Origin of the sequence: Photobacterium frigidiphilum (assembly GCF_003025615.1) — a bacterium.
In the GTDB taxonomy this organism is placed as follows: domain Bacteria; phylum Pseudomonadota; class Gammaproteobacteria; order Enterobacterales; family Vibrionaceae; genus Photobacterium; species Photobacterium frigidiphilum.
Genome location: NZ_PYMJ01000017.1, coordinates 1 through 57,671, shown reverse-complemented (window position 1 = coordinate 57,671; position 57,671 = coordinate 1). Strand labels below are relative to the sequence as shown.

At 43.2% G+C, this 57,671-nt stretch carries 47 protein-coding genes, 1 tRNA gene and 1 riboswitch; of the genes, 18 read left to right on the top strand and 30 right to left on the bottom strand.

Annotated elements, in window-relative coordinates; translation table 11 throughout:
- Positions 1–348 precede the first annotated feature (348 nt).
- From C9J12_RS16450 to mgtE, 12 genes are all read left to right on the top strand, one after another.
- A complete protein-coding gene (locus tag C9J12_RS16450) occupies positions 349–1,314 on the top strand; it encodes a calcium/sodium antiporter (protein ID WP_107243708.1) in 966 nt (321 codons plus the stop codon).
- Between the two features lie 12 nt (positions 1,315–1,326).
- Positions 1,327–2,298: a KpsF/GutQ family sugar-phosphate isomerase gene (locus tag C9J12_RS16445; protein ID WP_107243707.1), complete on the top strand. Its 972-nt coding sequence runs from the start codon at positions 1,327–1,329 to the stop codon at positions 2,296–2,298.
- Positions 2,298–2,855: a 3-deoxy-manno-octulosonate-8-phosphatase KdsC gene (gene kdsC, locus C9J12_RS16440; protein WP_107243706.1), complete on the top strand. Its 558-nt coding sequence runs from the start codon at positions 2,298–2,300 to the stop codon at positions 2,853–2,855. The genes C9J12_RS16445 and kdsC overlap by 1 nt, the downstream gene beginning before the upstream one ends.
- Entirely contained in the window at positions 2,852–3,415 is a 564-nt protein-coding gene (gene lptC / locus C9J12_RS16435) for an LPS export ABC transporter periplasmic protein LptC (protein ID WP_107243705.1), read from the top strand. Before kdsC ends, lptC begins: the two co-directional genes overlap by 4 nt.
- Positions 3,396–3,899: a lipopolysaccharide transport periplasmic protein LptA gene (gene lptA, locus C9J12_RS16430; protein ID WP_107243704.1), complete on the top strand. Its 504-nt coding sequence runs from the start codon at positions 3,396–3,398 to the stop codon at positions 3,897–3,899. The genes lptC and lptA overlap by 20 nt, the downstream gene beginning before the upstream one ends.
- A 9-nt stretch (positions 3,900–3,908) precedes the next feature.
- Entirely contained in the window at positions 3,909–4,634 is a 726-nt protein-coding gene (gene lptB / locus C9J12_RS16425; protein ID WP_107243703.1) for an LPS export ABC transporter ATP-binding protein, read from the top strand.
- Between the two features lie 53 nt (positions 4,635–4,687).
- Positions 4,688–6,202, top strand: coding sequence for an RNA polymerase factor sigma-54 (locus tag C9J12_RS16420; RefSeq protein ID WP_107243702.1), 1,515 nt, complete (start codon positions 4,688–4,690; stop codon positions 6,200–6,202).
- Positions 6,203–6,228: 26 nt separating this feature from the next.
- A complete protein-coding gene (gene hpf, locus C9J12_RS16415; protein ID WP_107243701.1) occupies positions 6,229–6,516 on the top strand; it encodes a ribosome hibernation promoting factor in 288 nt (95 codons plus the stop codon).
- Positions 6,517–6,518: 2 nt separating this feature from the next.
- Positions 6,519–6,968: a PTS IIA-like nitrogen regulatory protein PtsN gene (gene ptsN / locus C9J12_RS16410; protein ID WP_041394539.1), complete on the top strand. Its 450-nt coding sequence runs from the start codon at positions 6,519–6,521 to the stop codon at positions 6,966–6,968.
- 36 nt (positions 6,969–7,004) lie between these two features.
- A complete protein-coding gene (rapZ, locus tag C9J12_RS16405; RefSeq protein ID WP_107243700.1) occupies positions 7,005–7,853 on the top strand; it encodes an RNase adapter RapZ in 849 nt (282 codons plus the stop codon).
- Positions 7,853–8,128: an HPr family phosphocarrier protein gene (locus C9J12_RS16400; RefSeq protein ID WP_011219817.1), complete on the top strand. Its 276-nt coding sequence runs from the start codon at positions 7,853–7,855 to the stop codon at positions 8,126–8,128. The genes rapZ and C9J12_RS16400 overlap by 1 nt, the downstream gene beginning before the upstream one ends.
- Before the next feature lie 220 nt (positions 8,129–8,348).
- On the top strand, positions 8,349–9,707 hold the full coding sequence (gene mgtE / locus C9J12_RS16395; RefSeq protein ID WP_107243699.1) for a magnesium transporter: 1,359 nt from the start codon (positions 8,349–8,351) through the stop codon (positions 9,705–9,707).
- Between the two features lie 111 nt (positions 9,708–9,818).
- Here the strand turns inward: mgtE and pmbA are convergent, their stop codons facing one another.
- The gene (gene pmbA / locus C9J12_RS16390) at positions 9,819–11,162 is read right to left on the bottom strand and encodes a metalloprotease PmbA (RefSeq protein WP_107243698.1); all 1,344 of its coding nucleotides are present in this window, start codon (positions 11,160–11,162) and stop codon (positions 9,819–9,821) included.
- Positions 11,163–11,284: 122 nt separating this feature from the next.
- Here pmbA and yjgA point away from each other — a divergent pair, with 122 nt between their 5' ends.
- Entirely contained in the window at positions 11,285–11,809 is a 525-nt protein-coding gene (gene yjgA / locus C9J12_RS16385; protein WP_107243697.1) for a ribosome biogenesis factor YjgA, read from the top strand.
- Between the two features lie 92 nt (positions 11,810–11,901).
- On the opposite strand, the gene tldD is transcribed toward yjgA, so the two are convergent.
- From tldD to csrD, 25 genes are all read right to left on the bottom strand, one after another.
- Positions 11,902–13,320: a metalloprotease TldD gene (gene tldD / locus C9J12_RS16380; RefSeq protein WP_407675685.1), complete on the bottom strand. Its 1,419-nt coding sequence runs from the start codon at positions 13,318–13,320 to the stop codon at positions 11,902–11,904.
- A gap of 45 nt (positions 13,321–13,365) precedes the next feature.
- Positions 13,366–14,184, bottom strand: a complete 819-nt coding sequence (locus tag C9J12_RS16375; RefSeq protein WP_011219822.1) for a carbon-nitrogen hydrolase family protein — start codon at positions 14,182–14,184, stop codon at positions 13,366–13,368.
- Positions 14,185–14,232: 48 nt separating this feature from the next.
- The gene (locus C9J12_RS16370) at positions 14,233–18,123 is read right to left on the bottom strand and encodes a YhdP family protein (RefSeq protein WP_107243695.1); all 3,891 of its coding nucleotides are present in this window, start codon (positions 18,121–18,123) and stop codon (positions 14,233–14,235) included.
- Between the two features lie 20 nt (positions 18,124–18,143).
- Complete coding sequence (rng, locus tag C9J12_RS16365) at positions 18,144–19,613, bottom strand: ribonuclease G (RefSeq protein ID WP_107243694.1); 1,470 nt, start codon at positions 19,611–19,613, stop codon at positions 18,144–18,146.
- 12 nt (positions 19,614–19,625) lie between these two features.
- On the bottom strand, positions 19,626–20,216 hold the full coding sequence (locus C9J12_RS16360; RefSeq protein ID WP_107243693.1) for a Maf family protein: 591 nt from the start codon (positions 20,214–20,216) through the stop codon (positions 19,626–19,628).
- Between the two features lie 105 nt (positions 20,217–20,321).
- Positions 20,322–20,810, bottom strand: a complete 489-nt coding sequence (mreD, locus tag C9J12_RS16355; RefSeq protein ID WP_107243692.1) for a rod shape-determining protein MreD — start codon at positions 20,808–20,810, stop codon at positions 20,322–20,324.
- Positions 20,800–21,660 (bottom strand): rod shape-determining protein MreC, encoded by an 861-nt coding sequence (mreC, locus tag C9J12_RS16350; protein WP_107243691.1) that lies wholly within the window; start codon positions 21,658–21,660, stop codon positions 20,800–20,802. Before mreC ends, mreD begins: the two co-directional genes overlap by 11 nt.
- A 40-nt stretch (positions 21,661–21,700) precedes the next feature.
- Positions 21,701–22,744 (bottom strand): rod shape-determining protein, encoded by a 1,044-nt coding sequence (locus tag C9J12_RS16345; protein WP_006232401.1) that lies wholly within the window; start codon positions 22,742–22,744, stop codon positions 21,701–21,703.
- Positions 22,745–22,858: 114 nt separating this feature from the next.
- On the bottom strand, positions 22,859–26,464 hold the full coding sequence (locus tag C9J12_RS16340; RefSeq protein WP_107243690.1) for a DUF6701 domain-containing protein: 3,606 nt from the start codon (positions 26,462–26,464) through the stop codon (positions 22,859–22,861).
- Positions 26,461–26,883, bottom strand: a complete 423-nt coding sequence (locus tag C9J12_RS16335; protein WP_170111802.1) for an MSHA biogenesis protein MshP — start codon at positions 26,881–26,883, stop codon at positions 26,461–26,463. Before C9J12_RS16335 ends, C9J12_RS16340 begins: the two co-directional genes overlap by 4 nt.
- Positions 26,873–27,634 (bottom strand): PilW family protein, encoded by a 762-nt coding sequence (locus C9J12_RS16330; RefSeq protein WP_107243689.1) that lies wholly within the window; start codon positions 27,632–27,634, stop codon positions 26,873–26,875. Before C9J12_RS16330 ends, C9J12_RS16335 begins: the two co-directional genes overlap by 11 nt.
- Positions 27,634–28,251, bottom strand: coding sequence for a prepilin-type N-terminal cleavage/methylation domain-containing protein (locus C9J12_RS16325; protein ID WP_107243688.1), 618 nt, complete (start codon positions 28,249–28,251; stop codon positions 27,634–27,636). Before C9J12_RS16325 ends, C9J12_RS16330 begins: the two co-directional genes overlap by 1 nt.
- Positions 28,248–28,751 (bottom strand): prepilin-type N-terminal cleavage/methylation domain-containing protein, encoded by a 504-nt coding sequence (locus C9J12_RS16320; RefSeq protein ID WP_107243687.1) that lies wholly within the window; start codon positions 28,749–28,751, stop codon positions 28,248–28,250. Before C9J12_RS16320 ends, C9J12_RS16325 begins: the two co-directional genes overlap by 4 nt.
- A 99-nt stretch (positions 28,752–28,850) precedes the next feature.
- Complete coding sequence (locus C9J12_RS16315) at positions 28,851–29,318, bottom strand: type II secretion system protein (RefSeq protein ID WP_107243686.1); 468 nt, start codon at positions 29,316–29,318, stop codon at positions 28,851–28,853.
- Between the two features lie 13 nt (positions 29,319–29,331).
- Entirely contained in the window at positions 29,332–29,922 is a 591-nt protein-coding gene (locus C9J12_RS16310) for a prepilin-type N-terminal cleavage/methylation domain-containing protein (protein WP_107243685.1), read from the bottom strand.
- Between the two features lie 25 nt (positions 29,923–29,947).
- Positions 29,948–30,367, bottom strand: a complete 420-nt coding sequence (locus tag C9J12_RS16305; protein WP_227876383.1) for a hypothetical protein — start codon at positions 30,365–30,367, stop codon at positions 29,948–29,950.
- Between the two features lie 46 nt (positions 30,368–30,413).
- Complete coding sequence (locus tag C9J12_RS16300) at positions 30,414–31,634, bottom strand: type II secretion system F family protein (protein WP_107243683.1); 1,221 nt, start codon at positions 31,632–31,634, stop codon at positions 30,414–30,416.
- Between the two features lie 10 nt (positions 31,635–31,644).
- Positions 31,645–33,357 carry a GspE/PulE family protein gene (locus C9J12_RS16295; protein ID WP_107243682.1) on the bottom strand — a complete coding sequence of 571 codons (1,713 nt, stop codon included), beginning with the start codon at positions 33,355–33,357 and terminating at the stop codon, positions 31,645–31,647.
- A gap of 4 nt (positions 33,358–33,361) precedes the next feature.
- Positions 33,362–34,615: a tetratricopeptide repeat protein gene (locus C9J12_RS16290; RefSeq protein WP_107243681.1), complete on the bottom strand. Its 1,254-nt coding sequence runs from the start codon at positions 34,613–34,615 to the stop codon at positions 33,362–33,364.
- A gap of 2 nt (positions 34,616–34,617) precedes the next feature.
- The gene (locus C9J12_RS16285) at positions 34,618–35,460 is read right to left on the bottom strand and encodes an ExeA family protein (protein ID WP_107243680.1); all 843 of its coding nucleotides are present in this window, start codon (positions 35,458–35,460) and stop codon (positions 34,618–34,620) included.
- A 3-nt stretch (positions 35,461–35,463) separates the two neighbouring features.
- Positions 35,464–37,134 (bottom strand): pilus (MSHA type) biogenesis protein MshL, encoded by a 1,671-nt coding sequence (gene mshL / locus C9J12_RS16280; protein WP_107243679.1) that lies wholly within the window; start codon positions 37,132–37,134, stop codon positions 35,464–35,466.
- 9 nt (positions 37,135–37,143) lie between these two features.
- Positions 37,144–37,476: an MSHA biogenesis protein MshK gene (locus C9J12_RS16275; RefSeq protein WP_107243678.1), complete on the bottom strand. Its 333-nt coding sequence runs from the start codon at positions 37,474–37,476 to the stop codon at positions 37,144–37,146.
- Positions 37,469–38,104 carry a coiled-coil domain-containing protein gene (locus C9J12_RS16270; RefSeq protein WP_107243677.1) on the bottom strand — a complete coding sequence of 212 codons (636 nt, stop codon included), beginning with the start codon at positions 38,102–38,104 and terminating at the stop codon, positions 37,469–37,471. Before C9J12_RS16270 ends, C9J12_RS16275 begins: the two co-directional genes overlap by 8 nt.
- Positions 38,101–39,576: a PilN domain-containing protein gene (locus C9J12_RS16265; protein ID WP_107243676.1), complete on the bottom strand. Its 1,476-nt coding sequence runs from the start codon at positions 39,574–39,576 to the stop codon at positions 38,101–38,103. The genes C9J12_RS16270 and C9J12_RS16265 overlap by 4 nt, the downstream gene beginning before the upstream one ends.
- A 157-nt stretch (positions 39,577–39,733) precedes the next feature.
- On the bottom strand, positions 39,734–41,677 hold the full coding sequence (gene csrD, locus C9J12_RS16260) for an RNase E specificity factor CsrD (RefSeq protein ID WP_107243675.1): 1,944 nt from the start codon (positions 41,675–41,677) through the stop codon (positions 39,734–39,736).
- A 226-nt stretch (positions 41,678–41,903) separates the two neighbouring features.
- Here csrD and C9J12_RS16255 point away from each other — a divergent pair, with 226 nt between their 5' ends.
- The gene (locus tag C9J12_RS16255; protein ID WP_107243674.1) at positions 41,904–42,815 is read left to right on the top strand and encodes a LysR family transcriptional regulator; all 912 of its coding nucleotides are present in this window, start codon (positions 41,904–41,906) and stop codon (positions 42,813–42,815) included.
- Positions 42,816–42,884: 69 nt separating this feature from the next.
- Here C9J12_RS16255 and C9J12_RS16250 read toward each other — a convergent pair whose 3' ends face one another.
- Positions 42,885–43,445 carry a single-stranded DNA-binding protein gene (locus tag C9J12_RS16250; RefSeq protein ID WP_107243673.1) on the bottom strand — a complete coding sequence of 187 codons (561 nt, stop codon included), beginning with the start codon at positions 43,443–43,445 and terminating at the stop codon, positions 42,885–42,887.
- Between the two features lie 362 nt (positions 43,446–43,807).
- On the opposite strand from C9J12_RS16250, the gene uvrA reads away from it, so the two are divergent.
- Both uvrA and C9J12_RS16240 read left to right on the top strand, forming a co-directional pair.
- Positions 43,808–46,633, top strand: a complete 2,826-nt coding sequence (uvrA, locus tag C9J12_RS16245) for an excinuclease ABC subunit UvrA (RefSeq protein WP_107243672.1) — start codon at positions 43,808–43,810, stop codon at positions 46,631–46,633.
- A 98-nt stretch (positions 46,634–46,731) separates the two neighbouring features.
- On the top strand, positions 46,732–48,477 hold the full coding sequence (locus C9J12_RS16240) for a PglL family O-oligosaccharyltransferase (protein WP_107243671.1): 1,746 nt from the start codon (positions 46,732–46,734) through the stop codon (positions 48,475–48,477).
- 54 nt (positions 48,478–48,531) lie between these two features.
- Here the strand turns inward: C9J12_RS16240 and C9J12_RS16235 are convergent, their stop codons facing one another.
- Positions 48,532–49,650, bottom strand: a complete 1,119-nt coding sequence (locus tag C9J12_RS16235; protein ID WP_107243670.1) for a pyridoxal-phosphate-dependent aminotransferase family protein — start codon at positions 49,648–49,650, stop codon at positions 48,532–48,534.
- 268 nt (positions 49,651–49,918) lie between these two features.
- A riboswitch (Lysine riboswitch) is annotated at positions 49,919–50,109 on the top strand.
- Positions 50,110–50,304: 195 nt separating this feature from the next.
- Between C9J12_RS16235 and lysC the strand changes: the two genes are divergently transcribed.
- Positions 50,305–51,597 carry a lysine-sensitive aspartokinase 3 gene (gene lysC / locus C9J12_RS16230; RefSeq protein WP_407675684.1) on the top strand — a complete coding sequence of 431 codons (1,293 nt, stop codon included), beginning with the start codon at positions 50,305–50,307 and terminating at the stop codon, positions 51,595–51,597.
- Between the two features lie 73 nt (positions 51,598–51,670).
- On the opposite strand, the gene metH is transcribed toward lysC, so the two are convergent.
- Positions 51,671–55,342 (bottom strand): methionine synthase, encoded by a 3,672-nt coding sequence (metH, locus tag C9J12_RS16225; protein ID WP_107243668.1) that lies wholly within the window; start codon positions 55,340–55,342, stop codon positions 51,671–51,673.
- Positions 55,343–55,535: 193 nt separating this feature from the next.
- Between metH and C9J12_RS16220 the strand changes: the two genes are divergently transcribed.
- Complete coding sequence (locus C9J12_RS16220; protein ID WP_107243667.1) at positions 55,536–56,816, top strand: cation:proton antiporter; 1,281 nt, start codon at positions 55,536–55,538, stop codon at positions 56,814–56,816.
- A gap of 768 nt (positions 56,817–57,584) precedes the next feature.
- On the opposite strand, the gene C9J12_RS16210 is transcribed toward C9J12_RS16220, so the two are convergent.
- Positions 57,585–57,661, bottom strand: a tRNA-Asp gene (locus C9J12_RS16210).
- Between the last annotated feature and the right edge of the window lie 10 nt (positions 57,662–57,671).

Genomic DNA, 57,671 nt, shown 5'->3' with positions numbered 1-57,671 from the left:
TCATCGCTATCGCTCTCATTGTGGGAGTTTAGCTAGTCACAATAACCAATTAACGGTCACTTCTTGGCTGTCATTTATAGTAATAATAAATACCGCCTCAATTTTGCACGCTGTTTTAATGATGGTAGCATGCCTTTATCTATATGGCTTACTCGATCGTTTTTAAGGTGGTAATTAGACAATCAATTCAGGCCTATAAGAGAAATAGCCATTAGTGACAGCAATTAGTCACGACTATCGCTTCCCTTTTGCTAAGCTTCCCGTCAAAATTGCCCTAATAATATGTAAAATTCATTCGTTAACGTTTAAATTAATCGCAAAGCGTAATAAAAAAATAAAGGGATAAGAATGCTCGAAGCTATTGTGTTGCTATGTATCGGTTTAGCCTTACTTGTATGGAGTGCAGATCGACTCGTGTTTGGTGCGGCAGCGCTAGCAAGAAACTTCGGTATTGCACCGCTTGTTATAGGCATGACTATTCTTGCCATGGGCTCTTCAGCCCCAGAAATGATGGTGTCTGCAACAGCAGCACTTGCCGGTAAAACCGATACAGCAGTCGGTAACGTACTGGGCTCTAATATCGCCAATATTGCCCTTATTATTGGTATTACCGCTTTAATAAAACCGCTTTCGATTAGCTCCATTATTATTCGTCGCGAATTACCCCTTATGCTTGGTGTTACGCTCATTGCCGGTTTCTTGCTATGGGATAACTACCTAGGCTTTATGGAAGGTGTGCTGCTTGTCGTACTTTTCATCATGTTTTTACTCGTAATGCTAAAAATCAGCCGTAATGCTAAAGACATTGGCGACCCACTAGCTGAAGAGCAAGAATCAGAAATCCCAACAGGCGTGAGCAACAAAGCAGCCATCATTTGGGTTGTTGTTGGTATTATACTGTTACCTTATGCTGCAAGCATACTGGTTGATTCGGCCGTCACCATTGCGAAGCATTTCGGCATGAGTGATCTTCTTATCGGGCTCACTATTATCGCGATTGGCACCAGTTTACCTGAACTAGCGGCTTCCATTGCCAGTATCTTCAAAGGTGAAGATGATATGGCGGTCGGTAATATTATTGGCTCAAACGTATTCAATATACTCGCCGTAATGGGTATTCCTGGCTTAATTAATCCATCAGTCATCAGCCCACTCGCGATGGGGCGTGATTTTTACGTTATGTTAGGTTTATCGGTTTTATTACTCTTAATGGCACTTGGTAAGCGTCGTAGAATCAATCGTGTAGAAGGTGGTATCCTTGTTTGCTGCTTCATGGCTTATCAGTTCCACCTTTTTTATACGATGGCAGCCTAACGGAGATTCCCCATGTCAGAGAAGTTTGATTTTTGCGCCCATGGCCGTAAAGTTTTAGAAATTGAAATTGCTGCATTACAGCAGATATCCCAATACATTAATGGCTGTTTTACTCAGGCTTGTGAACTCATTTTAAGTAGTCACGGCAAAGTCATCGTCATGGGAATGGGAAAATCGGGTCATATCGGCAATAAGATCGCCGCTACGCTAGCAAGTACTGGCACCCCTTCTTTCTTCGTTCACCCTGGTGAAGCCAGCCATGGTGATCTTGGTATGATTGAGAAAGGGGATGTCGTTCTAGCAATCTCAAATTCTGGCGAAGCCGGTGAAATTTTATCACTACTACCCGTTATAAAACGCCTTGGCATTCCATTGATCAGCGTAACGGGCAAACCAGAATCAAGCATGGCAAAGTTCTCGCAAGTCCATTTGCAGATCACTGTTGCTGCAGAAGCTTGTCCACTGAATTTAGCACCTACATCCAGTACAACGGCAACCTTAGCAATGGGTGATGCCTTGGCAATCGCACTAATGGAAGCGCGTGGCTTTACTGCTAATGATTTTGCATTATCACATCCTGGTGGTGCTTTAGGCCGTAAATTACTTCTGCGTATTGCTGATGTTATGCACACTGGCGACTTGCTTCCTATTATTGATGAAGCTGCCACCATCAAAGACGCCCTACTTGAAGTATCACGTAAAGGCTTAGGCATGACGGCAGTGGTCAATAGTGAGCAGCAACTTACGGGTATTTTCACTGATGGTGATTTACGTCGCTTACTGGATAAGCGCGTAGACATTCATAATACAGCGATTGGTGATGTGATGGGACGCAACCCATCAACCATTGAAGCAAATGTGTTAGCAGCAGAAGGCTTAAAATTGATGGAAGATAACAAAATCAATGGATTGCTTATCACTGAAAATGGCCAATTAGTGGGTGCATTAAATATGCATGATTTATTAAAAGCCGGAGTTATGTAATGACAGATCAAGTAGATACAATTTATGGTCCGGTATGCTTAACCAACTATCAAAAAGCGAAAAACATTCGTTTATTAATTTGTGATGTTGATGGTGTGTTTTCAGATGGTCGTATTTACATGGGTAATGATGGTGAAGAATTAAAAACGTTTCATACCCGTGACGGCTATGGCATTAAGTCCCTTATGAATGCAGGTATTGAAATTGCGATCATTACAGGTCGTCAATCTGCGATTGTAGAAAATCGTATGACCGCATTGGGAATCAAACACATCTATCAAGGGCAAGATAATAAAATTTCGGCTTATAACGATATTATCGCAAACCTCAACATTGATGCTGAACATACAGCCTATATTGGCGACGATTTAATTGATTGGCCGGTAATGGAAAAAATTGGCTTATCCGTTTGTGTTGCTGATGGCCATCCACTTCTGGCTCAGCGTGCTGACTTTGTCACTCGCATTCAAGGCGGTTGCGGTGCAGTACGTGAAGTTTGCGATCTTATTCTTGAAGCTCGAGGGGAATTAGACGAGCATAAAGGGCTAAGTATATGACGTTACAACGGCTATTCTGTGCACTACTTATTGTGATTTGTGCATGGTTTGGCTACTACTTGCTTGAAAATCGATGGAAAGATGATATTCAAGTTGAGCCTGATACGGAAAAACCATTATTTACGGGTAGTATTGTTACCAATACCGCGTTTAATGAATCAGGCATGCGTAGTTACCAAATTGATTCTGATTATTTAGAACACTTTAGTGTGAGTGGTGATACCGATTTTGATAAGCCCGTATTATGGGTATATCGCGATGGTGAAAATACAGAGTGGCGAATCAGTTCAAATACCGCCAAACTAGATAAAGACCAAGTCCTTCAAATGACGGGTAATGTACGTATATTTAACTTATTACCAGAATCCATCATGAAAGTTATGCAAACAGATACTTTACGACTGGATTTGGTCACCAAAGATTTTGATACCGCAGATCACGTTGTTATTACTGGCACTGGCTTCCAAAATGAAGGCACAGGAATGAAAGGTAATATGGACCGAAGCGTGGCAACCTTATTGAATAATGTGAAAGGTAGATATGAAGCTTTACAAAATTAGCACTCTGCTGTTTCTGTGTTTAAGCACACCAAGCTGGGCATTAAGCAACGATACAGAGCAACCAATTTATATCGACTCTGATAACCAAGAATTGGATATCCAAAAAAACATCGTGACCTTTACAGGCAATGTTATTTTGCGCCAAGGCAGCATCGACATTCGTGCCGATAAAGTCGTGATTACCCGCCCAAATGGTCAGGACGGTCAAGAAACTATCGATGCCTATGGTAAGCCAGCAACCTTCCATCAAATCATGGATGATGGTAAACCTATCGATGGTGCTTCGTTAAAAATGCGTTATGAAACAGCTATCGACTTCTTGAAAATGACTGACGAAGCCATTTTGATTCAAGAAGGCAGCGAGATTCAAGGTAAAGTCATCACCTATAAAATAGATGAACAAAGATTAGTTGCTGAAAGTGGTAAGAAAAAGCGTGTTACTACCATTCTTCAACCTAAAAACCTTAACAATAACAAAAAATAAGCGGCGGCAATGGCAATACTAAAAGCAGAAAACTTAGCCAAAAGTTATAACGGACGTAAAGTCGTTTCAGACGTGAGCCTTGAAGTGGAATCAGGCAAGATTGTTGGCTTACTTGGACCAAACGGTGCAGGTAAAACGACCTCTTTTTACATGATTGTCGGATTAGTGGCGCGTGATGAAGGTAAAATTACGATTGATGGTACTGACATCAGCCTTCAGCCGATGCACACTCGTTCTCGCATGGGTATTGGATATCTGCCGCAAGAAGCCTCTATTTTCCGTCGTTTGTCTGTTCACGACAACCTAATGGCTGTGCTGCAAACCCGTAAAGAAATCACAAAACAACAGCGCCAAGATAAACTTGAAGAATTATTAAATGAATTCAACATTCAGCACATCCGCAATAGTTTAGGCATGGCGCTATCAGGTGGTGAACGCCGCCGCGTAGAAATTGCACGAGCACTCGCTGCAAATCCAAAATTCATTCTGCTTGATGAACCATTTGCAGGTGTCGATCCTATCTCTGTGATCGACATCAAGAAAGTCATCGAACATTTACGCGATCGTGGGCTTGGTGTACTGATTACCGATCATAACGTTCGTGAAACATTGGATGTTTGTGAGCATGCATATATTGTAAGCCAAGGTCATTTGATCGCAAATGGTACACCATCAGATGTATTGAATGATGAGCATGTGAAACGTGTTTATCTAGGTGACCAGTTCCGTCTATAGTTAGTAATAGATGGCAGGCACAATAAATATAATAACAAGGTGTATAAACACGAATGAAAACCTCGCTCCAGCTTAAGCTAGGCCAACAATTGGCAATGACGCCACAATTACAGCAAGCGATTCGTTTGTTGCAATTATCGACTTTGGATCTACAGCAAGAAATCCAAGAAGCTTTGGACAGCAATCCTTTGTTGGAGCTCGAGGAAAACCCTAACGATTCAGATTCCGACTCATCCGATAATGATAAAAATACGGAGTCCGTGAGTTCAGAACAAAATGATTCAGAAGGTCCGACCGATACTGACTCATCAGACAATATTCAATCAGAACCTGAACCATTCGACACATCAGAAGTTATCGAGCAACGTGAAATGCCCGAAGAACTGCCTGTCGATACAACTTGGGATGATGTTTATAGCTCAGGAACTGGTAGCACCGGCATTGCTGTTAATGATGAAATGCCCGTCTATCAAGGTGAAACAACGGAATCACTTCAAGATTATTTGATGTGGCAAGTTCACCTAACGCCTTTCTCAGAAACCGATTTAACCATTGCGACCGCTATCATTGATGCGGTTGACGACAGAGGTTACCTGACCTGTTCCGCTGATGACATTCTTGAAAGTATGGGCGATGAAGAAGTTGAGTTAGATGAAGTTGAAGCCGTACTGAAACGGGTGCAACAATTTGACCCTTTAGGTGTTGCCTCTCGAAATTTGCAAGAATGCCTACTGCTTCAGCTTGCAACGTTCCCCGAAGATACACCATGGCTAACTGAAGCGAAAATTTTGCTCAATCAACATATTGATTTATTGGGTAACCGTGATTATCGCCAGTTGATGCGTGAAACTAAATTAAAAGAGAGTGAACTCAAATCAGTGATGCAACTGATTCATAGTTTAGCCCCACGCCCTGGCAATCGTATTATCGCGTCAGAAACTGAATATGTCATTCCTGATGTGTCTGTTATAAAAAATCATGGCAAGTGGGTAGTCACCATCAACCCTGATAGCGTACCTCGTATTCGAGTGAACCAACAATACGCAGCACTCAGCAAAACCACACGCAACAGTGCTGATAGCCTATTTATCCGCACCCATTTACAAGATGCTAAATGGTTAATTAAAAGCTTAGAAAGCCGAAATGAAACCCTTTTAAAAGTGTCTCGTTGTATTGTTGAGCATCAGCAAGATTTCTTTGAGTATGGCGAAGAAGCCATGAAGCCGATGGTACTGAATGATATTGCGCTCGACGTTGAAATGCACGAATCAACGATTTCTCGTGTTACTACGCAAAAGTACATGCATACACCGCGTGGCATATTCGAATTAAAATACTTTTTCTCAAGTCATGTTAATACCGATAGCGGGGGTGAATGTTCATCAACCGCCATCCGAGCACTTGTTAAGAAGTTAGTCGCGGCAGAAAACCAAGCAAAACCTCTTAGTGACAGCAAAATTGCGACTTTATTGGCAGAACAAGGCATCATGGTAGCGAGAAGAACCATTGCTAAATACCGTGAATCCTTGGGAATTTCGCCATCTAACCAACGAAAACGTCTGATCTAACCAGATATAACGAAAGGAAGATGTCTATGCAAATCAATATCACTGGGCACCATGTTGAAGTTACTCAAGCTCTTCGCGAATATGTCACGACTAAATTTGACAGGCTAGAACGCTTTTTCGATAAGATTAATAATGTTCAAGTGATTTTGACCGTAGATAAACTACATCAAATAGCCGAAGCTACCTTGCACATTAATGGTGGTGAAATCCACGCAAAAGCGGATTCTGAAAATATGTATGCCGCTATAGACTCATTGACTGATAAACTCGTCCGTCAATTAAACAAACATAAAGATAAGCTCAACAGTCACTAATTATGCATCTTAGTAACGTATTGAGCCTGGACTGCACAAAAAGTGCAGTTCACTGCTCCAGCAAAAAACGCGCCCTAGAAATTATCAGCGAGATTGCCGCTGAGCACCTTGACCAAAATCCACAGCCTCTTTTTGAATGTATTTTAAATCGTGAAAAAATGGGCAGTACAGGAATTGGTAACGGTATCGCTATCCCACACGGTCGAATTCAAAACAGTGATAAAGCTATCGCTATTCTAATTCAGTGTCAGGATCCCATTCAATTTGATGCCATCGATAACCAACCTGTCGATCTTCTTTTTGCTTTACTCGTGCCTGATGCACAATGTAAAGAGCACTTAAAGACCCTTTCAAGCATGGCAGAAAAGCTCAGTAATAAGCAGGTTTGTAAACAATTACGAACGGCTAAAAGTGATGAAGAGCTTTATCAAATCATGACAAATGAATCATAATTATCTATACCCCGTAATGATTGAGGTAGGTTAACCATGCAGTTAATGGTCGTAAGTGGACGCTCTGGTTCAGGAAAATCCGTAGCACTACGTGTGTTAGAAGATCTTGGTTATTACTGTGTTGATAATCTTCCCGTGACTCTACTACCACAATTTATCAGTACGGTTGAAAATAACGAGCAAGATATTGCGGTAAGTATCGATGTACGTAACATGCCCTCTGAATCAGGCGTGATCCAAAAAACATTGAATTCACTCGATGATAAATTGGATATTAACGTCATCTTTATTGATGCTGACGACAAAGAATTGGTGAAGCGTTATAGCGAAACTCGACGCTTACACCCTCTTTCAAAACAAGATATGAGCTTAGAGCAAGCTATTCAGTCTGAAAGTGCGATTGTCGCTGATATCAAAGAACACGCTGACTTAGTGATCGATACAACCAATAAATCGATTCATGATTTAAGTGAGACGGTTCGAGCACGTGTACTGGGGCGTGAATCACGTAAGCTGATATTAGTATTTGAATCGTTCGGCTTCAAACATGGTTTACCCACAGACGCTGATTACGTGTTTGATGTTCGCTTTTTGCCAAACCCGCATTGGGTTCCTGAACTAAAACCCCAAACGGGTTTAGATCAAGAGGTCAAAGAATTCCTTGTCGGGCATGCTGAAGTCAATAAATTGATTTACCAGATCCGTAACTTCATCGAAACTTGGCTGCCTCTGCTCGAAAAAAATAACCGTAGTTATCTTACCGTTGCAATTGGTTGCACCGGTGGTCAACACCGCTCTGTCTATGTTGCCCAACAACTCGCAGATCATTTCCATCATGATGGGCAACAAGTACAAATTCGCCACCGTACACTGGAAAGTAAATAATGCCAGCATTAAGCCGTGAACTGTTCATTAAAAATCGCCTAGGTCTACATGCAAGAGCAGCCATAAAACTGGTTGAATTAACCCAAAGTTTCGAAGCAACTATCACTATCAGTAATGATGAAAAAAGTGCTACTGCAGACAGCGTAATGGGATTATTGATGCTTGAATCGGCGCAAGGTCAGCAAATCAACGTTAGCGCAGAAGGAAGTGATGCCGAACAAGCGCTTAATGCTGTCACCGACCTTATTGAGGCGGGTTTTGATGAAGATAATTAATCGATGTTCTAGCTGTTAAATAAACACTAAACACCGATAAATGAATCGATAATGACGATAAAAGTCGTAATCTGCAGCAACTATTACCACCTTCACCGTTATTGTCGATTTAACACCAGCATTAAATATTTAATTCCTCTTAAATCTGGTGAGACAACAGCCTTCGTAATACGTTAAAATTCAAATTATTGCGCCATCAATTCATAAGGTCCCATTGCCTATGGCGGATGCTTTAGAACAAGATCAAACACATCAAACACTGCAAGAAGTGAACACAGCCCTAGAAAACGGGATGTTTGTTCATGTCCGCCGTATTCTTCAAGATATGGAACCGGAGGATATTGCTCACCTCTTAGAAGCTTCTCCGCCTAAAGAGCGTCAGGTACTTTGGCAGCTGACCGATCCTGAAGAGCAAGGTGAGATTCTTGATGAGTTATCAGAAGATGTAAAAGACGGTATCGTCTCGCAAATGGAGCCAGAAAAACTGGCGGCCGTGACCGAGGGGATGGAAAGTGATGACGTCGCCTATGTATTGCGTAGCTTGTCTGATGAGAGATATCAGGAAGTGTTGGCACAAATGGATGCCACCGATCGTCATCGCATAGAAAAAGCTCTCGCCTACCCAGAAGAAACCGCTGGCGGGATGATGAGCACCGACTTCATCACAATTCGTGGTGATGTTACGGCAGATGTTGTTCTACGTTATCTACGTATGAAAGGGGAACTCCCTGAAGCAACAGATGCCTTGTACGTGGTGGATGAACAAGAAAAGTTAATTGGTCACCTTTCTCTTTCGGCCTTAATAACCACGCAACCTGATATCGAAATCCGTGACGTTATGGAAGATTCTGATGAAGCCATTCCTGTCGATATGGATGATAGCGAAATCGCTAACTTATTCGAACGCCGAAATTGGATTTCAGCCCCAGTCGTTGATGCTAATAGTCATCTCGTCGGTCGTATCACTATCGATGATGTGGTCGATATTATTCGAGAAGATGCTGAACACTCGATGATGAGTATGGCGGGTCTTGATGATGACGAAGATACCTTCGCACCAGTGATGAAGTCGGCACGTCGTCGAAGTATCTGGCTTGGTGTTAATGTACTTGCGGCATTAGCAGCCGCTTCTGTTTCTAACATGTTTGAAGACACACTAGCACAAATGGCATCCATTGCTGTTTTGATGACAATTGTCCCCTCTATGGGCGGTGTGGCAGGTAACCAAACCGTTGCCTTGGTTATTCGTGGTTTAGCCGTTGGACACATTGGTGATTCAAACACCCGCTGGTTACTAAGCAAAGAAGCCCGAGTCGGTTTAATTAACGGTATCTTGTGGGCTGCGATTATTGGCGGCGTGGTGGTATTGTGGAAAGGAAATATTGTACTCGGTGCCATCATTGCCGGTGCGATGCTCACCAACCTCGTTCTAGCGGGTGTGGCGGGTGTAACAATTCCAATACTATTGAAAAAATACAATATTGACCCGGCACTTGCCGGAGGCATGGCATTAACCACCATCACCGATATTGTTGGTCTGTCGGTTTTCCTTGGCCTTGCAACGATCTTTTTAATATAGAAAACCGTTCGCTTCATATATAAAAAGGGACAACGTATTTATCACTTAAGATAAATACGTTGTCCCTTTTTAGTCAATTAACACAGCCGTAAATAATCAGTTATGATGCATTTACTCGCCAGCAATCTTCATTGTGTCTAATAAAATAGAGCCTGTTTGGATTTGACTACGTGTTTCCGTGTCTGCACCAATTGCCACAATGTTTTTCATCATATCTTTTAGGTTGCCAGCAATGGTAATTTCGCTGACAGGGTATTGAATCTCACCGTTTTCAACCCAAAAACCAGAAGCACCTCGAGAGTAATCTCCCGTTACAATGTTAACGCCTTGACCCATTAACTCTGTTACCAATAAACCGCGGTCCATCTTTTTCAGCATCTGCTCAAAGCTTTCACCCGTCGATTTCACTAACCAGTTATGAATGCCACCAGCGTGACCCGTTGGCTGCTGCCCTAATTTGCGCGCAGCATAACTTGTCATCAGATAGGTTTGCAGCACACCATCAGTAATAATTTCTAAATCACGCGTCGCCAAGCCTTCACTATCAAATGGCGTACTCGCCATACCACGAAGAATATGTGGGCGCTCGCTAATATTTAACCATTCAGGGAAGATCTGCTCACCGAGCTGATCTAACAAAAATGAAGATTTACGGTATAAATTCGAACCACTGATACCCATAATCAGATGACCAAACAAACCCGTCGCAATATCAGCAGCAAACATAATCGGCGCTTCACGTGTCGACAACTTCTGCGCATCAATACGACCAAGCGTACGCTCTGCGGCATGTCGCCCTACACGCTCAGGCGTCCAGAGTTCAGATGCAACGCGTGAAGACGTGTAACTGTAGTCTCGCTCCATCTGACCATTCTTACCTTCAGCAATCACACAACAGCTCGTACTGTGGCGGCTAGAAGCATAACTCGCTAGCAGGCCATGGCTGTTACCATAAACACGCACGCCGTAATGGCTATCGTAACTTGCACCATCGCTTTGTTTTATACGAGGGTCAAAATCTAATGCCGCTTGCTCTGCAGCAAAAGCAATCGATGCCGCAAAATCAGGTTCTGGTTCATCAGGGTGAAACAGATCTAACTCTGGAATATTTTTTGCCATCAACTCTGCAGGAGCAGGGCCTGCAAAGGGATCTTCTGAGGTGTATCGAGCGATATCAAGTGCAGCAGCAACTGTTTGGGCAATGGCTTTTTCACTCAAATCTGATGTGGAAGCACTGCCTTTACGCTGGCCGCGGTATACTGTGATACCCAGAGCACCGTCACTGTTAAATTCCACATTCTCGATTTCACACATGCGAGTGGAAACACTGATACCTGTGGTTTTATTAATAGCAACTTCAGCAGCATCGGCTTGCTGTCCTGCGACTTCTAAAGCTTTAGCAACTGCAGCTTCCAGCTCAACACGCTGATGTGCTACCTGTTCTCTTACGTCCATAGGATCACTTATCTGGCTTTAATCGTTATATAATTATGATAGTTACAGAATAATGTAATTTACGCCCAAAATCGTTAGTAAACTGATAAAATAGATACATTAGCATTTTTAGTGAGCCAGTTATGAGCCGTAAAAACCAAAAAGCCCCTTGGGAACCAGAAGAAGAAATCATCTGGGTAAGTAAAACCGAGATGAAACGCGACATGCTTGATATCCAAAAACTGGGTGAAGAGCTTGTTGCTCTAACGCCGAATGCTTTAGCGAAAATCCCGCTTGAAGAAGAGTTAATGGATTCGATTAAAGATGCGCAGCGCTTCAAGAATGAAGCTCGCCGTCGTCAGCTGCAATACATCGGCAAAGTGATGAAGCATATCGACCTTGATCCGATTCAGGCTGCACTTGATAAACTACGTAACAAACACTCGCAGAACACTGTTGCTTTGAAGAAGCTTGAACAAAAGCGTGATCGTTTAATCGAGAATGGCGACAGCATGCTCAATGCCATTATGGTTGATCACCCTGATGCAGACCGTCAGCACTTGCGTCAACTAACTCGCCAAGCAAATAAAGAAAAAGCAAACAATAAGCCAGCAAAGGCTTACCGTGAAATTTTTCAATATCTGAAAGAGCTGTACCTAAAAGACTGATCTTACTGCAACATGCATCAAGATTCGATGCATAAAAAAGCCAGCAAAGGATGCTGGCATTTTTATATCAATTTACATAGATAACAGATTAATTACTCTGTACCACCTACTGTCATCGAATCAATCTTCAATGTCGGTTGACCGACACCAACAGGAATACTCTGCCCTGCTTTACCACACACACCCACACCGCGATCAATGGATAGATCATTACCCACCATCGACACTTGTTGCATCGCTTCAATACCACTACCAATCAGGGTTGCACCTTTGATTGGACGTGTGATTTTGCCGTTTTCAATTAAGTAGGCTTCAGATGCTGAGAAAACAAATTTACCGGATGTGATATCAACCTGACCGCCACCAAAATTAGGAGCGTAGATACCTTTTTTAACACTCGAGATAATTTCTTCAGGGCTATGTTCACCCGGCAACATATAGGTATTCGTCATACGTGGCATAGGTAAATGGGCATACGATTCACGACGACCATTACCGGTAGGATCAACACCCATAAGGCGAGCGTTCAACTTATCTTGTATGTATCCTTTTAACTTGCCGCCTTCGACTAAGACGTTATATTGCCCAGGTACACCTTCATCATCGATATTAATCGAGCCACGACGATCAACTAACGTACCATCATCAACAATGGTACAAAGTGGTGAGGTAACTTGCTGCCCCATCTGACCCGAGAACATCGAAGACCCTTTACGGTTGAAGTCACCTTCTAGACCATGACCGACGGCTTCGTGTAATAAGACCCCAGGCCAACCATTGCCTAGAACAACGGGCATTGTACCCGCAGGGGCTGCTTCAGCTTCAAGGTTCACCAATGCCTGACGAATTGCTTCATCGGCAAAGTTGAGTGCCGCCGACTTGCCACCTTCTTCATGCAAGAAATGCTCATAACCGTAACGGCCACCGCCACCCGCACTACCACGTTCACGTTTATCACCTTTCTCAACTAACACGCTGATAGATAAACGGACAAGCGGACGAATATCAGCAGCATAAGTACCATCAAGAGCAGCAACCAAGACTTGCTCGTAAACACCGTTAATACTGACTGATACTTCTTTCACTAATGGCTCTTTAGTACGGATATAACTGTCGATTTCTTCCAGTAATGCTATTTTTTGAAATTTATCAAAACTGCCTAATGGATCAACGGGTGCATAAATACCAGAAGGCGAAATAGGGCTAAAGGCTTTAACACTCGCACTGCCACCCTGACGCACAATACCACGCGCCGCTTTCGCACTTTGCATTAATGCTAACTCGTTAATCTGATCTGAGTAAGCAAAGCCGGTTTTTTCACCCGCAACAGCACGCACACCAACACCGCGGTCAATATTAAAAGAACCGTCTTTAATGATACTGTCTTCCAGTACCAGTGATTCATGCCAACATGATTGGAAATAGATATCAGCATAATCAACATCGCGAACCGCAATCATGCTCAAGATTTTATGAAGCTCTTCACGCCCTAACCCCGACTGGGTTAGCATGGTATTTTCTACAGTTTTCAGGGACATTAATTCTGCTCTTGTCATTTATCGCGGGTGCACACTAAAACGGGCGTGCTCAACCAACGGCATATTTGTTCTTATAGTTTGACTGAAATCTAAATCTATATCAGCCGTTAACACACCAGTACCTTGTTGCTGACAGGCTAGTACCTGCCCCCAAGGGTCAATAATCATTGAATGCCCCCAGGTTTCTCGACCTTGATTATGTTCACCCCATTGCGCGGCTGCAATTAACCAACATTGGGTTTCAATCGCTCGAGCACGTAATAAGATATCCCAATGTGCTTTGCCTGTTACTTTCGTGAAAGCCGCAGGCACAACAATAATATCGGCACCTTGTTCTCGTAATGCGGAATACATTTGAGGGAATCGCACATCATAACAGATTGATAACCCAATTTTACCAAAGGGAGTCTCTACTACTTTTATCTCATTGCCAGATTGAAAAGTATCAGATTCACGATAACTATGGTGCTTATCTTCAATCTCTACATCAAACATATGCAGTTTATTATAGTGGGCAATACAGACACCTTGATCATCAAACAATAATGCTGTTGAAGTGATCTTGCCATCAGGTTGACTGATTGGCATCGATCCGATTAATAACCAAATGCCCAATTGTTTAGCAAAAGCAGCAAGTTCAGTTTGTAACGGACCATCGCCTAAGACTTCAGCATGGCGTTTATAATCACTGTTAGCACCAAAAACAAGTGTATTTTCAGGTGTCACGACTAAACGCGCACCTTGCAATTGTAAACCTTTTAGCTTCTTTTTTAGCTGGACAAGGTTTGCCTCAGGATCGGGCCCTGAATTCATTTGCACTAAACCAATCTTTGTCATAACTCACTCCCTGAAATTCTACTTTCTCTTTAGTTCATCAATCTATTATTACTTTTTATCGATTGACTCAGGAACAACGACCTCGCCTTTGAATCGAGAACGTTCGGTGACTGTTGGAGAATCCAATGGTCCCTTCACCAAATAATTAACCTGAGTAAAGACATCTAACACGGGTGACAATGCGGTTGATATTGCAAACACATACAATGCGGTTTGAGGCGCAACAGCAAAGGCCGTTAACACTGGTATACCCGATGTAAAGTCGGGGGTAAACCTGACTTGAGCATTAACCGTTTCATTCACTAAATTAGCAGAACCTTTAATGGTAAGATCGCCCGCTAACGCCTGCATTTTTATATTGTCGCTATTAAATATTCCGTTCTCAATTTTCCCCGACCCTTTGATGTAATTAAAGGCTAAGCCATCATCAAATACGCCAGAAAAATCGAGCTGCAGCTTTCTCATTATCGAATCAAGACTGAATAAACCCAATAAACGACCCGCGCCACCAACCCCACTAATAATGCCTTTACCTGTTTCTGTTTTGATTTCACCCGTCAAGGTTTCTCGATGAATAGACCACGGTGAACCTTGCCATTGAATTGATGCATAACTGCTAAATGAAGCATCCTGAATGCCACCCGAGATACCAAAACGTCCCATTAAATCAGAGCTATTTTCACCTTCGACATCAAAGGCTATTTGGGTTTCATTTTGATCGCCGTCTAAGGTCCAGTGAGCATCAAGATTCAATGCTGTCGCCCCAGATTTAACCAGAAGGTTTTGCAGCACCAACGTATTATTATCTTTGCGCAGTTTTCCTGATACTTTACCTAAGCTATAGCCTTGCAACCACATACTGTTCACCTGTAAATCTATATCAGGCATATTCGCCATCAAGGTTTTATCAAGTTCAGTGGCTTCTGGAATATCGCGCTGTGGTACGTATTTGATTTTATCCTGTTTATCTTTTGATAATAGCTTAGGGAAATTGAAGAACACATTATCTAACGTTAACTTTAACGGGTTATTATCAACCCAAACGGCATGCCCTTTTAACTCTCGACTATCAAGGGTAAAGCCCCATTGGCTCTGCTTTCTCTGTGCGTTAAATGTCAGATCATGCCAATCTAGAGATGCGAGAGTAAGTGTCTTTAATTGAATATCCAGCTGGGTCGGCATCGGTATTTGAGGCATGCCTTGCTTCTTTCCTTTTGCTTCCGCCTGATCCAAATTGCTCGTGATCTCGTTAATCAAATCAATCCATTGATCGCCATTAATACGATTACTATTCACTCGTACCTGATGCCCAGACAATGGCAAAGGCTTTAACTCTCCCTTCCCGAGACTTAAAAAGCTCTGTTTAATCACCGGGCGAGACTGAAGTAAGCTAATTTGAGCTTGATACTTCGCATCGGGCACGACAATTTCCCCTGATAATGCTTCGCCATTGCCGGTTATTTTTACGGTAGCAAGTTGCTTGGGAGACAACGCTCCCTCATAGGTTAACGGGTAAGGAAGATTACTGTTAATACGTGAAAGTGGGGCTTGTAAGTCCACCTTATAATTAAAGCCCGTATCGTATAGGTTCACACCAACAGTACCTTTCCATTGCGTCTGTCCTGATACGTGATTCAATAATGGATCATTCAATTGTTGCTGAAGTTTACTAACTTGCCAATTTCCACCAAGATCAATGTCGACGTTATAACCCGTATCAACACTCTTGCCATTAAAACCAACGTTGATCGGCTGTTCGAGTAATAAACCTTTTAAGTCAGTGGCTTTAATCACATCATTATCAAAACTTAATTGCCCATTAACCTTTGCTAACTGTATGGCAGGGGTTTCAATCGCTATTTGATTATCATTAAAATCAGCAGTACCCCACGCCCTAACATCTGTACCATCAAACGGAATATCGAGCTTAAGGCGAGAGGTAACAGGACCACTCACTTTTACCGTGGTTAATGCAGCACCAACAGAATCGACTAAGGGCGTCGCCAGCATATAGTCACGTACGGCATCCCCTTGCGCGGCAATATCCACCGTTAACTTTAAATGCCCATCAGGGCTGAGTTCTGATACGCCCGTGACACGAGAAGCGGTAGCTCCCATGGTGATCGCATGGCGAGAATCAAGGTACATGAAGTCATTTTCAAACAATAAATCTAATTGTAGATCCGTTAATATCGGCCAAGCAGTATCAAAGCTAAACTTGGCCTTTTTCAATGGCACTTTCGCTTGAAATATCCCTTCATTATTTTGATAAGGAAAATCAGAAAGCTCACCATACCAAAGCAACTGAGCCGCATCTGCCTTACCACCTCGAATCGCCGCTGAGAGGTAATCCGTTAAATCATGTCCCAATGCTAACGTAGGTAAATAACGCCACGCCTCTCCGCCATTATTGAGCGAGGCTTCACCATAAAATGATAACCACGCTGGCTTTTCTGCAGGAAAATCTAAACGAAATTCACCATCGACTTTTAAGTGAGGGGTCACGACATGCAGCTTGTCACTCCATAATCGCCAGCCTTGATCGTTTACCTGCCAATAAGCGGTTACATCCGCATTATCAATCTTTAAGGGGGCTTGAAAAACCTCACCATAGGGTAATACATCATCCTTCAGTTTTAGAACCGCTTTACCTGATGCTAAATCGCCAGAAATATCAGCATCTAACTTACTGATTCCCGGTAAAAGCTCCCATTGCTGCATACCAAAATGTTTTAGCTTTGCAGAAAAACGAGGTGACTCTTCACCAGTACTGGCAATGCGAATATCAGTTAAATTTCCCGTCGGCTTTAACGTATTCAGCATAGATACAGCGCTGTTATCCGCAGGAAAGAAGCTAGCCAAAGACTGTAAGCGTTCAATATCTAGGCTATTTACAGCCAGCATCCACTTTTCAGGCTGCCATTGAGCAACAATATCTAGATCGGGCCATTGCGTGTTATCTGTTTGAATTTTTAGGTTATCACTATCAACTCGCCAAGCCGTTACATCATCGGTTAACGTCGTTGGCGTTAAAGCGACAACACCTTGTTGGATCTGAATGCTATGTAGTTGCTCAGCCCTTTCCCATTCAACCTTACTATTTTCAATTTGAACGCGACTGTTAGTTATTTTGCCGTCGAGTAAATCTAACCACACCTCAAAGCCGATATCACTGCTCGTAATCTCGGTGCCTTCTGTTAACTGTTTATTCAGCCACGGCGTTATCGACAAGTTCTTAGCTTGCGCGTAAATATGCCCCGACAAACTCGGTAAATCGCCTTTCTCAGATAAATTAGCAATGACTTTAAGTTGACTAAGATGCGTATCAGCAATACTTACGACACCTTCAGCAAGGTGTTTACCGTTAACATTTACCCATTTCAATTCACTGATATCCACCTGCTTTTTTTCACCAGCAGGCGTAAACAACGACACTTTGGAATCTGTTAAAGAAAAGTCCCCAAGGCGAACAAAAAATAAACGCTCTAATTTCTGAACGGCAGTTGTGGGTTGGTTTGAGGGGACTTTTTGAGAAGAACTGGCATAAAGGTCAAAACCTGGGATTTGTGTTAAATCGATACCTAGTTGATTGATTGTAATATTTTTGAAAATGGGACGAAATTGCCAAGCTGATTGCCAGATATCAAGCTGCATATCAATCGAACCAACCGACGCCAGTGATTCAGAATTATCACTTGCCGCAATATCAATACCTTGCAGCATTAACGACGGACCAATACTGCGCCAGTGCCCTTCAACACTATCAATTTGCAGGCTCATGCCTGCCTGCTCAGATGCCCATTGACGGATCGGCTCACGGAATTCGTTTAGCTGAGGAAGAAAAAGACGCAGACCACTAATAGCAATAGCGGCCAGCACCAACAACGTCAGTACTAGCCACATTAATCCACGTACCAGACGAACTGGAACTGTTGTCACTCGATAACCTCTACAATCAATTACATCATCACTACATCAAACTGTTCTTGGATATAAAGCGGCTCAGGTTTCACTTTTACCTGTTTGCCAATAAAGACTTCCAATTCAGCCAATGCATGATACTCATCACCCGCCAGCACATCGCCAACAGCAGGTGACACATAAACCACAAAACGATCAGCATCGTAAGCACGATTCACTCGCGTAATTTCACGCAAGATCTCATAACACACGCTTTCAACGGTTTTAACCGTGCCACGCCCTTCACAAGTAGGGCAAGTGCCACACAGTACATGTTCAATACTTTCTCGGGTGCGTTTACGCGTCATCTCTACTAAGCCTAGCTGAGTAAAGCCATTGATATTGGTTTTAACACGATCGAAAGACAGTGCTTGCTCTAATGTTGCGAGAACTCGACGTTGGTGATCTTCAATCGCCATATCAATAAAATCGATAATGATAATGCCACCCAGGTTACGTAAGCGTAATTGACGGGCAATGGCTTTTGTTGCTTCGATATTAGTGTTGAAAATGGTTTCTTCTAGGTTACGACGGCCCACAAAGGCACCGGTATTAATATCAACCGTCGTCATCGCTTCTGTCTGATCAATGATCAGGTAACCACCAGACTTCAATTCAACCTTACGATCTAGCGAGCGCTGAATCTCATTCTCAGTATCGAACAAATCAAAAATTGGCTGCTCACCAGCATAGTAGTCAATTTTGTCATTCACTTCAGGGACAAACTCTTCAGTGAACTCTTTTAATTTTTCAAAGCCAAGACGAGAGTCGACCTGAATACGATCTAATTCTGTGCCTACAAAATCACGCAAAATACGTTGTGCTAAGCCCAGCTCACCATACAGCATCGATTTTGGCTTCAGCTTGATGCGGCGTTCTATTACTTTACGCCATAGATGCTTAAGGAATGCAGCATCTTGCCCCAGCTCATCTTCACTCGCACCTTCGGCCGCTGTACGAATAATAAAGCCACCAAGATCGTCACAGTGATACTTAACAATCTTTTTTAAACGCTCACGTTCTTCTTCACTTTCAATGCGTTGAGATACACCAACGTGGCTCGCCCCTGGCATAAAGACCAAATAACGCGAAGGTAATGTGACGTCGGTCGTTAGGCGTGCGCCTTTCGTACCGAGAGGATCTTTAATCACCTGAACAACAATGTCTTGCCCTTGGCGAACCAACTCCGAAATATCCAAAACTTGGAATTGTTTTTTCTCGTTTTCAGCAACACATTCTGTATGAGGAACAATATCTGATGCGTGTAAAAATGCCGCTTTATCTAAACCAATATCCACGAATGCAGCTTGCATACCGGGTAAAACACGGCTTACTCGACCTTTGTAGATATTACCGACGATGCCACGTTTTGATTCACGTTCAATATGAACTTCTTGTAGGTTTCCGCTTTCAATCATTGCAACGCGAGTTTCACTTGGCGTCACATTTACTAGCAGCTCAATGCTCATGGTTGCCTCAACTTATAAATTTAAAAAATTCTGAACCATGACGTCGGTTTCCACTAAAGGTAGCCCCATCACAGCATAATAACTGCCCTCAATTCGCGTGATAAATTTACCACCCAGCCCCTGAATGCCGTAGCTACCTGCCTTGTCTTGTGGTTCACCACTTTGCCAATATTTTTCTATTTCTTTTTCTGACAAGGTTTTAAACCAAACATCGGTAACCACTAACTGGGTTTCTTCACGCTCTACTGTTGCTACCGTAACAGATGTCATCACTTGATGTTGACGTCCTGATAGTAAGTTCAACATACGCTGCGCATCATTAAAATTTTTCGGTTTTTCTAAAATCATTTCATCAACCACAACAATCGTATCTGCCCCTAAAACAGGCATTGTTGCTACCGCCGTTTTAGTTGCATTGATTTTTTTTACACCAGCTGTCGCTTTATCTCGCGATAATCGCTGAACATATTGCTCTGCCGTTTCACTAGGTTGATGACACTCTTCAACATCAACCACTACACGTTCAAATTGGTAGCCTAATTGTGTTAATAGTTCTTGGCGTCGAGGCGAGCCTGATGCGAGATAAAGTTGTACTGCTGACATAACGACTCTTTAAATATTGATGTTCGGTACATAACCAAACTACATGAAACAAAAAGGGAGCAAAAACACGCTCCCCTTCCGTCATTGTCTAATAACAATGTAACACTAACGAATAGAAAACTTACGACGTACACGACGTAATAATAAAAATAACCATGGCCACAACAAGAAGTTAAGCAAAATCGCCCATAATTGTTGAGGGTCAAAGGTGATTTCTGACACTAAATACTCAGCCCAGAATTCAACCAGTTTACCCACCAATGTGAGTACGGCGATAATCACGGCTTGCTGCCACAAGGATAAATTCCGTAGCATCTGGAAATTTAAAGCAATGATGTAACACAGTATTGACATCATCAGCCCGCGAACACCGAGGGTTGAACCTAGCATTAAATCCCACAGTAAACCGACAACCAGTGCCGAACCCACGTTAACACGGTGTGGTAATGCCAATACCCAATAACACGTAATCAATAACACCCATGAAGGGCGAAATGATTCCAGTACTCCAGGCCACGGGGCCGCTTGAAGAATCAATGCAAAAATAAATGTAAGCCAAATTAGCATACGGCCATTAGGTCGACTACTCGCCACTTGTCGGTACCTCTTCTTGCATATTTTCTCGTTCGGTTGGCCATACTAATAACAAGTAACGCAAGCGATCAAATTGTACCGTAGGACGGGCTTTAATCTGCGCAAATGGACGTTTGTTATCAAATGAAAACTCGGTGACATAAGCGACCGGATACCCTTCAGGATAACGCCCACCAAGCCCCGATGAAACCAACAAATCACCCACTTCAATATCGGTGCTGCTTGGTACGTGCTCAAGCTGCATCAAATCACTCTGACCACTGCCTGATGCGATCACTCGGATGTCATTTCGTACAACCTGAATCGGAATGGCATGCGTTGGATCGATCAATAGTAATACACGGCTATTATGGGCACCAACATACGATATTTGACCCACGATACCTTTTTCGTTGATCACAGGCTGACCTTCATAAACACCGTCAATGCGGCCTTTATCGATCATTACCTGATGGCTATACGGATCAGAATCTACCGCCATCACCTCGGCAATCATCTTACGTTCATCACGAACGAAAGGTGAACCTAATAGCTCTCTTAAACGCTGGTTTTCTTGCTTTAACTGATCAAGCAATAATACTTCGCTTTGCATAACCAGAACATCACGCTTCAGTGCTTTATTTTCTGACAAAATACGCTGATGTGAGCTCACCTGACTTGATACACCATCTAACATTTCTCGCGGTAAGTTAGCGGCATATTGAAGGGGAGCAATCGCTGAGTTCAGCAAATAGCGTACGTTTGCAAAGGCATCAAGGCGGCTGTCGGCCAGCATAAGGCTAGCCGACAGTAATATGGCAAGAAACAGGCGTAATTGCAGAGAAGGACCTCTGCCAAATATAGGTTTCATGTAACGCTATAACCTGTTTTGTCGATTGCTTGGGGTCGCATTATTCCTCGCTAAAGAGGTCGCCACCGTGCATATCAATCATTTCTAATGCTTTACCACCACCACGAGCAACACATGTTAGCGGATCTTCAGCAACAACTACTGGAATACCCGTTTCTTCTGTTAGTAGACGGTCTAGATCGCGAAGCAATGCACCGCCACCCGTTAGTACCATACCACGCTCAGAAATATCAGATGCTAGCTCTGGCGGACACTGTTCAAGTGCAACCATAACTGCTGATACGATACCTGTTAGCGGCTCTTGCAGCGCTTCAAGGATTTCGTTCGAGTTTAGCGTAAAGCTACGCGGTACACCTTCTGCAAGGTTACGACCACGCACTTCAATTTCCAGTACTTCATCGCCAGGGTAAGCTGAACCGATTTCGTGTTTGATTCGTTCAGCTGTTGCTTCACCAATCAAGCTACCGTAGTTACGACGTACGTAGTTAATTACCGCTTCATCAAAGCGATCACCACCAATACGTACAGATGATGAATACACCACACCGTTTAGTGAGATAACAGCAACTTCTGTTGTACCACCACCGATATCGATCACCATTGAACCCGTCGCTTCAGACACAGGCATACCTGCACCGATAGCAGCAGCCATTGGCTCATCAATCAAATACACTTCACGCGCACCAGCACCTTGTGCTGATTCACGAATGGCACGGCGCTCAACTTGGGTAGAACCACAAGGAACAGCAACCAATACACGTGGGCTCGGGCGTAAGAAGCTATTGTCATGCACTTGCTTAATAAAGTGCTGCAGCATTTTTTCTGTCACGTAGAAGTCGGCGATTACACCATCCTTCATCGGACGAATTGCTGCGATATTACCAGGTGTACGACCCAGCATCAGTTTTGCATCATGGCCAACAGCTGCAACGCTCTTGGCTGATCCGTTGCGATCCTGACGGATAGCAACTACTGAAGGTTCATCGAGAACGATGCCCTGTCCTTTGACATAAATAAGGGTATTGGCGGTACCCAAGTCAATAGAGAGATCGTTAGAAAACATGCCACGAAGTTTTTTAAACATAGTCGTCGACTAATCCTGAAGGCTCAAAATTCTTTAAATTGCGCTAAATGTACCAAGGGGCAGGGATCGAGACAAGGTATCGTTTGTCAAACCTGCCACAGATCTGCATTTAATTTAGTTAAGCAGCTGATTCATGCCCTTTTCGCCCCGATAAATAATTCTATCGTTTCCACGGTAAACACCAAAGGTGACGACAGCTGATGGACTTTCATCACCGAGTCCACGCCAATTAAACTGAAACCAAGGCTGATTGGAGTAGCTGCCGACACAGAGCCCCTTATTTATATCAGCTGGTGTATTTGACGTTAATCGTAGCCAGAACCGAACTTGCTCACGATAATACTCGGAGGTTTTCGGATCAGCGGTTAGCGATAAGTTCTTACCATTGCTAACTTGACCGTCCCCAACCAAAATAGAGTTCGATTGATCCGGTTTTGTCGCCCAAACCACCTGCTTGCAGTAATTGCTGCCATTAAACTTGCTGGTGCTGTCATCGGTATTGAGCACAAACGCGGATACCGACGAATCCCAGTATTGTGCGCGGACAGGTATATTAACCACTTTATCGAACTGACTGTTTGCATCGTCAAGTTTAAGACGACCGTAACGGGCAGTAATATTACCCGCCAGCGCGATGGCCTTTTCCGGGGTTACGTGATCTGTATCACGTACCTCTAAGTCTTGGTCAGCAAAGTCTGTACAGCCTCTGGTAGCACAATCCGAAGGTATATTGGTCACTAACCCGACCCGCACATCATAAGGACCATCGGGTGTGGTGATTTTGGATGGTGGCGGACTGATGCTTGGAGGTGGCGGAGTTACCTCGCGCTTAAATCCTACCGAGGCATTCTCTAGCTTCAACACTGCCTTAGACCAGCTTTGCCCCCAACCTGATGGTAATAACGCGTTATCCAGACGCGGGGTTAGCTCATTCTTCTTGGTGTCCGTTACGCCGCCATCAATTGCCACTAAACCCAACGCTTCTTGATAACCTATGGCAAAATCACCGTAATTTAACGTCGCGCCTCCGACCAAGTTTTGCGCCTCAACCTCAAAGCTCGTCTTGAACGCCTGATCCATATAAGTGAACTTATATGGATCAGCGTCCACCAACGTACTATTTTTTAAGGTGAAGTGATGGGGATAAAAACGGCCCAGAGTACCAACGCCCTGATCCAGCGTCATTCCAAGGTATGTAGCACTAGCCTGTAACCACAGGCTACCCACTTCGCTCCAGCTTAAATTGCTGATAGTCAAACCTTGCATGCCGTCTTGTTGGGTTTTAAAACTATGTGTGCCAGTGCCTTGAAGCACACCTTGATCTCCACCATCCGGCGTATCCAGCAGATGGGTGAGGTTCAGCGGCGCAGAGATTAAATCATCGACAGAATAATAATTGGGCGTCGTCGCCACCTGACACCATTCACTCCCTGTAGTAACAATGTCGTTATTACTATCACCACTATTATCAAAGTCTGGATTCTCTAAACCCTGCCTCCAGATAATAGGTTTAAAGGTAACACTGAATGTTTCGCCTGCCGCCGCAAAGCCATTTCCTGACGAAGATGTACCGGAGAAATCTGTTTTACCACCAGCCGATTGAATACCACACAGCGCAAAGGTATACGGACGCGAATAAATAACCGCTTTGCCTTTCAGCCCTTTCCAATCCTTTTCATGGTCATCACAGTCTGTACTGTTGGCCTCGCAGTCTTTCGGCTTCCATTTTTTATCAAGCAACTCAAAGGTAATTTCTCCCGCATCGTTGTAGGTGACAGGGAGAAGCGCTTTTCCTTGCTTAAACTGAATTCTTTTTGTTTTTGAAGCACCATCGGCAAGCGTTGAACCATCAATATTCAGGCTCTTACTACCGGTTGTCGGTCGAACAAAATCCAGCGAGGTGATCTTTAATTTCTTCACTTCACCCTCAACGTTACCGTAATCTTCAATAACTTCACATTTCGCGCCCGTATCTGCCACCGCTTCTATCAATAACGTTTCGGTTTTGCCAGCAACCATTTTAGCGGGATCACCACCATTAATCCGAAAGCCAAAGGGTGCAAAACGATAAGGTCCTGCGTTATCACTCAAATCACCAGTCGCGCCTTCAATCGTGATCTCGCCAGCAGTCTTGCTCTGCAGCCATAACTTCCGCTGCCCACCGGGCAAGGAGGTCGTTATGTCTCCCTCGTTGCACTCTGCCGCATCTTCTGTCAGCGCCCAGCAACTGTTCGTCGAATTGGCCGAGGTCACTGACGCATTCAGTGTTCCGGAATAATTGGTATCGAGATCCCCGTTTTCTTTGCGTACGGAGAACGTCACCGGCATCCGCTCACAGGTCAAACCAAATGCAGTTTTCGGCGTGATCTTCAGGAGGTTCTTTGGTTGTGAGGTAAAACACTCGCTTCGTCCCTCAATCAAGGTCGATGATGAGTTTACCGTCAGGTTATTCGTCGTCACCGCACCAATAAAATGAACACCATTTGTGAAATTCACCTCTTTGGCCAATAACAGCGCCTTAACAACATTGTCTTTGCTAAAATTAAAGCTTGTGGCTGCGTCAGGCGCATAAATAACCAGATCATCGGGATTCCCACCGTTATTGATTGAGGTAGGATTATTAATATTTAATGCCTGCGTAATGTTGATGGTGCTTTTTTTCCCGGCCGAAATAGAAGCTGATGACGAATGGATAGTGAATGTTTCAAACCAATGCTGACTATTATCGGCTAAAACAACATCGACCTTGCCGTCATTAATGGTGAAAGACTTGATATAGCGATCCTGATCGTTCTGGAAAGCCACCGTCAATTCATTGCCCGCCACCGTAAGAGAGTTCAGATCCTCATTAACGATAAATATCTTATCGCCATCACACTTATCACCAATCAGTTGTGCCTTACATGACCCAGACAAATCAGGCGTATCAGAGGCCGCATCCAAAGTGACATCGGGCAGTCCATTCTGCCAGTCATGACTTATCTTAGGTGGCGTATTGATTTTTGGCCCACTAGGAATACACACACCGTCATGACAAGTTAATGCTCCACTTGAATAATCGGTAATGGAGTCAAATCCCACCTTCAGTTGGGCTGGGTTCACTGTCGAATCTAAATATTTTTCTTTATAAGCGGTGTTCCAGCCACTGATAAAATAATGAGGTGTCGTATTAGGTAGCACCGGGGGATTATTAAAAGTAATAGAGGAGCCTTGAGACCAGCTTTGCACTGGTGTCGGAAACAACTCACACACATCAATTTTTGGCGGTTCGGGTGGCTCAAGAGCTCCGTTGCAACTTAAATTAGTAACATTGTTTTCAGTCACAGAAATATTATTACTCATACCGGAAAGAACTGCAGGTACTGAAGTCACTCTGGACCATCCATCAGGATTAATATCCGGACGATACATATAATATTGCAGCTCTCCTGGGAAATTATTATTCTTACCGGGAATAAAATGCAGCCAGATATCATAACTGCCCCCTGTAACAGTCCAGACATCATTAATGACGGCTGATTCGTTGGGATTATTTGACCATAATATTTTTATGCGCGAGTTATTCCCTGTCGCAATAACACTCTCATGCTGACTACTGTTTTCTATCCTGAAGACAATATCAAATCCTTTATTGATCTTCAGACCTTCACATGTCGCATTTACCGACAGACTAAAAAAGAATAGAATCGCGCTGAAAGCCGCTCGGCAATAATGTTTCATTGTTTCAACTCCTTTGCCCATGCTTCCTGTACCCGCACCATCTGGTGCTTACCTGTTCCGCATGTTCCGGTACTTTCTAACTTATAATGTGTCACATTGCCTGCAGAGGTAGGGATAGTGAACGCCTCGCAGGTCACGCTAGTTCGGCAGTTATGAAAGTTTTCCGTCGCAATAGGGAAATCAACAGAAGCCGCACATAGGCTAACCGTTGAGCCGTCGTCGATCGGAAAGAGTCGATTCAGCCCCCACTCGATGCCACTATGCGCGGCAAACCAGGCGCGGGTTCCCAGTACTTCGCGGGTGGTGGTATCACTCTGCGACCAGTTAATTTTCATCAGCCCCATTGCCATCACCGCCATCACCGTAATGACAAAAATAGAAACCATTAATGCGCTGCCTTGCTGTTTGCTACGGAACATTGATCACCTGCACATCGTGGCTGTATTGGGTTTTCTCACCGTTCTGACTGAATGCCAACTGGAAGTGCACCAAGGCATTTCGATTTAACGAGGCGTGCTCTAGAGTGAAATGACTTTCAGTGAAAACAAGATGCTCCGCTAATGGCACTGCGGTAGAAAAAGCAGTGGTACCAATGTTTCTTATCGCCCGAGTTAACCGACTGCCGTCGATGCATAATCGGGCATCAATACCATAGATATAAAAACGCTCGGAAGCCGATTCACTGGCAAAGGTCGTTGGGTTATTAAAACTGATCGTCCAGGGCTGAGTACCCGCAACTTCCTTGATCGCGGCAGAGCGCGATGCTGACGTTAAATCTGCCATCCTGACTGGGTTGATCACCAGCCAGCGGTCTGCGACCTCGGCATCTGTACCTTCCACCGAACTGGACATGACTCCCTCTAAAGTGTCTATATCTTCAAGCGTCTGATTGGTATAGAAACCGGCATATTCAATCGGAGTGAAAGTAATACACTTGTTATCACCGGAAACCGTCAGGCTGTTGGGCACGGCATGGCGTAACTCCCGCGAAATGCGCTCGGCGGCAAACCGAGCCTGTGACTGCAACTGTTCTCGATCGCGATTTTGAATATAGCCTTGCGCGCCGAGCTGCAGATAACTGCCGATCCCCAAAGAGATCACACTTAACACAATCAACGACATAATAATTTCTATTAGGGTAAAACCCTGTGAGTATTTACTGACTGGCATTAGTAATTACTCCGGTAGGCTGAAAACTGGTAGGTGCCGTAGCGCCCCGCATCAACAGTCAGGTTGATCCGCTTGTGACGGCGATTGGCTTTAACACTGGCATCATCGGCCTGATTATCATGGTTCGCGTCATAAAAGACATCAACGGATACCACAAAATTCTTATATTGATCATTCACTTCAATGCCAACGACATCCGTGATCTTTCCTCGATCATCCGTACAGGTGCGATTCTCCCCGACCCAGCAACCGATATAATCATCAACATCATTTAACTGGGCGCGGTTTTCGCTATCAGGCCCCAGCGCTATGGTACAGATTGGTGGCGGCGGGGTCGTTAAAGGGAAATCTGGGTAAGCATTATCATCACAGCGAAACCGCTCACCATTATCATCACTATTGTGATCAAATTTGCGCGCCAGAATTTCTGTCATATACGCATTGGCAAGGGCTGAAGCTCGCGCCTGATAATGGGGGGTGGCTGATTGCTCTATTTGAGGGAATAAAAAGCTGGTCAGGGTCACCATCGCGATGCCCATGATCACAATGGCAATAATGCCTTCAATCAGGGTAAAACCTTTGCTCTTTATTACAGACTTAATATTTACGGGCTTCATACACAGTCACCTTCGCGGATAAAGCCTTCGCTGTTAATACACAAGCTGGCGGTTTCCCCATTACGGGAGTGAACCGTTACCTTGCACCCTGAACTCGTGGTGCAAATCCGCTTGCCGGTCGCGTCAACTGGGCGCCCGAGCAAATTGAAATAGATATTGGTTACCGATGTAGTGAAAGTAACTTCCGCCAGCTTACCCCGCAGCACATCGCTGAACATGTCGTCATTACTGCTGCATGCGGCTGGGCGACCGAAACGACTGTTTTCTTCATTTTCAACATTGGTGATAACCAGACGCTGGCAGGCATTGAGGGTGCCATCGGTTTGCATCGCGGTAATTTGAATTTGGCGGGTAATCGAAATGGCCTGATCGCGGGCGATATGGGCGGTAAAACTGCTTTTACCAATCAGGCGACTGGTCGCGGTGACACTAATGATCCCAAGCAGGATAATAACAATAACCAATTCAACCAGTGTAAAGCCTTGCTGGCGATTATTCATTGTATCTCCTGTTACTATAGATTTTTTATATTTTTTCAATAACTCTCATTATAAAGCTATTGAGAAAATAGGGCTCAATTGAGCCCTAAAATCAATTAATTAACAACCAGATGTGTCAATTGTTGTTTTTGCAGCACTTGTTGCTAGTTTACCTGTAGCTTGGCTATAAAGAACATGACAAGTTTTACGTTTTTCTGCGTCATATCCTTTGAAGGTAAACTTAATATTTTTTCCTGAACTGGCATCTACATCAAAAGCATCCCAGTCAGTGTTAAGGCCTACAATTGCATTACCTAATGCAGCAGAAGTTGATAAAGGGTACCCGAAAGCCAAATCAACGCCTTCTACATTCTTGCCTGTACCATCTCCCTCTACGCCTTCAAGAGCAGCTTTGCCAAATACAATGCCCGCAGCGCCATCTACAGCACCTTTCAGACCCTGTAACGATGCTTTTCGTGCATCATCTTGAAAATTCATAAACTTAGGTGCTGCGGTTACCGCCAAAATACCCAGAATAACAATCACAACCACTAATTCGATTAGCGTAAAGCCGCCTTGACGTTTCATAACTCACTCCTAATTATTGTAAATTTACTTCGACTTGGCCAAAGGCCGGTTTGTAAATAAATGAATGTCCCGCTTCAACATCTGTTGAACCTGAACCCTTGGTACCAGCCGAAGCTAGTTGGTAATAACGACACTGCTTGCTGGCATCCGAGCCTTCAACAGTGACGTAAAATAAATAGTTGCCATTGGTAGCATCTGACGATGACGTCGTTGCTAGCGGCGGGTTTTGTAATAAGTTCTTGATCAGATCTAAGCAATCATTCACATCAACACTGTTTGCATCACTTTTGTTACTTGCTTCTAGTGCAAACGGATAGCCGTCACGTACCGTGTTGTCATCTGTCGCTTTGGTTAACGCAAAGTCCGTACCATCGTAATTGACCTTATAATCACCATTGGTATCCTCCGGACGACCATACGCTTCCCACTGGGCGCGAGCGGATAACACCGCCGTGGCATAACCACCAGCAACACCTTTAATAGATGACTTCTTAGCTTCATCCGTTATTTGAATAAAACGAGGTAATGCGACAGCAGATAATAAACCCACGACAATAATGACAATAACTAATTCAACAAGGGAGAAGCCGCTTTGTTTTTTCATCTTTTTACTAATACTCTTGTCAATATTACAGCGTGACTTGCGTCAAAAAACCGTCAACATGTATTGTCTCATTTTCATAAGATAATTCCAGCCCTTTACCGTCAATTATCTGGTATTCACAAGAATTATAAACAGTTGAGTTCACAGTTTTTTTATTAGACAAAGTTATATAAGGTGAGGTTTCTTGATCACCAGATAATAAAAACCACATTTTATCGCAGTTTATTTGCTTTGATTCGATCACTATTGGCCATCCAAGCGTGGTAAAACTCAGGTCTATATTATTAACGGTCATATAATTAGGTTTATCATTAAGTTCCCATAAATTACGGAGACTTACCGCATTATTATAAAAGTTACTAACCGTCAATTTTACTTTTGTCTCTTCCAGTCTTTTATTCAGTTGTGACCATTTACCAAGTAGAACGGCTATTAGTAACAGCATAAGTGTCAACCAAATAAACCCTTTCAGCCGAGTAAACGGCAGTCGATCAAACACCCCGTGCAACATCAAGCATGCCCCACATTGGTAGGAAAATACCCAAGGCTAAAATCAAGACCATAACAGCAACAACCAACAATAAAAGTGGCTCGATGCGTGCTGTTAAGGTTTTCAAATCGTATTCAACTTCACGGTCGTAAAAATCTGATACTTCTAATAGCAAGTTATCGACTTGTCCCGTCTCTTCACCGACCGCGATCATCTGCAGTACTAACGGGGTAAACACCCCAGAATCGGTGGCGGTACTGGTAATACTGTTACCGCTTTCAATTCCATTTTTCATTTCAATTAAACGATTTTCTAAAAAGCGATTACCCAGCGCTTCTGCTGACATTTGAATTGCTTGGTTCAGCGGTACACCCGCCCTGATCATTAAAGCAAAAGTACGAGAAAAACGTGACATCTGGGCGCGGTTAACTATATGGCCTACCACAGGGGTTTTAAGCCGCCAACTATCCCAACGTTCTTGGCCATTTGGGGTTCGTCGCCACATTTTAAGTGCTAATCCACTGACAATTCCTGCCCCCAGCATTAGGGGCCAATAATGAACAAAGAAATTTGACGTGCCAATTAAGATCCGAGTCGGTAACGGGAGATCGACACCAAAGCGCGCAAACATCGACGCGAACTGAGGGATCACTTTAATATTCAATACCACCATCGCGAGCATAATCGCAGAGATCACAAACAACGGATAACGCATCGCGGATTTAATTCGGCGGCGGGTTTCCATTTCTTGTTCAAAATAGTGAGCTAGCTGTAACAAGGATTCATCCAGTCGACCAGTGTTTTCACCAACGTGAATCATCGAAACAAACAAGTCAGAAAATACCCGCCGATGCTGTTTCATCGCAGCCGACAGTGAATGACCATTGGTTAAATCGCTCATGACTGCATCCAGTGTTTCTTTCATTAATGGATGGCTAGCACTCTGGCCTAACCCTTTAATGGCCCTTAATAGCGGCACACCGGCTTTGGTTAAACTGTAAAGCTGACGACAAAAAATCACTAATGCTTCTAGTGGAATATCATTTTGAAACAATTGCTTAAAATCGAAGCTATCCCCTTTGGCCTTACCTTGGCGGATCTCTAAGGGAATAATGCCTTGGCGCATCAGTACATCGGCTGCAACCTCTTGGTTAACCGCTTCTACTTGTCCGCGTTGTAATTGGCCTTTGCTACCTCGACCACGGTAATTAAATACTGGCATCAACTATGTCCTAACCCAGAAAACCATCATTAAGATCGCCGTCACCCAGAATAAGTACTTCATCTAGGCTGGTTCGTCCTTCAAGTGCTAGCCCCATCGCTGAAGCAACTAAGGGCTGGTAACCTTCAGATTCACGGGCTATCTGACTAAATAACACCGCGTTATTATCACGAAGGGCATCCATCATGGCTTGATTCATTTCGAGTAATTCAAATACACCAATACGTCCTTTGTAACCGGTGAAGTTACAGGTTTGGCAACCTCGTCCTCGGTGAAATTCACGGTGTTGATGTTCAGGGAAACGCGCCTTTAGCCACTGAATTTGAGCGACATCAGGGGCTTCTATTTCGCCACAATCACGACATACGCGACGCACTAAACGCTGGGCTAATACCGCACGTACCGCACTCGCCACTAAGTAGCCAGGGGCTTCCATATCCATCATTCGCAGAGCACTGTCTATCGCATCATTGGTGTGCAAAGTGGATAACACTAGGTGGCCAGTTAACGCTGAACGCAAGCCAATTTCGACCGTTTCTTGGTCGCGCATTTCACCCACAAGAATGATGTCGGGATCTTGACGTAAAAAAGTACGCAATATAGAAGAAAATGTCAGACCAATTTTATTATTAACTTGCACCTGATTAACCCGTGGTAAGCGATATTCCACTGGGTCTTCGGCAGTGATCAGTTTTTTACCCGGCTTATTCAATTCGCTGAGGGCACCATATAACGTGGTGGTTTTACCTGAGCCAGTAGGGCCCGTTACCAAAATCATGCCATGAGGGCGTTTTAACTGCCGACGAAATCGCTGCAAAATATCAGCTGGCATACCGACTTCATCAAGATTTAGAATACCTGCCGATTGGTCAAGCAAACGCATGACAACTGATTCGCCGTGTTGCACTGGCATGGTAGAAACACGCACATCGACTGAATGCCCACGTACTTTGACATTAAAACGCCCATCTTGTGGTAACCGTTTTTCTGATATATCGAGGCCACTCATTAATTTAAGACGTAAGACTAACGCCGATGCCACACTGGCTTCATTGAGTAATGTTTCATGCAATACGCCATCAATACGCTGGCGAATACGCAATACATCGGTATCGGGTTCGATATGAATATCTGACGCACCGACTTGAATCGCATCTTCAAATAATGAATTGATCAGCTTAACAACGGTGACGTCTTCGTTGTCATCATCAAAGCCAAAAGCAAACACTGAATCCGTTTTGTGCTCGGCTTGTAACTGCTCTGCGAAGGAGACAATTTCTTTCGTGCGACGGTAATAACGATCAAATGCTGCAATCAATTGACGTTCGCGTGCTATTACCAGCTCAACACGGTACTCACCTAGCTGGTTATACACAGCTTCTTGAGTCGCAAGATCGGCAGGATCGCTCATAGCCACTCGCACGGTATCGCCACGATGATCGATAACTAATGCACGTAAACGCCGAGCATGCACTTCTGATAGTAACGATACCGCTTCCATATCTACGTTAGCGCGCGTTAAATCGACTAAAGGAATATCAAGCTGTTGCGACAAAAACGACAACATCTGTTGTTCAGTTAAGAACCCCATGTTGATCAATGTATCGCCGAGCTTTCGCCCTGTGCTTTGCTGCTGTGAAAGTGCTTGTTCTAATTGGGCTTGAGCAACAATTCCTTCATCAACCAGCAAGTCACCAAGACGTTTTCTTAATCTAATCTGCATCGTCTTAGCTCTCTTTTGCTGATAATAATGACAAACGTTGTTGAATAAACTGTTGTGATTTAGCGGATACCCGCCCCATTAATAAGGCTTGTTGATACGCTTCTTTCGCTTTCTCACCATTGCTGTCACGCTCTAATGCAATGCCTAACCCCATCCACCAACGTCCATCATAAGGCTCTGACTTCACTAGTTGTTGGTAGCTATTAAGCGCCATTACATTATTTTTAAGCTGCTGTGATAACGCGCCCCGCATCGCCATGTAAGCAGCATTTTCTTCTTTAGGAATACGCGCTAATACATTTAATGCCGCTTGCGGTTGTGATTCATTCACCAAGAGCTTGGCGAGGGTTAACCGGAGTTCCGGCTGCTCACCATCTCGAGATAACCCTTGCTGCAACACAGCCACCGCTTTGCGGGTATCCGTTTTACCATAATAAAGTGCCGCCAGCTTTTGACGCACTTTAATCCAATCTGGCTGGTATTTAATGGCTGATTCTAAATGGACAATAGCTTTCTTACTGTTGCCTTGTTTCAGCAATTTCATTGCACGATCGTATTCAATATTAGCAAGTTGTTTGGTATTCAATTCCACCGTTTCAATGCTTAAACCTTCATCATCATTGCCCCAAGACGCAGTTTCTTCACTAACGTTTTGAGGAAGATTTTCTTGATATTCAGCATACTCAACCGCAATGGGGGTTGGTTTAGACACTGCTTTTTGTACTATTGGCGCTGGTCTTATTGGTGCTGATACTGTTTTTGCGGGCATTGCTTGCGCAGGCATTGCTTTCGCGGGCGTTGTATTTGCGACCTCTTTGATCTTCGTTGCTGCAACTGGCTTAGGGTCTGGTTTAGCTTGCACCGCCACTTTAGGGGCAACCATAATTTCAGGTTCAAATTTTTCTTCTGATATAGACGCTGTGGCAATGCTTTCAACTAATACAACAGGCACTTCGACAGCTGTTTTTTCTGTAGCGATCTTTTCTGCAATAGGCTTTTCTACTGTAGACTTTTCTACAACAGAGGGAGCAGCCTCTACTAGTGAAACAACCGCAATCGTATCAGGTTGACTTTGTTGGCCAAACCACCAGCCAACAACCCCAGATAGCACTGTGATACCAAGACCAGCAGCTGCCATTAATGGCCATTTTTTTGCTGGTACAGGTCTGATATAAGCAGCGACTAACGGGTCCGTTTTGGCTGCATTATTTGAATTCTTTTGCGCAAGCTCGTTAAGCTTTTTGTTTATTTCACTCATGCTTAACTCCATCCCCACAATACGGGGTATGTCCACTTAGGTTGTCTTGCACTTAATGTATCTTTAATTGCCATGAGTACTTCTTTATTCGTGACTTTTCGTTGATTGCTGCCGTATGCCGCAATTAATGCTTTATGGCATAGTTGATTAATCACCCTTGGAATTCCCTGACTGGATTTCCATAATGCGCGGTAGTCAGACAGAGAAAACAATACCTTACGACAGCCAGCCTGTTGCAATCGATATTCGATATACGAGATCGTTTCAGCCAAATCTAACGGCCGTAAATTAGCGCGGAAAGTAATTCGCTGACGAAACTGGCGTAAGTTATGTTGCGCTAAACGCTGATCTAATTCAGGTTGACCAAGCAACACAATCTGGAGCAATTTTTCTTGCTCCGTTTCTAAATTACCCAACAAGCGAATGACCTCAAGCGCCTCGTCTGGCAGAGCTTGCGCTTCATCCAGCAATACAACCACGGTTTTCCCTTGGCTTTTTCGCTGGATCAATTCGTCATGAATACGTTCAGTGAGCATGGTGTTATCACCATCTCGACTTAAGTTCAGTTCATTCGCTAAAGCAGCCCGCAGTTCATGCCCATTCATTGCGGGGGTTGGTAAATACGCTAGATCAAACCGCTCTGGTAATTGATTAATCAGCATGCGGCACACCAGTGTTTTTCCGGTACCCACCTCACCCGAGATCTGAATAATCCCTTCGCCCATTTCCAACGCTGACAATACGGTTTGAATTGCCTCTAAATGAGGAGGCAATGCATGGAATAACGCTGTATTTGGCGTTAAAGCAAAAGGGGCTTGATTTAATCTAAAGTGAGACTGATACATGGCTTAACCTTGCTCAGGGAACCATTCAGTTACCAATGCACGAGATCGTTCGATCTCTTGCTGCCACGTCTGCTCATCAACCACTGTTGGTTTAAGTAAAATCACCAGTTCCGTTTTAGACTTCACTTTATTGACGTTTCTAAATAGGTAGCCAAGCCCTGGAATATCACCTAAGAAAGGGACTTTAGACACCTGATCATTAATTGCTGACTTCATCAAGCCACCAATAACAACAACATCGCCGCTACGGGCAAAAATGACTGAATCAGATTCTCGGATAGAGCTTTTAGCGAGTGGTAATTTATACACCCCAAACGTTGCGCCCAAATCGATTTCTTTGGTCTCGTTCACCACCTCAACAACAGTAGGGTGAACATGTAACAACACGCCACCCTCATCATCAATTTGAGGGGTAACATCTAATGAAATACCAGAAAAGAAGGGGGTGAGTTCTATATCTGGCGCTGAGGTGCTGTTATCGCCACTGACTTCACCACCAGAAATATCAGTGACGAAGTATTCATCTCCACCCACTTTAATCACCGCTTTTTGATTATTCGCAGCAGTTACTCGTGGGCTAGATAGCACATTCAGATCACCTTGTGTTTCAAGAAAACTCAGTACCGCTTCAAAATTACCATCACTGATGGTGACATTAGTTTGCCCGCCCAGTAAGGATGAAATAGCGTCCCCCCCCGGAAGTGCTGCCGGACCAGTACGTCCAAAGATAATATCGGTACCACCAATACTCGAGGTTATATTCTTCCAGTTAACGCCCTGCTGATAACCATCACTGAGTGTGACTTCCATTATTTTGGCTTCCAGCACCACTTGACGCTTTAACCGCTTTTTCGATACACCAAGAAACTCTTTCACTTCACGTAGTTCATTCGGATAAGCACGCACTGAGATCAAGCTCGCTTGTGGTGAAACAACAATGCTACGCCCTTCTCCAGAGCCGATCATTGCTTGTACCGCTTTTTCTAACTGCGACCAAAAATCGCTTTCAGACGTTGTTTCAATTGTGGTACCACCCGTAGTCGTACTCGAATTATTACCGCCTGAACCACTGTCAGAGTTGTTGTTACTGCTATTATCCGAATTACTGTTATTACTACTGCTACCTGAGCCCGATGAACCGGAGTCACTGCTAGTAATTGAGCCTGTAGTGATAGAAGTCAGAGAAACACCACGGCGCTTAAGCTGTAAGTAGTCAACAGGAATCGCTTCGGTGCGTAATGTCGCTGGAAATATTTGAATAACATTTCCTTTACGTGTGGCGTTATAACCATAAATATCAGAAACAACATCCAAGACTTCGTCTAACGTTACATCGCGTAATGTTAAAGAGATGCGACCTTGTACATTTGGATGGATCACCATGTTTAATGGCGTGCCTTTCACCAAGCTACCAAAGAAGGTACGTGCCTCAACATTTCGTGCGCTAACACGAAAACGTTTTTCTAAAGCCGATGACGCCATGTAATCATTACTGCCAAAGCTCGGCATCAAATCATCATTAACCGCTGAAGGTAAATCATCTAGCGGACGACTGTTCGCCTCGTTTGCAGCAATATTTAACGCTTCTTTGATTTCAACCGGATCTTGATGTCCCATGTTGGTTGAGCAGCCTAACAAAGAGGCTAAAAGTATTCCTATTACTAATCCACGCATGCTAACTGCTTACCTTTCAATTATTTTTATATTGTCAGCGAATAATTCCAAACGCCACTGCTTACCACCACGACTAACAGTGACAAAATCATCTTGAATATGAGTCAGGGTATAACCGCTTACTTTCCCACCTACACCAACGGAAATATTATTTAATATGGCAGTGCACGTATCAGCCTCATCGCACAATATGCTTTGTAATGTTGGGACATAACTTCGTTTTGCTGTCTGCTTTTTTGCTGGGGCACTCCAACCTAACGGTGCGGTAGGATCTTGGCTTGCCTGAGCAGTATTGATGGTTAGCATCATTAAAATAGCGCTAATAAAACTGAACTTACCCACCGATAAAATCCTTACTTTCGCCAAGAGTGTAAACATTTAACGTAATATCAGCCCAAGGGTATTTATCAACCTGGTAACTAAAACTTCGCCAGTAATACTTCACCGGTAATGCTTCTAATTGATCGAGGTAATTAACAACATCAAAATAGCGACCACGAAGGGTTAACTGTACGGGATGAATAAAATAGCCTTCATCATCACCATTAATAAGTTGTATTGGGGCTTGTGATTCTAATGAGACAAGCTTCAAACGTGTGGTACGTCGTAACACTTCTTCCATTAAACCCGACATCTGTATAGGTGTTACCAAGCTCGCAACACGATCTGTTAGTTGCTCATTTAAGCCATCAGTCTGTTGCTCTAAACGTTCGATTTTCTTATCTACGTCATTATTTGGGTCACTGTTGAGCTTTCGATTAATCGCGGCAATTTGATTATCACTACTCACGAGTTCGTTAGCAGCTGAAACGAGTTGCCGTTTAATTGACGTAACGTCTTTCATTGTCGGCTCTATCACTACAACAAAACCCACAAACAGTAATGCAACCCAACCAGATACCAGTATCAAGATTTGTTCGCGACGTGTCAGCAGATCAAAACGGTCGCTTAATTGTTGCCAACCATTCATTTCTTGCTCTCCTGTTGTGCCGCCGTTCTATCGGCTAATAATCTAAACGTCACGATATTTTTCTCATTACGCCCAAGTGATAGCAGCTGGAAACGACGCTCAGATAAAGATGGGTATGCTTTAAATGCCCTTAGCCAACCAGGAACAGCATCAGGGCTGCGCGCCAACCCTTCTAAATCTAAAGCTTTACCGGTCGCACGAATTCGGCTTACCGATACATCACCGCTTGCCGCATCTGACAGTTGCTTTAACATTCCGGCATAACCTACTTTTAGGCTGTCATCATGATTTTCAATCGCTTTTAATGTTGCTTGTTTCGCTGCTAAATCTTGCTCAAGAGAGCCAGCTAATTCCACTTTTAGAGGGCTAGGTACATGCTTGGCTAATGCCGCTTTGGCGCGGTCAAGCTCGGTACGTTTAGCCGTTAGTGATGCTTGCTCTGCTGCTAACTTTTCTTTAACTACGTAGTTTTTCCACTGGTACCAGCCAGTCAATGTTGCCATTACCACAACAATAATTGCCCAACTAGCGATAACATTCGGTAATGTCAGATAATTTTTTTGCGGCTTTAAAGCATCTGAATAAAGGTTAATGCCAGAGCCATCAAGCTGATTCAGTGCCGCCCATGCAATACGAGCAGCATTGGTGGTTAACGTTGAGTGTGTCGGCGAGATTGCACTCACCGAGACACTTAATCGCTGACTAAGCTCTTGCGCTAATAAGGCATCGTCTTCACCATCACACGAAATGACGAGTTGATTAATCGGGTTATCACGCAATTGTGCACTAAGAAAATCTAAAGAACGTTGTAATTCAAGCGCTAGGTTATCTAACTGTAATGCATCACTTTCAGAGCCAATTAACGGGTCAGTAAAACCTCGTAATTGACGTTGAAAACACAACGTTTGTTGTTTGAATGCGGTTAATTGTAATCCAGCACTTGAGCGACGATGAAGAATGAGCTGACTGAGTGATGAAGACGTAAATTGCCCCCATACGATTTCTTCTGCCGAAACCGCTATCAGTTCACCATTTGCATCGGCACAAATTTTAATGAGTTGTTCTATATGCTTTCGATTAGCAACAAAAACTTGAAGTCGGTCTTTTAATGGCGCCGGAAAACCGTCAGCCACCAAATCCATAGGGGATTCATTAACAAGATCTTTAACTAAAAAAGGCAATGCCGTGGGTAATTCAGCACGCGGTATATCAGGTTTCTCAATGAGTAAACTCTGATATAAACCATGACCTAAAACTAATTTTAATTTACAACCTGAAAGCTCATGCTTTTCAAGCAACGATTTAATGGCATCAGCCCATTGCCCGGCACCTGAAATATCAATGCTATCGGTTATGCATTGCTGCTCTGATTCATAAACTATTGTTATAGAATCAGCAAATACAGCTAGGCAAGCTAACTTATGATGACTTTTCTTATTAAAATATTTATTAAACAAAGCAGTAGACTTCATGGATATCCAATACAACTGACTAAATATGTGCAAATATTGCCACAACAACAACGCCAAACAACCGACACACGTCAATTATTTGACAATGGTACCCGAACATTAATCAAATGAACATATGTCGATTGCTTTTTAATGTATAAGCAAATGTAACATGTCTCTACTTCTGTTGTATGTTTGAATCACTTATTAACGAGATTTCAGCCCCAAAATACCGGCCTTGTCCACCATGTACACCAAGCTGTTTTAATACCTGCCATTCATTATTATTTTCCACGCCAACAGCGATAACTTTTGCATTCGAATCGGCACAAGCACCGAGCATACTACGAACAAATAGTTGATTTTCTTGCCTTTGATGAATTTCACGGATAAGGCTTCGGTGGAGTTTAATATAATCCACTTTAATATCTTTTATATAATGGGTGCTTACAATGGTTCTTCCCGCCTGATCAATCACCAGTTTACAACCAAGCCCGACTATCATCCTTGCGATAGGTCGCATAGCATCAAGATGCTTAACTAAACTTCCCTCTGGTATTTCAAACGATAGACGATTCAACACCGTTCGCGGGGTTTGTAATAACTCATCTCTTAGCCAACGAACAAAACTTTTATCTAATAGTGCGATGATACTGACATTAATAGAAAACACATCGCTCACTGGCATTGTTTTTAGCAATTGTAATGATTTGGCAATAACCAATTTATCCATGCGAATATTAAAACCAACCTGTTCAACAGCAGGAAGGAATCGAGATGCTTTAATCAAAACACCATTTTCATCTTTAATACGCGCTAACAATTCGCGATGAAGTAATGTTTCACCATCTGCATTAACAACGGGTTGTTGATACAATATCGGACCACCCGCATTAAATACGGCATCTAACAAGGTACGCCAACGTACACTGCCTCGACTATCATCCCATTGCTGCTCTTTCTTAAATGCATACCAACTGTTTGCCCGATGAAGCTGTGCACTCCGTAATGCCATATCAGCCTCATCCATAATTCGACCTCGTCGCTCACCGCTAGAAAAGAAAGTCACCCCAATATGACACCAATTATCCGTTTCAAGTGGTGCTGCTGGGGTCAACCTTTCTAATGCTTTTAATAGTTGACTGGTAAATTGCTTTATTTCTTTTGCCGATTGCTGTGGGATCATAATGGCAAATTCAGCATCAAAGTAACGCGAAAGAACAGTATCTGAATAGCGCTGGATTAAATTAGATAAGATCATACCCACATCTTGGATTAAGTCATCAGCGGCCTCTTTTCCCTTTTCTGCCAGTAAGTGATCCCATTCTGAAATACGAATCAAAATAACAGAGCCATAGGTGTCTTGATCTTGCACGATTGATTGAAGACGGCTATCAAATAACACTCGGTTTGCTGTACCCGTTAATTGATCAAGAAATGTATGAGTACGAATAAACGTATCAAAACGACTGCGCTCTTGACGGGCATCTTTTAACTCAGCAATCATTTGATCAAGGGCTAAACTTGCTGTTGCAGGCCACTCCTCTTCAGAACCGACAGCGTATTTATCGACACGCCCAGCAAGGATCATGCGTCCTCGTACTTCTAACAGCTCTGAACCATGTAATTGCCTACGTAACCAGTTCATGCCCCATACCAAGCCCATGATAATGATCATGATAGCAATACTGATTGATGACATTGCGCCTATCGAATAAGTAAATTCGGTATAAGGAGGTAATGACTTAATATCGATATTAAAGCCAGTGTTTTTCTCAAGCTGGTAATGGCTGATATACAATACATTAGGATCGGTGAGTGGATGTAAGCCTTTAAAAGAGTATATAGAGCCTGCAGAGCTGCTAATTTCAAGTTCAACGACATTACTGGCTTTTAATAAATGCGGTAGCCAACGTGAGAATGCTTGCGCGCCATCAGGATCTGCCAATTGTTGATCGATAACGTTAACCACACCATCAAGATAGTTGGTCAGATAATTTTGCCCTAATTTTCGAAAGCTAATGGCACCGCCAATAAACACAACGAAAATAGCACAAATAACAATAAGCGTGACAAAAGCAACCAAACGATTGGTTAACTTCATCCCTGATGCTTTTCTCATATAACTCCAACGTTACAAGCAGTATTGATAGACTATAAACAGTTAACTAAAAATTACAGTGTTCAACAATGCAATTTGTTAATTACGTTAACAATGATTATCACTTGTTAGTCTATTAATGTGAATCATTGTCTGTAAACATAGTGATATGATTCAATGAATTTCATCACTCAATAAACGCTAAAAGCACAGCACCCATAATCGTAGCTAACAAAACTGGAGACCTATGGATTGGATCATTTGCACAAAAAGCTTCGTTACCGTTGTGGAACAAGGCTCTCTGGCTCAAGCAGCGACTAAACTCAATACATCAAGTTCAGCATTATCAAAGCGCCTTTCTTGGCTAGAAAAGCAGTTAGGTGTGCAACTATTAAAACGTACAACGCGGAGTTTGACGGTAACCGATGCGGGTAAATTATTTTATCAACGCAGTGCAAGACTACTTGATGATTGGCAGCAAATGCTGGCTGAAACAACCTCAACATATGGTGAAGTCAGTGGCGTATTACGTATTGGCGCCCCTCTTGCCACTGGCAGTCGATTATTAGTTAACTACTTAGCTGAATTTATTGAGACTTATCCTAAAATTCAAGTCGAGCTTCACACAGTAACCCCAGGGCAACTACCCGATCTTAACCTTGATGTATTTATCAGCCGTGAATTAACCGACTTTAATTCATCCAGTTATATTGCAACGCGATTATTTGATTTCCAGCCTGGGTTTTACGCAGCCCCAAGTTATCTCGAAGATAAACCCATAATTGAAAACCACCAGCAACTAACACAGCATAATTGCCTACTCTTTGGTACCCATGGACATGAGCAAGAACACATTTTTGAGAACAACTTACACTTGCGCTTACGGGGTAATTTCACCACTCAAAATCCTGAAGCATTAGTTGCTGCTGCTGTAGCAGGTATGGGGATTATTCTGGCTGGAGGTAACACGGTGAAACGCGAGCTAAGTAAAGGCTTACTGGTACCTGTATTACCAGAGCTTAAACAGCCAATTAGCTCTGCCTATGCTTATTATCCCAAGCTTGATTACAACCATGTAAAAACGAAGTTATTCATTGATTTTATTAAAGAAAAATCAAATCTAAAAATCAATAAAAAACCTTTAATAAATAATAAATAATAAAAAAAGCAGCGCGAACGCTGCTTCTTCTTAAATCATGCTATTCCAAACCTACAACTAAGAAGTTGATTAGAACGGAATATCATCATCAAAATCCATTGGTGGCTCATTGTACTGCTGCTGAGGCTGTTGAGGAGCCTGTTGCTGTTGCTGTTGCTGAGGAGCCTGTTGTTGTTGTTGCTGCTGAGGTGCAAAGTTCTGCTGAGGAGCAGCTGCAGGTTGTTGAGGTTTACCCCAGTTACCTTGCTGTTGTTGCTGCTGACCTTGACCGCCGCCTTGACGACCACCTAGCATTTGCATTACACCGTTAAAGCCCTGAACAACAACTTCTGTTGTGTATTGATCTTGGCCTTGTTGGTTTTGCCATTTACGTGTTTGTAATTGACCTTCGATGTATACCTGTGAACCTTTACGCAAGTATTCACCAGCAACTTCAGCAAGCTTACCGAACAGCGCCACACGGTGCCATTCTGTTTTTTCACGTTGCTCGCCCGTTGCCTTATCACGCCATGATTCAGAGGTAGCAATTGTTATGTTTGCTACTGCACTACCACTTGGCATATAACGGATTTCTGGGTCATTACCTAAGTTACCGACTAAGATAACCTTATTTACGCCACGACTGGCCATACTTAACTCCAAATCTGTCTGCGTACTACCTGATTATCAATAGCCGCTTAGTCAAAGTTTACACTTAATCGCGTAGTTTATCATGTTGGCACCGCTCAAGCATAGCGCTCAAACTGTGTTATCTGACGCAATTTTTATTCATTATCTATGTAAAGAAAAATCACACGCCTTAAGCGTATTGTTATCACACAAAAATACTGACCCGATACCCATATTCACGCCAAAGCACGAATTATAAACCGGCCTGTTATTGGCTAGATTTTACTCTTTATACTGTATCTTTATACAGCCCACGCTTTCAAGCTTTTCTTGCCTATGCAATAATAACAAATCAATTAGTCGGCCATAAAGCTCATATCAATATGGATTATATCGAAGTCAGGGGTGCTCGCACTCACAACCTAAAAAATATAAATCTCTCTATTCCTCGCGATAAGCTGATTGTTATCACTGGCTTATCGGGTTCAGGGAAATCATCATTGGCTTTCGATACCTTATATGCAGAAGGTCAACGTCGCTATGTTGAATCACTCTCAGCCTATGCTCGACAATTCCTATCGTTAATGGAAAAACCCGATGTCGACCATATTGAAGGGCTATCACCAGCCATATCAATAGAGCAGAAATCGACATCGCATAACCCACGTTCAACCGTCGGTACGATCACTGAAATTTATGACTATTTACGCTTGCTGTATGCACGGGTGGGTGAGCCGCGCTGCCCAACACACGATGTAACTCTGGCTGCGCAAACCGTCAGCCAAATGGTGGATAAAGTATTAGAATTGCCAGAAGGCAGTAAAATGATGCTGCTTGCCCCAATCGTAAAAGCCCGTAAAGGTGAGCATGTAAAAACGCTGGCGAACCTAGCAGCTCAAGGGTATATCCGAGCGCGTATTGATGGCGAAGTGTGTGATCTTTCTGACCCACCCACCCTCGAATTACATAAAAAACATACCATCGAAGTCGTTGTCGATCGCTTCAAGGTACGTGATGATCTACAGCTACGTTTGGCAGAATCTTTCGAAACGGCTTTAGAATTATCAGGTGGTAATGTATTAATTTGTCCAATGGATAACGACCAACCTGCTGAGTTGCTGTTTTCCGCTAATTTTGCCTGCCCGCATTGTGGTTATAGCATGCAAGAACTAGAACCGCGTTTATTCTCATTTAATAATCCGGCTGGTGCATGTGGCACTTGTGACGGATTAGGGGTTCAGCAATATTTTGACCCTGACCGTGTGATACAAAACGGTGATCTAAGCCTATCTGGCGGAGCAATACGAGGCTGGGATAAGCGTAATTTCTATTATTTCCAGATGTTGAAATCAATGGCTGAACACTATGATTTTGATGTTGAATCCGCCTTCAATGAATTACCGAGGAAAATCAAAGATCTCATTCTTAGAGGTTCAGGTAAAACTGAAATTGAATTTAAGTACATTAATGACCGTGGTGATATAACGGTTCGACGTCATCCTTTTGAGGGGATCCTCAATAATATGGAACGTCGTTACCGTGAAACAGAATCGAACGCCGTACGTGAAGAGCTGGCAAAATTTGTTTCTACTAAACACTGTTCGAGCTGTCACGGTTCACGTTTACGTCAAGAAGCACGTCATGTGTTTATTGCCGATACAAACCTACCCACCATTTGTGAAATGAGCATCAATGAAACATTTAACTTTTTTGATACGCTTTCACTGGTGGGCCAGCGAGGGCAGATCGCCGATAAAATATTAAAAGAAATCAAAGACCGCTTAACCTTCTTAGTCAACGTCGGCCTTAACTACCTGAATTTATCACGCAGTGCCGATACGCTATCTGGCGGTGAAGCACAACGTATTCGCCTTGCAAGCCAAATAGGGGCGGGGCTCGTCGGTGTTATGTATGTACTTGATGAACCTTCAATTGGTCTTCATCAGCGTGATAATGAACGCTTACTCAAAACTTTGAATCACCTGCGTGATCTTGGTAATACGGTTATCGTGGTCGAGCATGATGAAGATGCGATTCGCGCTGCTGATTATGTGATTGATATTGGCCCTGGTGCCGGAGTGCACGGTGGTGAAATCATCGCAGAAGGCACAATGGAAGATATCCTTAATGCACCAGAGTCCTTAACAGGCCAGTATTTAAGTGGTAAAAAATCCATTGCTATCCCAGAACACCGAACACCGATGGATCCAGATAAAACCGTTAAATTACTGGGAGCGACAGGTAATAACCTTAAAAATGTCGATGTTGAAATCCCAGTCGGTCTCTTTACCTGTATTACTGGTGTTTCTGGTTCGGGTAAATCAACGCTAATCAATGATACTTTCTTCCGCATTGCTCACCACCAGCTCAATGGTGCAACAACCGGTGAAGCGGCCCCTTATCGTGAGATTCAAAATTTAGAACATTTTGATAAGGTCATTGAAATTGATCAAAGCCCAATAGGGCGTACTCCACGCTCTAACCCAGCAACTTATACCGGTATATTTACGCCAATACGTGAGCTATTTGCGGGCACCCAAGAATCTCGTTCTCGTGGTTATAAACCTGGCCGTTTTAGCTTTAACGTTAAAGGTGGGCGCTGCGAATCTTGCCAAGGTGATGGGCTAATCAAAGTCGAAATGCATTTCTTACCAGATGTCTATGTGCCTTGTGATGCTTGTAATAGCAAGCGCTACAACCGTGAAACATTGGAAGTGCGCTACAAAGGTAAGTCTATTCACGAAGTCTTGGATTTAACGGTTGAAGATGCTCGTGAATTTTTTGATCCCGTTCCCGCTATTGCAAGAAAACTACAAACATTAATGGATGTCGGTTTATCTTATATCCGCTTAGGTCAAGCTGCGACCACGATTTCCGGTGGTGAAGCGCAGCGTGTGAAATTAGCCCGAGAGTTATCGAAGCGAGACACCGGACAAACACTGTATATATTGGATGAACCAACCACAGGGTTGCACTTCCATGACATTCAACAGCTGCTAGTCGTACTGCATCGCTTGCGTGATAGAGGCAATACTATCGTGGTTATCGAGCATAATCTTGATGTGGTCAAGACCGCTGATTGGATTATTGACTTAGGCCCTGAAGGCGGTAACGGTGGGGGTGAAATTGTGGCTACAGGTACACCTGAACAGGTTGCTCAAGTTGCGGGTTCACATACGGCATACTTCCTTAAGCCTCTCTTGTCTTAAGCTGACTTTGTTTTAAACTGCTAAGAAATCAACGTTATAGGCTGATATAATTATCAGCCTTTATTTTGCTTAAACATGTCAACAAGCATGGATATAAAATGACAGTGTTACACTTGCAAGGCACCAAACTCGCAGAGCAGAGCATGAGTAAACCATTAGTGAAATCATTCATTGTTTCACTCGGTTTTTTGTTTGTGCTAACGATGCACTACTTCCAGCATAATCCTGGCGGTTCAGGGCTTGAGCTGTCATTTAATACCGCCAGTTGGGTCCCATTTAGTATCGCGATTTCACTGGGATTATTAGAGATTTGTCGCCAAAAAGTGTGGCGCTACTCTCGACTGACCATTGTATTATTTGCTTGCTGTCTATTGCTCACCTTACCTGTTTTTTATCCAAATGCTGATGCACCTGCAGTGGCTAACCGGCTGATTGCGCTTTGGGCTGGGTTCTTATTTTTTATCGGGTTACAGCAGTTTACGTTTACCCCCAAGCAGCGCCAGCGCATGTTGTGGTTGATTCTCATCGGTGTGTTTATTCAAACGGCTTTTGGCTGGTATCAGTTCATGTGGATGGAAGCCGACAATGCTTTTGGCTACAACACACTGAACAACCGACCTTATGGCATTTTTCAGCAACCCAATGTAATGGCTAGTTTTCTGGCAACTGGGTTAGTACTGTCTGCTTATCTGCTTGCCCGTATTCCGATGTATCGCGGTAAATGGTCATGGCTGCAGCTTCTGTTACTACTCACTCCCGTCATCACGATTCCAATCATTATGGCATTAAGTTCTCGTACAGGCTGGATCGGAGCGATCGTCGGTGTCGGCCTTATGATCCCCTACCTACGTCGCTTTGCTGCAAAAGCCCAATTACGCATGTGGCTATTGATGATCGTGATGGGGCTAAGTGTTTCTTGGAGCATTAATTCTACGACAGGTTGGGGGCCAAAAACTGAACGTATAACGCTTGAGAGTGCTCGTTCTATCCATATTCCGCAAGCGTATAAAATGTTTCGTACCGAGCCACTAATGGGTTATGGCTATGGTAAATTTGAGCCCGCCTATATCACTCAAACCGCAAAATGGCACCAAGCCGATCCCAATCAGCCTTACGGGGTCCCTAGTTTAGACCACCCTCATAATGAACTGGTGTATTGGGCGTCAGAAGGGGGGATCATTCCTCTGATTGCATTGCTGCTTGCAGCAGCGGCTGTGCTATTTAAAATCAGCAAGGCGCGAGAAGGCACTCAACTCGCATTAGTCGGGCTTTTCTTTCCCATCGTTTTGCACACCCAACTAGAGTATCCCTTCTACCACTCATTAGCTCATTGGGTTATTTTTATCATCCTGATTTATTGGGTCGATAACCTAACGGCAAAATATAATAAACATGAAATGCAGTATGTAATGACGATTAAATCTTTGGCGTTAATCATGCCTATTGTCGTTAGTGGTTTTATGTTAACAACGTTGTACTCGGGTTGGTTATTAACCAAGTTTGAGACGACACGTCCAGTTAATATTGATTACTTAATGCAGGTAAATAACCCTTGGGCTTGGCAAAACCGTTTTGATTGGGATTTGCATTTGACACAGCTACAACTGGGAACAGCAAGTAACAATCCTGCACTCATTGAAGAATACATTCAATGGGCGACAAAAAAAGCCGTTAATTGGCCTCGCCCAGCGCTATATCATAACTTGATTTCCGCTTATCAATTATTAGGTAAGCCAGAACGAGCTAGCCAAATAAAGCAAGAAGCCGAATATTTATTTCCGGGCGCCAACTTTGCCACTTCAGAGGCACAATCCATATTGCCTTCAGAGGCAAGCAAACCTTGATCAAAAACGGCTACCGAGGTAGCCGTTTTATTCAATCGATCAATGATGACTTTTTTACTTCAATGTCGATTCCAAGGCTTTTAGGCATAATGCGACATTTTCACTACGTGCAGCATATCCCATCAAGCCAATACGCCATGCTTTACCACCTAGAGCCCCGAGCCCAGCACCAATTTCAAGGTTATAGCGCTCAAGTAATGTTTTACGTACTAATGCATCATCAACGCCATCAGGAATATACACCGCATTAAGCTGTGGCAAACGCGAGGCTTCATCAACAACAAAAGTAATACCGAGTTTTTCTAAGCCTTCACGCAAGTCTAAATGAACATCTTTATGGCGTTGCCAAGCATTTTCTAACCCTTCATTTTGTAATAATACCAAGGCTTCATGCAGGGCATACAAGCTATTGACTGGCGCAGTATGATGATAAGTTCGCTTGCCTTCCCCGCTCCAATACCCGAGTACTAAACTTTGATCCAAGAACCAACTTTGCACGGGTGTTTTACGAGCTTGAATTTTATCAATCGCGCGCTGAGAAAAAGTTAATGGTGATAAACCAGGCACGCATGATAAACATTTCTGGCTACCAGAATAAACGGCATCTAACTGCCATTCATCAACCAATAAAGGAACACCGCCTAACGATGTCACGGCATCAACAATGGTCAAACAATCATGTTGACGTGCCAGTTTCGCCAGCGCTTCAGCATCACTTAACGCACCCGTTGATGTTTCAGCATGCACAAATGCTAATATTTTCGCATCTGGGTTATCAATTAACGCTTGTTCCACCAGCTTAGGATCAACAGGCTCTCCCCAAGCATTATCGACAACAACGGCTTGCCCACCACATCGTTCAACATTTTCTCGCATGCGATCGCCAAATACACCATTACGGCAAACAATGACCTTATCACCTGGCTCCACAAGGTTAACAAAACATGCTTCCATACCTGCACTACCAGGGGCAGACACAGCAATCGTAAATGTATTTTTAGTCTGAAAAGCATATTGCAGTAGCTGTTTTAGCTCATCCATCATCCCAACAAAAAGTGGGTCTAAATGTCCAACTGTCGGGCGACTAAGTGCCTGTAAAACTTGAGGGTAGATATCTGAAGGACCGGGTCCCATTAGTGTTCGTTGCGGTGGGTAAAAGCTAGTAATTGTCATTATTCTATCTTCCTGAAGTAAGTTGTAATCAATCCCTGTATTTTCGTTATTTTTCTAACTGTAGGGCGGGAATTATTAGGGTTGCACAACAACAGAATATTAAATCAACCATACTCAGTGCAAGTCTCATTCAACACTAACATAACGAATGACATAAGCGATTGCATTTTTATCGCATAAATAACCACAGAAAGATTGACAACCTAGTAACAAATCCTATTCAATGAGGAGAGTTTTTGTTCATCCTGCTGGTATTAATACCACTAGGTAAAACGGAAGAGGAGCGTTACCCAGGTATTTAGATTGCAGGGCCCCACCCTAAAGCAGCCTAAAGAGGGGGAGTAACGCCGAGATATAACTGATGGGGATCAGCGATATCGGCTATGAAGGTTGAATCCTTCTGGCTGTCACCTTTTTATGCATAAGTAACATATAAAAAGGTGGGGAGCTTCTGGTTGTAGCGCTATTCGTACGTCTCGCCTTTCTGCTCTCCTGACAATTGGATGTCGGGAATATCCTCCCGCGTAAATTCGTTTTTATCATTTTACTGAGATTGGGAGTCTTACCTTGAGCCTTGTAGATAGTAATGTTAATCCGCACACATCGTTAACCGTTGCCAAGTTTGGTGGTACAAGTGTTGCCGACTTCACCGCGATGAGTCGCAGTGCAGCAATAGTTCAACATGCACCACACACACGCTTAGTCTTAATTAGTGCCTGTTCTGGAGTCACCAATATCTTAGTCGAGCTAGCTAATGGTGTTACTGATACTCAACAACGCCATGCTTTATTAACTCGCTTAACCGATATACACCAATCAGTATTAAGCCAATTAGAGCAACCACAGCAAGCTGAAGAAGCCATTACTATATTGCTTCAAAATGTAGCTGAATTAGCAAAAAAAGCAGCCATTGAAAAATCAGTCACCCTTACTGATCAGCTTGTTTCCCATGGCGAGTTACTTTCTACTCACCTATTTGCTCAAATATTGAGAGAACTTGGCATCAACGCCATTCGATTTGATATTCGAGATGTAATGCGTACAGATGGGCAATTTGGTAAAGCCATTCCTCAGCCCAGTATTATCCGCCAATTATCGGAACAACACCTTTCTCCACAACTAAAAGAATATGTAGTGGTCTCTCAAGGCTTTATTGGCTCTGACGAACAAGGTAATACCACCACATTAGGCCGTGGCGGTAGTGACTATAGTGCCGCCTTAATGGCAGAAGCCATCGGGGCATCGACCTTAGAAATTTGGACTGATGTACCAGGCATGTATACCACAGACCCTCGTATCGCCACGAAAGCTAAACCAATTAAAGAAATCAGCTTCAGCGAAGCATCTGAAATGGCCAATTTTGGTGCCAAGATATTACATCCATCAACATTAGTGCCGGCAATTAGACAGCAAATACCCGTCTTCATTGGTTCATCGAAAGCACCCGAACAAGGTGGTACCTGGATTCGAGAAACGGTATCTGATGCCCCATTATTTAGAGCGCTAGCACTTCGTTGTAATCAAACAATGGTTACATTAACCAGCCTCAATATGTTCCATGCTTACGGCTTCTTAGCTGAAGTGTTTCGTATTTTAGCGGAACATAAAATCTCCGTGGATTTGATAACAACTTCTGAGGTGAGCGTCTCTTTGACATTGGATCAAACCGATACCAGTGGTGGAGCACCAACACTACCAGCGCAAGCACTAGCGGAACTCAATGAACTATGCCGCGTCGACGTCGAGCAAGATCTATGCTTGGTTGCACTGATTGGTAATCAAATGAGCAGCACCAAAGGCTCAGCCAAAAAAGTATTTAGCACGCTTGAAGACTATAACCTACGCATGATTTGTTATGGGGCAAGCCCGCACAATTTATGTTTTTTAGTAAAAGCGCAAGATGCTAAATCTGCTATCAAAGATCTCCATTGCGCTATCTTTGAATAAAGCGAAAACCATATACTGGTAACAAAAAAAAGAAGGCGCTCAAATGAGCGCCTTCTTTTCGTTCAAACCAGCATTATAAATTCGGTCCTAGCCACTTTTCAGCTTCAATCAGATCCCAGCCTTTACGATCAGCATAGCTGTCGCGCTGATCTTCTTGGATCTGAGCAACCGCAAAGTAGCGAGACTCTGGATGAGAAAAATACCACCCTGATACAGCTGCACCTGGCCACATCGCATAGCTTTCAGTTAATACCATGCCAGTGTTAACCTCTGCATCTAACAATGACCAGATGGTGCCTTTTTCTGTATGCTCGGGACACGCAGGATACCCAGGAGCAGGACGTATGCCTTGGTATTTTTCACGAATCAAATCTTCATTCGCCAGCGACTCTTCAGGTGCATAGCCCCAAATGTCTTTCCGTACCGTTTCATGCATACATTCAGCAAAAGCCTCAGCTAAGCGATCTGCAATCGCCTGTATCATAATCGCGTTATAGTCATCGCCTTTGGCTTTAAACTGTTCAGCAATGTCATACTCCCCGATACCGCCCGTTACAGCAAAAGCGCCGATCCAGTCAGCTTTGTTACTTTCTTTCGGTGCAATATAATCCGATAAGCAATAGTTAGGTCCTTTCGGTTTCTTCGTCTGTTGACGCAAACCACACAGTACCGTCATCACTTCAGAGCGAGTCTCATCGGTATATACTTCAATATCGTCACCGATATTATTTGCAGGGAATAACCCACATACACCGTTTGCTTTGATCATGCCTGTACGCTCGATTTCATCTAACAATACATTGGCATCATCAAATAAACGCTGAGCTTCTTCACCCACCACTTCATGGCGCAAAATAGTTGGATACTTACCACTTAATGACCAAGTCATGAAAAATGGTGTCCAATCAATATATTTACGAATCTTAGATATAGGGAAATCAGTAAAAACATGGATACCCGGCTTCACTGGAGCTGGCGGTGTATAGCTCTCCCAATCTATAGCGACTTTGTTTTCTCGCGCTTGCTCTAACGTAACTGGTGGTGTTCGTGGTTTTTTACGCGCATGTTGCTCACGTACTGTAATATATTCTTTATCTAAACGTTCAATAAATGCTGGCCGTAATACATCAGATAACAATGCAGAACAAACCCCTACAGCGCGAGACGCATTAGAGACATAAACAACCGGTCCGTGATAGTTCTCTTCAATCTTAACCGCTGTATGCGCTTTTGAGGTTGTAGCACCACCGATAAGCAATGGTAACTCAAAGCCTTGTCGCTCCATCTCTTTCGCCACATGCACCATTTCATCTAATGATGGGGTAATAAGACCACTTAAACCTATGATATCGACATTTTTTTCTTTTGCTACTTTCAGTATTTGTTCGCAAGAAACCATGACTCCAAGGTCAATGATTTCATAGTTGTTACACTGCAAGACAACGCCCACAATATTCTTACCAATATCGTGAACATCACCTTTTACTGTCGCTAGCAGAATTTTACCGTTGGTATAACCCGCTTGCTTTTCAGCATTAATATAAGGTTCAAGGTGAGCAACAGCTTGCTTCATAACACGGGCTGATTTAACCACCTGAGGTAAGAACATCTTACCTTCACCAAATAGATCACCGACAATATTCATACCCGCCATTAACGGGCCTTCAATTACTTCGAGAGGCTTAGAGGCATTGGTGCGAGCTTCTTCTGTATCTTCAACAATGAACTCAGTTATCCCTTTAACCAAGGCATGTGATAAGCGTTTTTCTACAGGCCACCCTCGCCATTCTTGTAGCGTACGATCTTCTTCAACTTTACCGCTACCACGGTATTTGTCCGCAATATCCAATAAGCGTTCGGTACTATCATCACGGCGGTTTAAGACGACATCTTCAACAGCATTACGGAGTTCATCGGTTAAATCATCATAAATCGCAAGTTGCCCTGCGTTCACAATCCCCATATCCATACCATTTTTAAAACAGTAATAAAGGAATACGGCATGGATAGCTTCTCGAATCGGATCATTTCCCCGGAACGAGAAAGACACATTAGAAACACCACCAGAAACCATCGCATAAGGCAGTGTGCGCTTGATGTCTCCTACCGCCTCAATGAAATCGACGGCATAGTTGTTATGCTCTTCAATGCCTGTTGCTACGGCAAAAATATTCGGGTCGAAAATAATATCTTCAGGCGGAAAACCGACTTCATCCACCAAAATATGATAGGCATTAGTACAAATCTCGATCTTACGTTCACGAGTATCTGCTTGCCCTTCTTCATCAAAAGCCATCACGATGACCGCGGCACCATAACGGCGGATCAATTTCGCTTGTGCGATAAACTTTTCAACGCCCTCTTTCATCGATATAGAATTGACGATAGGTTTACCTTGAACACATTTCAAACCCGCTTCAAGTACTTCCCATTTAGATGAATCCACCATAATGGGTACTTTTGAAATCTCAGGTTCCGTCGCACATAAGTTTAAGAAGCGAACCATTGCCGCTTCTGCATCTAACATGCCCTCATCCATATTAATATCGATAATTTGAGCACCAGCTTCTACTTGTTGGCGCGCGACCTCTAACGCTTCATCATATAATTCATCTTTGATGAGTCGCTTGAAACGAGCAGAGCCCGTTACATTAGTTCGCTCTCCCACATTCACAAATAAGGTATCAGCAGAAATCGTGAGAGGTTCTAATCCTGATAAACGACAAGCAACAGGGATATCAGGTAACTGGCGAGGCTTAACATTTCGGGTAACTTGTTCCATTAAGCGAATATGCTCAGGCGTTGTACCACAACAACCACCCACCAAATTGAGGAATCCACTTTTCGCCCATTCTTCAATATGTTCAGCCATATCTTCAGGGCTAAGGTCATATTCTCCAAATGCATTTGGCAATCCAGCATTCGGGTGGGCAGAAACAGCGCTTTCAGAGATCCGAGATAATTCATCGACATATTGACGTAATTCATCAGGACCTAACGCACAGTTCAAACCAAACGAAATAGGCTTGACGTGACGAAGAGAATTATAGAAAGCTTCTGTTGTTTGACCTGAAAGTGTTCGACCCGAGGCATCGGTGATTGTGCCTGAAATCATAATCGGTAAAACGACACCATCTTCGTCAAAAACAGTTTCAACAGCGAAGGTACAAGCTTTGGCATTCAGCGTATCAAAAATAGTTTCAACTAAAATTAAATCGACGCCCCCCGCGATAAGAGCACGCGTTGATTCAGAATAGGCTTCAACTAACTGGTCAAAAGTAACATTACGGAAGCTAGGGTCATTTACATCAGGAGAAATTGAACACGTTCGGTTAGTAGGACCAAGCACCCCAGCAACAAAGCGTGGCTTAGATGGTGTTTTAAGCGTCCATTCATCTGCAGCTTGGCGAGCCAGTTTCGCCGCTTCAAAGTTAATCTCAGCGCTTAGACTTTCCATGTCATAGTCAGCCATGGCTATGGTGGTTGCATTAAATGTGTTGGTCTCAAGAATATCAGCACCCGCTTCTAGATACTCGCTATGAATATCCTTGATTAACTGTGGTTGTGTTAAAACGAGAAGGTCATTATTCCCTTTAAGATCTGAATGCCAATCAGCAAAACGTTCACCTCGATAATCATTTTCATCCAATTTATAGCCTTGGATCATGGTGCCCATACCACCATCAATAATCAGGATATTTTCAGCTAACCGCTTCTGTAGTACTTCCTTACTCTTCACCACCACATTACTTCCTTATTTTGTATTACAGCTTAATAACATCCTACCATAGCCGCAATGGAAATCTAGACGTCTAAATGCCTTTTCATAAACAAAACGAATACAGAATAAAAGAAAGTTTTAATAGCTATAATCGCCCTATGGTTTTATATTTTGTGACAATTTACTATTTACTCTAAAATCAATTTGAGGTTGATGCATGTCGGTCTACAGTACCTTATGCTTTCTCGCAGCAGCAGCGATGGCTATTGCTTTTATAAACAGCAAAATAGGTAAGATGCAAACAACAATTGCGATTACTGCAGGCGCATTAATGTTGTCTTTAGGTATCATTATTGCTGGTCAGAATGGCTGGTTTCACTTAGAAGATATTGCAGCTGAACAGCTTGCTGATATCGATTTTGAAAGCTTTTTACTTAAAGGGATTTTAGGATTTTTGCTTTTTGCAGGTGGGCTAGGAATTAAGCTGCCTAACCTAGAAGATCAAAAGTGGGAAATTACTGTTTTAGCTTTAGGTGCCACACTTTTTTCAACTTTTTTCATCGGCGGTGCGCTTTGGGGCATATGTCAATTATTGGGCTTTCAATTCGATTTAATCTACTGCTTAATCTTTGGTTCTTTGATATCACCAACGGATCCAATCGCTGTACTTGCTATCGTTAAAAAGCTAGATGCGCCTCGTCGTATTTCAACACAAATTGAAGGGGAATCATTATTTAATGATGGCTTTGGTTTGGTTATTTTTGTCACGTTGTTCACTATCGCCTTTGGTAATGAAGCCCCAACAGTCTTAGGCGTAGGGCAATTATTCCTACAAGAAGCAATCGGGGGTATTGCTTATGGCTTTATTCTTGGTCTACTTTTCCATTATTTGATTAGCTCCACGAATGATCACTCCATGGAATTATTACTGACATTAGGTATTCCAACAGCTGGCTATGTATTTGCCGATGTCATTCATGTATCAGGACCATTAGCAATGGTTGTATCTGGCATTATGATTGGTAACTGGACCCGCTATATTGGTTTTTCGAAAGAAAGTGAAGAGCATTTAGATCACTTTTGGGAGTTAGTTGATGAGTTCCTAAATGGCGTTCTATTTTTACTTATCGGTATGACCATGCTTCAATTTAGCTTCCACCAAGAAGATTGGGTACTGATGGTAATCGCAATCCCTCTCGTATTACTGAGCCGTTATCTAAGCGTAAAGTTGTCTTATCTTGGCTTCCAAAAGTATCGTGATTACAACCCGCACTCAGTGAAAATATTAACCTGGGGTGGCTTACGTGGTGGTCTAGCTTTAGCAATGGCAATGGCTATTCCCGCTGGTGTTATTGTGATACCAGAAAAAAATATTGATGTAAGAGAAATCATTCTTGTCATGACTTATGCTGTTGTCGTTTTCTCCATCCTAATTCAGGGCTCAACGATCACCTCATTAATTCATAAAGCCAAAACGTGGGAAGCTCAAAACAAATAACCACACAATCAGATAAATATAAAAGACCTGCAGTTGCAGGTCTTTTTTTTTACTTATAAAAAGTATGGGCATAAATATGCTTAGCTCTAAAAATACAGTATTAAAAAGGGCTAATACCCATCATGTCACACACAAAAAAAACTAACTACGTGAACCATATTAGTGTGCAACTAACACACTGAGAGCATTTGTATAGCTTAGAATCATTTTTTATCGAGTGTTCTGAAGAGGTACTGAAATGTACAAAAGGTGCAAGGCTCTGCTGTTCAGTTAGTTTTCCAGATTATATTGTAAATGCGCCATAAATCTCGCACTCAATTAGCTGAAATTACATTCTATGACCTTGTATTTGATGATTTATGGAGGAGAGATAATGGCGCCACACCGTAGCGACCAAGAATGGAAAACCTTATTTCAGCAGTGTGAGGAAGGTTCACTCACCATTAAATAGTTTTGCAGTCAAAATAACCTTACCACTTCATTTTTACGCTAAACGACAACATTTTGTTGAAATGCACGAAAGAGCTAGCCAAGTCTGAACCTGAAATAGGCTCAATTCTGCAGTAGAACTTCACCCACTAAAATACCCCGTGGGATCATGGCAGTTGACATTGTATTAGATTCACTATGGTAGTTATAAAGCAGAATACGTCAATACTATTTAGCTAATCACACATTCAATAGCTAGGACGATATAGTTAGAAAATTAATGCCACTTTTCTACAGACAAAAAAAGCCCTAATCTTTCGATTAGGGCTTCTTCAATAATGGCGGAGTGGACGGGACTCGAACCCGCGACCCCCGGCGTGACAGGCCGGTATTCTAACCAACTGAACTACCACTCCGCAGTGTCTA

What these genes read in the sequence shown, in the direction of transcription:
- C9J12_RS16325 (WP_107243688.1), bottom strand. Translation starts at nt 28,251, where the DNA reads ATGAAGCCCGTAAATATTAAGTCTGTAATAAAGAGCAAAGGTTTTACC.
- lptC (WP_107243705.1), top strand. Translation starts at nt 2,852, where the DNA reads ATGACGTTACAACGGCTATTCTGTGCACTACTTATTGTGATTTGTGCA.
- lysC (WP_407675684.1), top strand. Translation starts at nt 50,305, where the DNA reads ATGAGTCGCAGTGCAGCAATAGTTCAACATGCACCACACACACGCTTA.
- lptA (WP_107243704.1), top strand. Translation starts at nt 3,396, where the DNA reads ATGAAGCTTTACAAAATTAGCACTCTGCTGTTTCTGTGTTTAAGCACA.
- csrD (WP_107243675.1), bottom strand. Translation starts at nt 41,677, where the DNA reads ATGAGAAAAGCATCAGGGATGAAGTTAACCAATCGTTTGGTTGCTTTT.
- C9J12_RS16305 (WP_227876383.1), bottom strand. Translation starts at nt 30,367, where the DNA reads ATGCTGTTACTAATAGCCGTTCTACTTGGTAAATGGTCACAACTGAAT.
- C9J12_RS16285 (WP_107243680.1), bottom strand. Translation starts at nt 35,460, where the DNA reads ATGTATCAGTCTCACTTTAGATTAAATCAAGCCCCTTTTGCTTTAACG.
- C9J12_RS16320 (WP_107243687.1), bottom strand. Translation starts at nt 28,751, where the DNA reads ATGAATAATCGCCAGCAAGGCTTTACACTGGTTGAATTGGTTATTGTT.
- C9J12_RS16335 (WP_170111802.1), bottom strand. Translation starts at nt 26,883, where the DNA reads ATGTTCCGTAGCAAACAGCAAGGCAGCGCATTAATGGTTTCTATTTTT.
- pmbA (WP_107243698.1), bottom strand. Translation starts at nt 11,162, where the DNA reads ATGGACGTAAGAGAACAGGTAGCACATCAGCGTGTTGAGCTGGAAGCT.
- hpf (WP_107243701.1), top strand. Translation starts at nt 6,229, where the DNA reads ATGCAAATCAATATCACTGGGCACCATGTTGAAGTTACTCAAGCTCTT.
- C9J12_RS16300 (WP_107243683.1), bottom strand. Translation starts at nt 31,634, where the DNA reads ATGCCAGTATTTAATTACCGTGGTCGAGGTAGCAAAGGCCAATTACAA.
- mshL (WP_107243679.1), bottom strand. Translation starts at nt 37,134, where the DNA reads ATGCGTGGATTAGTAATAGGAATACTTTTAGCCTCTTTGTTAGGCTGC.
- tldD (WP_407675685.1), bottom strand. Translation starts at nt 13,320, where the DNA reads ATGCTAACCCAGTCGGGGTTAGGGCGTGAAGAGCTTCATAAAATCTTG.
- rapZ (WP_107243700.1), top strand. Translation starts at nt 7,005, where the DNA reads ATGCAGTTAATGGTCGTAAGTGGACGCTCTGGTTCAGGAAAATCCGTA.
- C9J12_RS16340 (WP_107243690.1), bottom strand. Translation starts at nt 26,464, where the DNA reads ATGAAACATTATTGCCGAGCGGCTTTCAGCGCGATTCTATTCTTTTTT.
- C9J12_RS16330 (WP_107243689.1), bottom strand. Translation starts at nt 27,634, where the DNA reads ATGCCAGTCAGTAAATACTCACAGGGTTTTACCCTAATAGAAATTATT.
- C9J12_RS16250 (WP_107243673.1), bottom strand. Translation starts at nt 43,445, where the DNA reads ATGGCCAGTCGTGGCGTAAATAAGGTTATCTTAGTCGGTAACTTAGGT.
- mgtE (WP_107243699.1), top strand. Translation starts at nt 8,349, where the DNA reads ATGGCGGATGCTTTAGAACAAGATCAAACACATCAAACACTGCAAGAA.
- rng (WP_107243694.1), bottom strand. Translation starts at nt 19,613, where the DNA reads ATGAGCATTGAGCTGCTAGTAAATGTGACGCCAAGTGAAACTCGCGTT.
- ptsN (WP_041394539.1), top strand. Translation starts at nt 6,519, where the DNA reads ATGCATCTTAGTAACGTATTGAGCCTGGACTGCACAAAAAGTGCAGTT.
- C9J12_RS16290 (WP_107243681.1), bottom strand. Translation starts at nt 34,615, where the DNA reads ATGAGTGAAATAAACAAAAAGCTTAACGAGCTTGCGCAAAAGAATTCA.
- mreC (WP_107243691.1), bottom strand. Translation starts at nt 21,660, where the DNA reads ATGAAACCTATATTTGGCAGAGGTCCTTCTCTGCAATTACGCCTGTTT.
- C9J12_RS16315 (WP_107243686.1), bottom strand. Translation starts at nt 29,318, where the DNA reads ATGAAACGTCAAGGCGGCTTTACGCTAATCGAATTAGTGGTTGTGATT.
- C9J12_RS16235 (WP_107243670.1), bottom strand. Translation starts at nt 49,650, where the DNA reads ATGACAATTACTAGCTTTTACCCACCGCAACGAACACTAATGGGACCC.
- C9J12_RS16220 (WP_107243667.1), top strand. Translation starts at nt 55,536, where the DNA reads ATGTCGGTCTACAGTACCTTATGCTTTCTCGCAGCAGCAGCGATGGCT.
- C9J12_RS16255 (WP_107243674.1), top strand. Translation starts at nt 41,904, where the DNA reads ATGGATTGGATCATTTGCACAAAAAGCTTCGTTACCGTTGTGGAACAA.
- uvrA (WP_107243672.1), top strand. Translation starts at nt 43,808, where the DNA reads ATGGATTATATCGAAGTCAGGGGTGCTCGCACTCACAACCTAAAAAAT.
- C9J12_RS16375 (WP_011219822.1), bottom strand. Translation starts at nt 14,184, where the DNA reads ATGACAAAGATTGGTTTAGTGCAAATGAATTCAGGGCCCGATCCTGAG.
- lptB (WP_107243703.1), top strand. Translation starts at nt 3,909, where the DNA reads ATGGCAATACTAAAAGCAGAAAACTTAGCCAAAAGTTATAACGGACGT.
- C9J12_RS16360 (WP_107243693.1), bottom strand. Translation starts at nt 20,216, where the DNA reads ATGTCAGCAGTACAACTTTATCTCGCATCAGGCTCGCCTCGACGCCAA.
- C9J12_RS16240 (WP_107243671.1), top strand. Translation starts at nt 46,732, where the DNA reads ATGACAGTGTTACACTTGCAAGGCACCAAACTCGCAGAGCAGAGCATG.
- C9J12_RS16265 (WP_107243676.1), bottom strand. Translation starts at nt 39,576, where the DNA reads ATGAAGTCTACTGCTTTGTTTAATAAATATTTTAATAAGAAAAGTCAT.
- C9J12_RS16345 (WP_006232401.1), bottom strand. Translation starts at nt 22,744, where the DNA reads ATGTTTAAAAAACTTCGTGGCATGTTTTCTAACGATCTCTCTATTGAC.
- yjgA (WP_107243697.1), top strand. Translation starts at nt 11,285, where the DNA reads ATGAGCCGTAAAAACCAAAAAGCCCCTTGGGAACCAGAAGAAGAAATC.
- C9J12_RS16270 (WP_107243677.1), bottom strand. Translation starts at nt 38,104, where the DNA reads ATGAATGGTTGGCAACAATTAAGCGACCGTTTTGATCTGCTGACACGT.
- C9J12_RS16295 (WP_107243682.1), bottom strand. Translation starts at nt 33,357, where the DNA reads ATGCAGATTAGATTAAGAAAACGTCTTGGTGACTTGCTGGTTGATGAA.
- C9J12_RS16400 (WP_011219817.1), top strand. Translation starts at nt 7,853, where the DNA reads ATGCCAGCATTAAGCCGTGAACTGTTCATTAAAAATCGCCTAGGTCTA.
- C9J12_RS16445 (WP_107243707.1), top strand. Translation starts at nt 1,327, where the DNA reads ATGTCAGAGAAGTTTGATTTTTGCGCCCATGGCCGTAAAGTTTTAGAA.
- C9J12_RS16450 (WP_107243708.1), top strand. Translation starts at nt 349, where the DNA reads ATGCTCGAAGCTATTGTGTTGCTATGTATCGGTTTAGCCTTACTTGTA.
- C9J12_RS16310 (WP_107243685.1), bottom strand. Translation starts at nt 29,922, where the DNA reads ATGAAAAAACAAAGCGGCTTCTCCCTTGTTGAATTAGTTATTGTCATT.
- C9J12_RS16420 (WP_107243702.1), top strand. Translation starts at nt 4,688, where the DNA reads ATGAAAACCTCGCTCCAGCTTAAGCTAGGCCAACAATTGGCAATGACG.
- kdsC (WP_107243706.1), top strand. Translation starts at nt 2,298, where the DNA reads ATGACAGATCAAGTAGATACAATTTATGGTCCGGTATGCTTAACCAAC.